Below are 48,415 nucleotides of genomic sequence, written 5' to 3'. Positions count from 1 at the left end.
CGCTCCCACAGGGGATTGTTTGTCAGCCAGTTACATCGGCGGCGTGACGCCATCCTTGCCGGCGGAAATCGATTGCGCCGTCAACGTGCCGTCTGCGTCCTGGGTCACGAAGCTGACAATCTTCACCCCGACCTTGAGCAAGCTGCGATCCCCCGGCGTCAGATTGACGATCGGCACGTCCTCCGGCACCAGGATCTTCTGCTGCCCGCCCTTGTAATTGACCGTCAGCACACGGCCATTGCTGACCACCAGATCACCGACGCTGCCATTGGTCATGCTGCTGCCCTTGGCCAGGTCGAATGGCCGATGGCCGTCGCCGCTGCCGGCCAGTTCCGGCGGGAACACATGCACTTCGAGCGCCTTCAGGGTTCCGTCCTCCTGGGGCATGGCGGCCGAGCCGATGTAGCTGCCGGGTTTGATGTCCTCGATATTGGCCAGGGTGACAGCGCGAATCCTGGTGTCCGGGTTCAACCGGATCACCACGTTCTCGCCGCTGTTGACGTGGACTTTCAGCGAGTCGGCGCCGACCCCGGTGATCTCGCCGCGCACGCCGAGACGCATACCCGGGGCATCGGCGGCCTGCACCGCAGTGGCACTGAGCAGGCCAAGCAAGGCAATCGTAGTCGTGTGACGCAGCAGCTGACGCAACATGGCAATCCTCCGTTGATGAACAGTAATAGCGCAGAAGTAAACATAAGCACGCTATCGAAGAACATGTAAGTGAATGTATCATCGACCCTCCCCGGCCGGACGCAAGGTTCGCCGATGGACGACACCCTGTTGGAAGCCAATCATTCCGCAACGGAATAACTGATATCAATCGAAGGCTTCTACCGCCGCTTCGGTACGTCCCTTAGCCTCACCGCATTCCCTTTCGCTGGATCGAGAAACCTTATGAACGCCACAACTCACGCAATGACCCGAGGCATGGTGCTGCTGTTCGCCTTCTGCTGCGGCGCCATCGTCGCCAACATCTACTACGCACAGCCAATCATCGGCCTGATCGCGCCAGACATCGGCCTCTCCGACACCATGGCCAGCATCATCGTCTCGCTGACGCAGATCGGTTATGCGCTGGGCCTGTTCTTCCTGGTGCCGCTGGGCGACCTGCTGGAAAACCGTCGGTTGATGATCATCACCACGGTGGTGGCGATTGCCAGCCTGCTCGGCGCGGCGTTCACCAGTCAGCCCAACGTGTTCCTGCTGATCTCGTTGCTGGTGGGCTTCAGTTCGGTGTCGGTGCAGATCCTGATTCCACTGGCTGCGCACCTGGCGCCAGAGGAATCCCGTGGCCGGGTGGTCGGCGGGATCATGGGCGGCTTGTTGCTGGGCATCCTGCTGGCGCGACCGGTGTCGAGCGTGGTCGCCGACCATTTCGGCTGGCGCGCGATGTTCATGATTGCTGCGGCGTTGATGGCAGCGATCAGCGTGGTGCTGGCACTGACCGTGCCCAAGCGCCAACCGGATCACAGCGCCACGTATGGCCAGTTGATCGGCTCGCTTTGGACCCTGCTGCGCCAGCAACCGGTGCTGCGTCAGCGCGCGTTTTATCAAGGCTGCATGTTCGCCACGTTCAGCCTGTTCTGGACCGCGGTGCCGCTGGAACTGGCGCGCAACCATGGCCTGTCGCAAAGCGAAATCGCGATCTTCGCCCTGGTCGGCGCCATTGGTGCCATCGCCGCGCCGATCAGTGGACGCCTGGCTGACGCCGGCCACACCCGCATCGCTTCGCTGCTGGCCATGCTGTTCGCCAGCCTGAGCTTCCTGCCCGCCTTCATCCACCCGGCCTACAGCGTGATCGGCCTGGCCGTGACCGGCGTGGTACTGGATTTCTGCGTACAGATGAACATGGTCCTCGGCCAGCGCGCGGTGTACTCACTCGATGCCAAAAGCCGCGGTCGCCTGAACGCTTTGTACATGACCAGCATCTTCATCGGCGGCGCCTTCGGCTCGTCGGTGGCCAGTGCGGTGTATGAGCATGGCGGCTGGCTGTGGATCGTGATTGTCGGTAGCGCGTTCCCGCTACTGGCGTTGTTGCGGTTTCTGAGTGCGTCGCAGCGTGGTTCTTTGGCAACGGCGTAAGGTGTCGAGCAGGCTCGCTCCCACAGGTTGCTCAATGGGCCTGAGGGAGCGATCACGCTTAATAGCGAACCAGTTTCTCCATCGCCGCATCCGCCAGAAACGAAGAGCGGCTTTTGACATTGTGTTCACGCACATAACGATCGATGCGCTGGATCACATAACCTGGCAACGTCACGTTGACCTTCTCGGTCTTGCCCATGTACGGCGAGATATCCAGCTCGAGCATCCCCCAGCCCATATCGGCAAACTCCGGATTATTGCGATGGGCCGCTGCCGACGTCGGCATCGGAATCGATTCCCCGTCCGCCGCTATCTCCTGCAGCATGATGTGAGCAATTTCAACGGCTGCGTTGTAGGCGTCCTCGAAGGTATCCCCAGCCGTGACGGCGCCGGGAATGTCAGGTATCTGAATACCGATGGCGGTGTTGTCGTCACCCCATTCGATGCAGATCGGATATTGCATTATGGATCTCCCTTGTTGCTGGCTGGCGGGTGGTGCAACCCGGCACGCCTCCTGATGCTTTTGACCGTCCCCAACGGTAAATCCTTTTTCGGGTGGGGAACGGGAATGGTGTAAGGGTTGTAACGGTGAGTGAAGATGTGATGACTGCCGGTGACTCGATCCAGCGTCCAGCCTGCCTCCTCCAGCTCCTTGATCAATAGACTGCTTTGCACCTACCGCCTCCTTGCTCCGGCCGAATAAAAGTAACTCTAGAGTTATCTTTACTCAAGCACATAAATCTGCAGAACGACGTTCGGTTGTTTTACAGCATGTGATTGAATGGACGCGGATTACACTCAGCACCCTATTCCCTGTGGGAGCGGGCTTGCTCGCGAAGGCGTCGGATCAGCCAATACATGTGCTGAATGTCAGACCGCTTTCGCGAGCAAGCCCGCTCCCACAAGGGGACTACGACAACTTTCAGATTTGCAGGAAGACTGATGGACCGCCTCGCCGCCATGGAAACCTTCGTCTACGTGGTCGAAACCGGCTCGTTTTCCGCCGCGGCCCGACGGTTGAATATCGGCCAGCCCGCCGTGTCGAAAACCATCGCTCAACTGGAAAAACGCCTGGCGGTCAGCCTGTTGCTGCGCTCGACCCGCGGCCTGACGCCGACCGAAGCCGGACTCGCGTTTTTCGAACGGGCCAGACGCGCCATCGACGAAGCCAACGAAGCCGATAACGCCGCCCGTGGCAGCGCCGGCGGTTTGCGCGGCAACCTGCGCATCAGCGCGGCGGTGACTTTCGGTCGCCTGCACGTCGTGCCGCAACTGGGGCCGTTTCTCGATCAGCATCCACAGCTGAACATCGACCTGATGCTCGATGACCGCAACATCAATCTGGTCGAAGAAGGCATCGACGTCGCCCTGCGCATGGGCCCGCTCAGCGACTCCAGCCTCACCGCGCGCAAGATCGCCGACTGCCGCCGCGTGGTGCTCGGCACCCCGGCCTACTTCGCCCGCCACGGCGAGCCGAGCTGCCCTGCCGATTTGAATCAGCACCAAGGCATCGTCTACAACCTCAGCGGCGGTGCCACCTGGACCTTCACCCAAGGCCGCGAACAGCAGACGCAAAACCTGACCGGCCGCCTGCGTGTCAGCGCCGCCGAGGGTTTGCGCGCAGCCGTGGTGGCCGATCAGGGACTGACCATCGCCTCGCAATGGATGTTCGCCCCGGAGCTGGCAAGCGGTGCGGTCAGGGCGGTGATGAGCGATTGGGGATTGCCGGATCAGGACTTGTGGGCAGTGTTTCCCACGGGGCGGATGGTCAGTGCGAAGGCGCGGGCGTTTGTGGATTATATGCAGGGGTTGTTGACCAGCGAATTGTGAAAAACAGCGAAATCAAAAGATCGCAGACTTCGCCAGCTCCTACAGGGTCATCCATACTGCCGGACAACATATAAAAAACGGCGATCCAAAGATCGCCGTTTTTTCATCACTGCCCGAACTGTTTGCCCAACCCCGGCGGCACGCCGTGGATATCGGTGTCTTCCCAAGGGCCGTTGGGGCTGATCGAGCGGGTCCAGCCGTTGTTCCAGCGGAAGTAGGTGCGCTGGCGGTAGAAGGTGTTGGGCTGATCGTCGAGGACGTAGACCCCGAGTTGCTGATCCCAGTGGCTGTTGCCACCCGGTGGCGGGGCGAAGCTGGCTGAGGTGCGTGGGACTGGCTTGGACGGTTTGGCCGGGATGCTTTTTCCGGGTGTCGGCGAGGTCGACGGGGTCGGGCTTGGTTGCGACGGCGGGATCGGCGGCAGACTGGTGGTCGGTTCCGGTCGGTGCACCGCACAGGCGCTCATGCCCAGGGCCATTGTGATGACTGCGATTCGGGCGAGACTGTGCATGGCGGTGCTTTCCTGTGGGTGCCGGTGGTTATTGGTCCGGGCTGTCGATGGTCAGTGTTTGCGGCGCGGTGGTGTTGCTGGCCAGAGGGCCGCTGCGACCCACCCACTCCCCGGCGGTCGGTTGACCGGCTCGGGAAATGCGCGCAACCAGTTGGACTTCAGGAAAGTTCGACAGTTTCAACTGCGGCATCATCGCATCGGCATCGCCCAGTTCGACGGTCACCGGCAGATCCGCCACGGTCAGACGCTTGGCCGCCAGCGGTGCCGGTGGGCCGGAAACGGCACGGGCGAAGATGAACACGCTGTCGCCCGGTTGCACCTTGCCTTTGAGTTCGCTGGCCAGATCGACGCGCACCTTGAGCAGCGCGGCAACCTTGGCGGCCGGCGTGGCGGCGACTTTACCGCCGCTGGCTTGCAGACGCTCGGTGGCGCGCTCGATCCCACCCTGCAAGGCGGCGCGGGAGTTGTCGCCCTCTGGCAGTTGCGCCAGCAGGCGGTTCCAGTAGTCGATTGCCTGCTGATAACGTTCACCCTCGAACGCGGCGATGCCGAGCAGACCAAGGCTGGTGACTTCTTTCGGATCGGCTTTCAGCGCTTCGTCGGTTAAAGCCTGGATCTTGTCCGACCACTTCTTGCCGTCAGCAAAGTATTGCGCCTGCGCCCACTGGCCGAGCAGTTCCGGCTGGCGACCGGCCAGGTTGGCGGCGCGCTCGAACATCTTCGCCGCATCCGCCGGACGCTCCTGGGCCATGTAGGTACGCCCGAGGAAGTACAGGCCTTCCGCCGAATCCGGTTGCGCCGCAACAGCACGCTCCAGCCGCCGGGTCATCTCTTCCATCGACTGCGGTGCCTGGGCAAATTCGCGGGTCAGCTCGACTTTGTCGGCAGCACCGAAATGCAGATACAGCCCCAGGCCCAATACCGGCACCAACACCGCTGCCAACAACGGCAACGGCTTGCCCAGTTTCGACACACGCGGTGCGGCAACGCCTTCGGTATCGGCGAGCAGCTCACGCGCCGCTTCCGCGCGACCGCTGTCCATTTGCGCCGCATCGAGTACGCCTTCAACCTGCTGCGCTTGCAGCTCGGCGACACGTTCCTGATACAGCGCCACGTTCAGGGCAGTTCGATCCTCTTCACGCTGGGCGCGACGGCCACGCAAAACCGGAATCAGCAGAAAACTCAGGGCGACCAGAAGCAACAGCCCTGCGGCAAGCCAGAAATCAATCATTCTTGGTTTTTATCCAACAGTTGGTCGAGGCGCTGACGCTCTTCGGTGGACAGCGATGGCGGGGTCTCGGTGCGCTGTGCGCGACGCCGGCGAACGATCACTGCGATCACCACCATACCGCCGAACAACAGGCCGGCCGGGCCGAACCACAGCAGTGCAGTCTTGGCATTGAGCGCCGGTTTGTAACGGACGAAATCACCGTAGCGATCGACCATGAAGTCGATGATCTGCTGATTGTCCTTGCCCTCGCCGAGCATGCGGAAAATCTCTTTGCGCAGGTCGGCGGCAATCGGCGCGTTGGAGTCGGCGATGTCCTGGTTCTGGCACTTGGGGCAGCGCAGTTCCTTGGTCAGTTCACGGAAACGCTCGCGATCGCCTTCCTTGGCGAACTCGTAGGTGTCGATCGCGGCATGCGCCACGCCGCCCAGACTCAGGCCCAAGACCACGGCAGCAATGAAACGCTTCATGGCTTGGCCTCATCGACCAGCGCCTGATACTTGGCCGCGAGTTTTTCGCGCCAGACCTGCTCGTCGATCACCCCGACGTACTTGTCGCGGATGATGCCCTTGGCGTCGATGAAGAAGGTTTCCGGCGCGCCGTACACGCCGAGGTTCAGGCCCAGCGAGCCTTCGTCGTCACGAATGTCCAGCAGGTACGGGTTGTGGAATTCGGCCAGCCACTTCAACGCATCGGCGTTGGTGTCCTTGTAGTTGATGCCGTAGATCACCACACCGCGCTCGGCCAGTTTGTTCAGCACCGGGTGCTCGACCCGGCAGGAAATGCACCAGGTGCCCCAGACGTTGACCAGCGCCGGTTTGCCGAGAATGTCAGCCTTGGTCAGGGTCTTGTCGCCCTGCACGCTCGGCAGGCTGAATTCCGGGAACGGTTTGTTGATCATCGCCGACGGCAGCTCCGCCGGATCGAGGTACAGACCGCGATACAGAAACACCGCCACCAGCAGGAAAATCGCCAGGGGTACCAGCATCAACCAACGTCTCATGCAGCCGCTCCTTGCAGGCCGAGGGCTTCACGCACCTTGGCTTTGACCTTGACTCGATAACGCCGATCCAGCGCCGCCAGCAATCCGCCCAGACCGGTCAGCAGACCGCCGAACCAGATCCAGCGCACGAACGGTTTGACGTGAACCCGCACCGCCCACGCGCCGTTTTCCAGCGGCTCGCCCAGTGCAACGTAGAGATCGCGAGTGAAACCGGCGTCGATCCCGGCCTCGGTCATCATCGAACTCTGCACGGTGTACAGGCGTTTTTCCGGGTGCAGCACGCTGACTTCCTTGCCGTCGCGGATCACCCGGATGGTGCCCTTGTCGGAGGTGAAGTTCGGCCCTTCGAAGTGCTTGGCGCCTTCGAAGATGAAGTGATAACCGGCCAGATCCATCGACTCGCCCGGCGCCAGACGCAGGTCGCGTTCGGCACTGTTCTGACTCGACAGCACCACACCGAGGGCGCATACGGCGATGCCGAGGTGAGCGATCTGCATGCCCCAGTAGCTGCGGGTCAGGGTTGGCAGGCCTTTGATCAGGCCCTTGTGGCGAGTCTTGTCGAAGATGTCGCGCACACCGGCGAGCAACACCCACGCGGCGAGCAGGAACGTCGCGATTACCGCCCAGTTGAAATCGCCGTAAGCGATACCGGCCACCACCGCCAATGCGACGCTGCCGAGCAGCACCGGGGTCAGCATGTTCGCCAGCCACTTCACCGGGGTGTCCTTCCAGCGCACGATCACGCCGACCGCCATCACCAGCATCAACAACGCCATCAACGGGATGAACAACGCGTTGAAGTACGGCGGGCCGACCGACAGTTTGGCGCCGCTCAAGGCATCGAGAATCAGCGGATACAGCGTGCCGAGCAGAATCATCGACGCCGCCACCACCAGCACCAGGTTGTTGCCCAGCAGCAGGGTTTCCCGCGACCACAGGTTGAAGCCGACCTGGCTCTTGACCACGGGTGCGCGCAACGCAAACAGCGTCAGCGAACCGCCGACCACGAACAGCAGGAAGATCAGGATGAACACACCGCGCTCAGGATCGGAGGCAAACGCGTGCACCGAAGTCAGCACGCCGGAACGCACGAGGAACGTGCCAAGCAGGCTCAACGAAAATGCGGCAATCGCCAGCAACACCGTCCAGCTCTTGAACACGCCACGTTTTTCCGTGACCGCCAGCGAGTGAATCAACGCGGTGCCGACCAGCCATGGCATGAACGAGGCGTTTTCCACCGGGTCCCAGAACCACCAGCCGCCCCAGCCGAGTTCGTAGTAAGCCCACCACGAACCGAGGGTGATGCCGATGCCGAGGAAGGCCCAGGCGACGATCGTCCACGGCCGCGACCAGCGTGCCCACGCGGCGTCTAGACGCCCACCGAGCAGTGCAGCGATGGCGAAGGCGAACGCTACCGAGAAGCCGACGTAACCCATATAGAGCATCGGCGGATGCACAATCAGGCCGATGTCTTGCAGCAGCGGATTGAGGTCACGACCATCGGCCGGAATCTGCGGCAGAATCCGCGAGAACGGGTTGGAGGTGAGGATCAGAAACAACAGGAAACCGGTGCTGATCATGCCCATCACCGCCAGCACCCGGGCGAGCATGACTTGCGGCAACTGCCGGGAGAACACCGACACGGCGAAGGTCCAGCCACCGAGGATCAACGCCCACAGCAACAGCGAACCTTCGTGGGCGCCCCACACCGCGCTGAACTTGTAGTACCACGGCAAGGCGCTGTTGGAGTTCATCGCCACGTAGGCAACCGAGAAATCGTCGGTCATGAACGCGTAAGTCAGCGCGCCAAAGGCAAACACCAGGAACGCGAACTGGCCCCACGCTGCCGGCTGGGCCAGGCTCATCCACAGACGGTCGCCACGCCAGGCACCGAGCAACGGCACCACGGCCTGCACCAGCGCAAAACACAGCGCCAGAATCATCGCCAGGTGACCGAGTTCAGGAATAAACAGTGCAGAAGTCATCGATCAACCCTCCTTCGCTTGGGTCGGTGCCGATTGACCACTGTCTTTCAACGCTTTGGTCACTTCCGGCGGCATGTACTTCTCGTCGTGCTTGGCCAGCACTTCATCGGCCACCACCACGCCGTCCGCGTTGAGTTTGCCCAGGGCGACGATGCCCTGCCCTTCGCGGAACAGATCCGGGAGGATGCCGCGGTAGGTGATGGTCACGGATTTGTTGAAGTCGGTGACGATGAACTTGACGTCCAGCGAGTCCGGCGAGCGTTGCAGCGAACCCTTCTCGACCATGCCGCCGGCGCGGATGCGCGTGTCGTGCGGGGCTTCGCCGTTGGCGATCTGGGTTGGCGTGTAAAACAGGTTGATGTTTTCCTGAAGGGCGCTGAGAGCCAGGCCGACGGCAGCGCCGACCCCGACCAGAATCGCCAGAATGATGATCAGACGTTTTTTGCGCAGCGGATTCACTTGCCGTTCTCCCGGCGCAGACGACGCGCCTCTTGTTGCAGATAGCGCTTGCGGGCCGCAATCGGTGCGACCACGTTGAGGATCAGCACCGCCAGACAGATGCCGTAGGCCGACCAGACGTACAGGCCGTGATGGCCCATGGCGAGGAAGTCGCCGAATGAAGCGAAACTCATCGCGCAGCCTCCAGACTGTTCTGCACTTCTTCTTTGACCCAACTGGCGCGGGCTTCGCGCTTGAGCACTTCAAGGCGCATACGCAGCAACAGCACCGCACCGAAGAAGCAGTAGAACCCCAGCACCGTCAGCAGCAGCGGCAGCCACATTTCGGCGGGCATCGCAGGTTTCTCAGTGAGGGTGAAGGTCGCGCCCTGGTGCAGGGTGTTCCACCACTCCACCGAGTATTTGATGATCGGAATGTTGATCACCCCGACGATCGCCAGTACCGCGCAGGCCTTGGCGGCGCTGTCACGGTTGCTGATGGCATTGCCCAGCGCGATCACCCCGAAATACAGGAACAGCAGAATCAGCATCGACGTCAGCCGCGCATCCCAGACCCACCACGAACCCCAGGTCGGCTTGCCCCAGATCGCCCCGGTGACCAGCGCCACCGCAGTCATCCATGCGCCGATCGGTGCCGCACATTGCAGCGCGACGTCAGCCAGTTTCATCTTCCACACCAGCCCGACCACGCCGCACACCGCCAGCATCACGTAGATCGACTGCGCGAGCATCGCCGCAGGCACGTGGATGTAGATGATGCGGAAGCTGTTGCCCTGCTGATAATCCGGCGGCGCGAAGGCCAGGCCCCAGACGACGCCAACGCTGATCAACAGCAACGCGGCAATGCTCAGCCACGGCAGAAACCGGCTGCTGATGCCGTAGAACCACTTGGGCGAGCCGAGCTTGTGAAACCAGGTCCAGTTCATACTGTTTCCATCACGGGTGCCGCTCATCGGTGTGAGCGGTCTCAGGGTCTTTGCTGGTTAAATTTTAACCAGACCTCATTATTCGCCGACGCTGATCTTCAGGCCAGCAGCTATTGCAAAAGGTGTCAGGGTGATCGCCAGGGCGGTCAGGCTACCCAGCCACAGCAGATACCCGGTCGCCGGCATGCCTTGCAAGGCGGCCTGCAAGGCGCCACTGCCAAGGATCAACACCGGGATGTACAACGGCAGAATCAGCAACGCCAGCAACAGGCCGCCACGTTTCAAACCCACCGTCAGCGCCGCGCCCACCGCGCCGAGCAAGCTCAACACCGGTGTACCCAGCAGCAACGACAACAGCAACACCGGCAGACAGGCGACCGGCAAACCGAGCATCAACGCCAGCAACGGCGAGAGCAGAACCAGTGCCAGTCCCGAGAACAACCAGTGTGCCAGCACCTTGGCCAGCACCAATAAGGGCAGCGGATGCGGCGAAAGGACCCACTGTTCCAGGGAGCCATCTTCGAAATCACTGCGAAACAGTCCGTCCAGCGAGAGCAGGACCGACAACAGCGCGGCCACCCAGACTAACCCCGGGGACAGGTTTTGCAAGACTTGAGTTTCCGGGCCGACGGCCAGCGGGAACAAAGCGATGACAATGGCGAAGAAAATCAGCGGATTGGCCAGTTCCGCCGGGCGACGAAACAGCAGACGGGACTCACGGGCAACCAGCAGGCCGAACACACTCATACTGCCCAGTTCCCCAGATCGATATCGCGATAACCGGCCGGCATCCGGCTCAGCGTGTGGTGCGTGGTCAACACCACCAGACCGCCGCGTTCACAGTGCCCGGCCAGGTGTTCTTCAAGTTGCGCCACACCCTGTTTGTCGAGCGCGGTGAATGGCTCGTCGAGAATCCACAGCGGCGGGCTGTCCAGATACAGCCGCGCCAGGGCCACGCGGCGTTGCTGACCGGCGGACAGGGTGTGGCAGGGAACATCTTCGAAACCGCGCAATCCTACGGCAGCCAATGCCTGCCAGATCGCCTCGCGCTCGGCCGGCCGATGCAGGGCGCAGAGCCAGGACAGGTTCTCTTCGGGGGTCAGCAGGTCCTTGATCCCGGCGGCGTGGCCGATCCACAACAGGTTGCGCGCCAGTTCGCTCGGCTGGGCGGCCAAGGGCTGGCCGTTGAGCAGCACCTGACCGCTGGTCGGCTGCATCAACCCGGACAACAGGCGCAGCAGACTGGTCTTGCCGCTGCCGTTGGGGCCGCTGATCTGCACCATATCGCCACTGGCCAGTCGCAATTCGAGATTTTCGAAGAGCAGCCGCAGGTCTCGCTCACAGGCAAGGGCAACGGTTTGCAGGACAGGACTGGTCAAGGGATCACGGGCCTTATACGGTTCAAGTCGGCTCTGGCGCGGCCGTTAAAGAGATGCAGGATAAATGCAATGACGGTGCGAATCAGAGAGCTGGATCAAACAATTGCTATGTTTTCTGAACGAAGCGCAAGACGCGCGGCATTATACATGGCGTGCCTTACTCCCAAGCGTGCAATTTCCTCAGGTTGTGTCCGCGTATGACAGGTGAAATGAACATCCTCCCGCTCCCGCCCACCACCCCGGCGAACACACGCCCGCTGGTGATGAGCGGTGAATTGCTCAAGCTGCTGACCCCGGTCGAAGGCTTGATCGGCGCCGGGCAAAGCGCGCAGGCCGAGGTGTTGTCACTCAAACAGGCGGATCAGACCTTTCAACTGCTGCTGAAGGTGACCGTCGACGGCGGCCGGCAGACCACCGTGCAGGCCACCAGCACCCTGCCGCTGCCGACCGGCACCAATCTGGCAGTGACCCAGCCGTCGGCGGGCAATCTGGCGATCACCGTGCAGCAGGCGATTGCCAGCAGCGTCGCCGCCCTCACCCGCATTGATACGGCGCAATTGCCGGTCGGCACGCTGCTGCAAGGCAAGGTGCTGACCTCACAGACGTTGCCGCAAGTGCCAGGACAGCCGACGGTGTACCGCTCGCTGGTGAGCCTGCTCAACACCGCGCAAAGCGGTGCCACGCTGGACATCGACAGTCCGACGCCGCTGCGCATCGGCACCCTGCTCTCGGCACTGGTGGAAGACTCGCAAACCCTCAAGTTCGTGCCACTGAGCAGCCGCCAGGAGCAATTGGCGGTGAGCCAGCAACTGCTCGGCCAGCAGAGTCGCCAGGGTTCGCTGGACGGTTTGCTCAACGCCTTGCAAAACCTGCCGAGCGACGACGATCAGACCTCGCAGGACCTGCGCGCAGCCGTCGTACGCCTGCTCGCCAACCTGCCCGACGTGCAGCAGATGAGCACCGCCAAAGGCGTCGCCCTGGCCCTGGCCGGCAGCGGCGCCTTTCTCGAAGCCAAACTGCTGACCGGACAGAATCCCGCGCTGGCCCCGGACATGAAAGCCGATCTGCTCAAGTTGATCGCACAGCTGTCACCGGGTGCGCCGGGCAATGCCAGTTTCAACGCAATCATCGCCGCCAACACCCTGGCGCAAGCGCTGCCGAGCTTCGTGCGCAACGCCCTCGGCACCCTCGGTCAGGTCAGCGCCAAACCGCTGCCGAGCAGTTTCCCGCTGCCCGACCGCCTGCTGCAAAGCCTCGAGGGCGAAGGCGATCTGGAACATCTGCTGCGCCTCGCCGCGGCAGCCGTGTCGCGCCTGCAAAGCCATCAACTGTCGAGCCTGGAACAGACCGGGCTCACCGACGATGGTCGCCTGCTCAGTACCTGGCAGCTGGAAATCCCCATGCGCAACTTGCAGGACATCGTGCCGCTGCAGGTCAAGTTCCAACGTGAAGAAGCGCCGGAAAGAGAACCGCAACCCAACGAACGCCGTGACGAGCGCGAGCCCAGGCAACAGCTGTGGCGCGTCGATCTGGCCTTTGACATGGAGCCGCTGGGACCGATGCAGATTCAGGCACAGTTGATTGCCGGCAGCCTGTCGAGTCAGCTCTGGGCCGAACGCCCGTACACCGCCGACCTGATCGAAACCAATCTGTTCGCGCTGCGCCAGCGCCTGCTCGATCGCGGCCTGAATGTCGGCGATCTCGACTGCCACCTCGGCACCCCGCCGCAAGGCAACCACACTCGCCTCGAACACCGCTGGGTCGACGAAACCGCATGAACGATTCCACTGCTCCACGCCAGGCCATCGCCCTTAAATACGACGGCAACCACGCCCCGACCCTCACCGCCAAGGGCGACGAGGAACTGGCCGAAGAAATCCTGCGCATTGCCCGTGACTGTGAAGTGCCGATCTATGAAAACGCCGAGCTGGTGCGGCTGTTGGCGCGCATGGAACTGGGCGACAGCATCCCCGAGGAGCTGTACCGCACGATTGCCGAGATCATCGCGTTTGCGTGGAACCTGAAGGGGAAATTCCCCGAGGGACAGGACCCGGATGCGCCGATGGTCGAGAAGGACGTTACCGAACGCGGGGATGATTACTGAGGTTTCGAAGGCCCCTTCGCGAGCAAGCCCGCTCCCACATTTGATCGCATTCCTTCAATAGGATCGCGGTCAAATGTGGGAGCGGGCTTGCTCGCGAATGGCGATTTCCGCTTTAGAGCAAAAATCAGCTTCTGTGCAGCTTGCGCATCAACTCCGCCTCAGCCTGGGTCAAGCCACAGGACTGAGTCAGCTCATCGACGCTCGCGCCCATCCCCACCAGTTTCGCCGCCTGGGCGAACGACAGGCTCGACGGGTCGCGCTGTTCCAGCGCGACAATCTTGTCCGGCAACGGGCCGACGACCGAGCGCAGCTCGTGCAGGGCTTCGCCCATGCGCACGTTGCCGTTCTGGTAATCGTCTACGCGCTTGGCCAGGTCCTTGATGCGCTGATCACGCAGCGCATCGCCCTGGGCCTGCTGCGCAGCGATGACCTTTTGCGCCTTGATGTACGCCAGAAACATTGCCAGCGTGCCTGCCCAGAAGAGGAACAGGACAATGACCGCTACCTCGAGAATCAATCAGATGCTCTCCAGTTCCGACCATTCTTCTTCGCTCATCATCTTGTCCAGCTCGACCAGGATCAGCAACTCGTTGTTCTTGTTGCACACGCCCTGGATGAACTTGGCCGATTCTTCGTTGCCGACGTTCGGCGCGGTCTCGATTTCCGACTGACGCAGGTAAACCACTTCCGCCACGCTGTCGACCATGATCCCGACCACTTGCTTGTCGGCTTCGATGATGACGATACGGGTGTTGTCGCTGATCTCGCCGCTGTTCAGGCCGAAGCGCTGACGGGTGTCGATCACGGTGACCACGTTACCGCGCAGGTTGATGATGCCCAGCACGTAGCTTGGCGCACCCGGAACCGGCGCGATCTCGGTGTAGCGCAGGACTTCCTGAACGCGCATCACGTTGATGCCGTAGGTTTCGTTGTCCAGCTTGAAGGTCACCCATTGCAGGATCGGATCTTCAGAACCCTTTGCCGCCGTCGCCTTGTCGTTCATACCCTAGCCCCTCGAAGTACCGCTCTAGCGGTGTATGTTTCGTCCGCCGGCATGCGTATGCCGACGCCTGTCTGTTATGGAAGTGTTATGTCGGTTTGTGGTTCGGCTTACTGCCGGACATGTGTTTTGCCCCGCCACTGGCGATCAACTCGGCCAGCGCGGCTACATCAAGTAATGCACACATGTGCTCGATCACCGTGCCGGCAAGCCATGGCCGCTGACCCCGGTGACTTCTCCATTTGATTTCATTCGGATCCAGACGCAACGAACGGCTGACCTGATGCACCGCCAGGCCCCACTCGTAACCTTGTACCGAAATCACGTACTGCAGGCCCTGACGGAAGTCATCGCGGTAGCGATCCGGCATGACCCAACGCGCCGTGTCCAATACTTTGAGATTGCCGGCCTGACTCGGCAGAATCCCGAGGAACCATTCCGGCTGCCCGAACAGCGGCGTCAACTCGTGGCCGGCCAGCGAATAGATCGAACCGAGGCACACCAGCGGCACCGCCAGTGTCAGCCCGGCAACATCGAACAACAGGCATTCGAAGGCTTCCGAAGCCCAGGCCGGACGGCCATCGGTTTCCACCGGTGGCGGCGTGTTGCTCGGTGGCAGGTGCACTTCCACCACTGGCGGCACCAGCGTCTGTTCGACGGGTGCCGGTGCCACCGGCGCCGGTTCGGCCACGACCGGTTCCGGCGCGGTTTTCAGCAATTGGGTTTGCAACAGCGGTGCGAGTGTCGAAACCGGCGCGCGCGGCGGCTCGGCTTCTTCGATCAACGCCACTGGCGCCTTGGCGATCGGCGCGGCGGCAGGCGCGGCAACCGGGGCGGCAGGTTTGGTGGTTTTCTGCGCATCACGCGCCTGCTCTTCAAGCACCGCCGCCTGGAATTCATCCAGCGCCGCAGCGCTTTCGACCACCTCGACCGGCACCTCGACCTGCACTTCCACTGGCGGCAACTCGTCAGGAATCTCCTGCAGCAAGCTGTCCAGATAGGACTGCAACGCCAGTTGCGGGCGCGACGTCAGTTTGATCGGCCGGTTCATGCTCAAGCCACCTGCGGAACAAGTTGTTGCGCCAGCAGATGCTTGAGCAGCGCGCGGTAAGCCAGCACGCCGCGACTCTTGCCGTCGAATTGCGAAGGTGTGACACCGGCCCGGCTGGCGTCGCGCAGACGGGTATCGACCGGGATGTAACCCTGCCAGATCTCTTCCGGAAACTTGTCGCGCAGCACGCGCAAGGTGCCCAGCGACGCCTGCGTGCGGCGGTCGAACAGGGTCGGCACGATGCTGAACGGCAGCGCCTGTTTGCGCGAGCGGTTGATCATCGCCAGGGTGTTGACCATGCGTTCCAGGCCTTTGACGGCCAGGTGCTCGGTCTGCACCGGGATCACCAGTTGCTGGCTCGCGGCCAGGGCGTTGACCATCAGCACGCCGAGCAAGGGCGGGCTGTCGATGATCGCGTAATCGAAGTCCTGCCACAGCTGCGCCAGACTCTTGGCGATCACCAGGCCCAAACCACTCTGCCCCGGCGACTGGCGCTCAAGGGTGGCGAGTGCGGTACTCGACGGCAACAGGGAAATACGTTCGTCGCTGGTCGACAGCAGCAACTGTCCGGGCAAGCCTTGCGGCACGCTGCCCTTGTGCAGAAACAGGTCGTAGTTGCTGTGTTCCAGGCTGTCGGGGTCGTAGCCGAAATAGCTGGTCATCGAGCCGTGCGGGTCGAGATCGACCACAACCACGCGCTTGCCCGCCTCCGCCAGCAATCCGGCTAAAGCGATGGAAGATGTGGTTTTACCGACACCACCCTTTTGATTGGCGACTGCCCAGACTCTCATTCGGTTCGTTCCTCCCGGCCGAGATGCTCGACCGAGACATAGCTCAGCGTATTAATGCGGGTGACGGAGAATTGACGGCACTCTCGCGTCCCGGCGTCTTGACCGGGGTCGGTGCAGTTTGTGTGCCAGCGCGCTTCAATGCCGCGTCCGGTTGCGCATTGGCGGTTCCGGTACCGGTCAGACTGCGGCGCACATCGAGGTTGCGCGACACCACCAGCACCACGCGACGGTTTTTCGCCCGGCCTTCGGCGGTGGCATTGTTGGCCACCGGCTGAAACTCACCATAACCCACCGAGGCCAGACGACCAGGGTTCACACCCTGCATCGCGAGCATGCGCACGATGCTCGCCGAACGCGCCGAGGACAGTTCCCAGTTGGTCGGGTACTGCGCGGTGCGGATCGGCTGATCGTCGGTGAAGCCTTCGACATGGATCGGGTTGTCGAACGGTTTGAGGATCGCTGCAACCTTGTCGATGATGTTGAAGGCGATATCGCTCGGCATCGCGTCGCCGCTGCCGAACAACAGGCTGGAATTGAGTTCGATCTCGACCCACAACTCGTTGCCGCGCACGGTCATCTGGTTGGAGGCGATCAAGTCGCCGAACGCGGCACTGATGTCATCGGCAATGCTTTTCAGCGGATCGCTGGCACCGGCGATACCGGCGTCAACCTGCTCGCTGTCCTTGACCAACGGCTTGGCCGGGGTCACGGTTTTCGGTCGTTCCTCACCGATCGGGATCGGTTTTAGCGAGCGGTCGGAGTCAGTGAAAACCCCGATCAGCGCTTCGGAAATGACCTTGTACTTGCCTTCGTTGATCGACGAGATCGAGTACATCACCACGAAGAACGCGAACAGCAGCGTGATGAAATCCGCGTAGGACACGAGCCAGCGCTCGTGATTAACGTGTTCTTCCTGATGCCTGCGGCGAGCCATAGTCCATTACCCCCATCAATCCATGAAGCCCTGAAGCTTCAGCTCGATAGAGCGAGGGTTTTCACCTTCGGCGATCGACAAAATACCTTCCAACAACATTTCGCGATAACGCGACTGCCGCAACGCGATTGACTTGAGCTTGGCCGCCACCGGCAGCAACACCAGGTTGGCACTGGCCACACCGTAGATGGTCGCGACGAAGGCCACGGCAATACCGCTGCCCAATTGCGTCGGATCAGCGAGGTTGCCCATCACATGAATCAGGCCCATTACCGCACCGATGATGCCGATGGTCGGCGCGTAGCCGCCCATGCTTTCGAAGACTTTGGCAGCCTCGATGTCGCGCGCTTCCTGGGTGTAGAAATCCACTTCGAGAATGCTGCGGATCGCTTCCGGTTCGGCGCCATCGACCAGCAGTTGCAGGCCCTTGCGCGAGTAGTTGTCCGGTTCGGCATCGGCCACGCCTTCCAGACCCAGCAGGCCTTCCTTGCGCGCAGTGAGGCTCCAGTTGACCACCCGGTCGATACCGCCGGCCAGGTCGACCCGTGGCGGGAACAGGATCCAGGCGAGAATCTGCATGGCGCGCTTGAAGGCGCTCATCGGCGATTGCAGCAGCGCGGCACCGATGGTGCCACCGAGGACGATCAGCGCCGCCGGGCCGTTGGCCAGCGCGCCGAGGTGACCGCCTTCAAGGTAGTTGCCGCCGATGATGGCGACGAACGCCATGATGATCCCGATAAGGCTTAGAACATCCATCAGATACACGCCTCGACGATGTGCTTGCCGATGTCGTCCAGGCCGTAGACCGCGTCAGCCAGATCAGCTTTGACGATGGCCATCGGCATGCCGTAGATCACGCAACTGGCTTCGTCTTGCGCCCATACCGAGCTGCCGCCCTGCTTGAGCAGACGCGCGCCTTCGCGGCCATCGGCGCCCATGCCGGTGAGGACCACCGCCAGAACTTTGTCACCGTAGGACTTGGCCGCAGAACCGAAGGTGATGTCCACGCACGGCTTGTAATTCAGACGCTCGTCGCCCGGGAGGATTTTCACCGCACCACGGCCGTCGATCATCATCTGCTTGCCACCCGGCGCCAGCAGCGCCAGGCCCGGACGCAGGATGTCGCCATCCTCGGCTTCCTTGACGCTGATGCGGCACAGCTTGTCGAGACGCTCGGCAAACGCCTTGGTGAACGCCGCCGGCATGTGCTGGATCAGCACGATCGGCGCCGGGAAGTTCGCCGGCAACTGAGTCAGCACCCGTTGCAGGGCAACCGGGCCACCGGTCGAAGTACCGATGGCCACCAGTTTGTAGGCTTTGCGTTTCGGTGCCGGCGACGCAGCGCTGGCCGCCGGCGCGCGAGCAGGTGCTGGAGCCGGGGACGGACGCGTCGGAGCAGCAGCGCTGTGGCTGCTGAAACTCGAAGCCGCTGGCGCCGGGGCGGGTGCAGGCGTCGGTGCAGCGGCCGGAGCCGGCGCACTGTAGGCACTGAAACGACGATTACTGCGCGAGATGCTGTGAACCTTCTCGCACAGCAGTTGCTTGACCTTCTCGGGATTGCGCGAGATGTCTTCGAAATTCTTCGGCAGGAAATCCACCGCGCCGGCGTCCAGTGCATCCAGGGTGACCCGGGCGCCTTCGTGCGTCAGCGAGGAGAACATCAACACCGGAGTCGGGCAGCGCTGCATGATGTGCCGCACCGCCGTGATGCCATCCATCATCGGCATCTCGTAGTCCATGGTGATCACGTCCGGCTTGAGGGCCAGGGCCTGATCGATCGCCTCTTTACCGTTGGTGGCCGTGCCGACCACCTGGATGCTCGGATCCGCTGAAAGAATTTCCGAGACGCGGCGGCGGAAAAAACCCGAATCGTCCACCACCAGGACTTTGACTGCCATAAACACTCCATTAGGCGCAGCGGGACGTCGTCGCCCCGCTGCCCCGGATTCAAATACGCCGTGCGGCGTAACGCTTGAGCATGCTTGGAACATCGAGGATCAGAGCGATGCGGCCGTCACCGGTAATGGTGGCGCCGGACATGCCCGGAGTGCCCTGGAGCATTTTGCCCAATGGCTTGATGACCACTTCTTCCTGGCCGACCAGTTGATCGACGACGAAGCCGATCCGCTGAGTGCCCACCGAAAGGATCACCACATGGCCTTCACGCTGCTCTTCGTGAGCGGCGGAGCTGACCAGCCAGCGCTTGAGGTAGAACAATGGCAGCGCCTTGTCCCGCACGATCACCACTTCCTGGCCATCCACCACGTTGGTGGTCGACAGGTCGAGGTGGAAGATTTCGTTGACGTTGACCAACGGGAACGCAAACGCCTGATTGCCGAGCATGACCATCAGGGTCGGCATGATCGCAAGCGTCAGCGGCACCTTGATGACGATCTTCGAGCCCTGGCCCTTGGTCGAGTAGATGTTGATCGAACCGTTGAGCTGGGAAATCTTGGTCTTCACCACGTCCATGCCGACACCGCGGCCGGACACGTCGGAAATCTCGGTCTTGGTCGAGAAGCCCGGGGCGAAGATCAGGTTGTAGCACTCGGTATCACTCAGGCGATCGGCCGCGTCCTTGTCCATCACACCGCGTTTTACCGCGATCGAACGCAACACGTTCGGGTCCATGCCCTTGCCGTCATCGGAGATCGACAACAGGATGTGGTCGCCTTCCTGCTCGGCCGCCAACACCACGCGACCGCCGCGGGCCTTGCCCGAAGCTTCACGTTCTTCCGGTGACTCGATGCCGTGGTCGACCGCGTTGCGCACCAAGTGGACCAGCGGGTCGGCCAGGGCCTCGACAAGGTTTTTGTCGAGGTCGGTTTCTTCACCCACCAGTTCCAGGTTGATCTCTTTCTTCAGCTGACGCGCGAGGTCGCGAACCAGACGCGGGAAGCGCCCGAAGACCTTCTTGATCGGCTGCATCCGGGTCTTCATCACTGCGGTCTGCAAGTCAGCCGTGACCACGTCGAGGTTCGACACGGCCTTGGACATGGCTTCGTCGCCGCTGTTGAGGCCCAGGCGCACCAGACGGTTACGCACCAGTACCAGTTCGCCGACCATGTTCATGATTTCGTCGAGACGCGCGGTATCGACACGAACAGTGGTTTCGGCTTCGCTGGCCGGTTTTTCTGGTGGCGGAGCAGCGGCGGCGCGGGCCGGGGCCGGAGCAGCAGCGGCTGCCGGTTTTGGCGTTTCAGTTTTTGGCTCAGGCTTGGGCGCAGCTTTCGGCGCGGCGGCCGGAGCAGCAGCCGCCTTGGCAGCTGGCGCAGCGACTGTCGACGCGGTGCCAGCAGCAGCGGCGCCAACATCGGTGAACTTGCCTTTGCCGTGCAACTCGTCGAGCAGCGATTCGAATTCGTGATCGCTGATCAGATCACTGCCGGCAGCCGCAGCCACCGGAGCGGCTGGCGCAGCCGGTGCCGAGGCGATCGCCGACTCCAGCGCTTCCACGGCAAAATTGCCCTTGCCATGCAACTGATCGAGCAGTGCTTCGAATTCGTCGTCGGTGATGTCCGAGCTGTCACCGGCAGCCGGTGCCGCCGGAGCGGCCGCTGTCGGTGCCACGGCGTCTGGCGCGAACTGGCCCTTGCCGTGCAACTGATCGAGCAACGACTCGAATTCAGCGTCGGTAATTTCATCGCTCGCTGCCGTATCGGCAGTTGGCGCAGGTGCAGCAGCGGCCGGGGCTTCGGCTTCAGCCTTGACGGCGTTCAGCGAATCCAGCAGCTGTTCAAATTCGTTATCGGTGATGTCGCCGGAATCGCCTTCGACAACCAGCTCTTCGATCATCTCGGCCACTGGCGAAGCCGGGGCTTCGTCCGCCGATTGCGGTTCGGCCAGACGCGCCAGCGCGGCCAGCAGTTCCGGGGTTGCAGCAGTGATCGGTGCACGTTCACGGACTTCGCTGAACATGCTGTTCACCGCGTCCAGTGCTTCAAGCACCACGTCCATCAGTTCTGCATCAACGCGACGCTCACCCTTGCGCAGGATGTCGAACACGTTTTCGGCGATGTGACAGCACTCCACCAGCTCATTGAGCTGAAGGAAGCCGGCGCCCCCTTTTACAGTGTGGAAACCGCGAAAAATTGCGTTGAGCAGATCTGCGTCATCCGGGCGGCTTTCCAGCTCGACCAGTTGCTCGGACAGTTGCTCAAGAATCTCGCCGGCCTCAACCAGGAAATCCTGAAGGATCTCTTCATCGGCGCCGAAGCTCATTAATGGGGTGCTCCTACAGGTCTAAAAACCTAAACTCAAAATCCAAGGCTGGATAACAAATCGTCCACATCGTCCTGACCGGACACAACGTCTTCTCGTTTATCGGCATGAATCTGCGGACCTTCACCCTGCGAGAGATGTTTTTGTGGATCTTTTTCTGCAAGCATCGCAGCACGGTCGTGTTCGATGCCCGCAAAGCGGTCCACCTGACTGGCCATGAGTACGAGTTTGAGCAAATTGCTTTCGACTTCGGTGACCAACTGGGTCACACGCTTGATCACCTGACCGGTGAGGTCCTGGTAATCCTGAGCCAGCAGGATGTCGTTCAGGTTGCTCGACACCGCACGGTTGTCCGTGCTGCTGCGTGACAGAAAACCGTCGACCCGGCGCGCCAGTTCGCGGAACTCTTCAGCCCCGACTTCGCGACGCATGAAGCGCCCCCAATCGGTGCTCAAGGCCTGAGCTTCTTCAGCCAGGCCATTGACCACCGGCGTGGCGCTTTCCACCAGATCCATGGTGCGGTTGGCCGCGGCTTCGGTCAGCTTGACCACATAGCCCAAGCGTTCGGTGGCGTCGGTGATTTGCGACACTTCCTCGGCCTGCGGCATGTGCGGATCGATATGGAAGTTGACGATCGCACTGTGCAGTTCGCGTGTGAGCTTGCCCACTTCCTGATACAGGCCGCGGTCACGGGTCTGATTGAGCTCATGGATCAGTTGCACAGCGTCGCCGAACCTGCCTTTTTCAAGGCTTTCGACCAGTTCGACCGCGTGTTTTTTCAGGGTCGACTCGAAATCGCCCTGTGAAGATTCGTTATGCTCCATAGCTCCCCCGCGCGTTCATCAGCCGATGCGTTCGAAAATCTTCTCGATTTTGTCTTTCAACGCCTGAGCCGTGAAAGGTTTGACCACATAGCCGTTCACACCAGCCTGAGCAGCCTCGATGATTTGCTCGCGCTTGGCTTCAGCGGTCACCATCAGCACGGGCAGATGCTTGAGTTTTTCATCGGCACGCACGTGGCGCAGCAAGTCGATACCGGTCATGCCCGGCATGTTCCAGTCCGTTACCAGAAAGTCGATGCTGCCGCTGTTGAGCACCGGAATGGCGGTAGTGCCATCGTCGGCCTCGACGGTGTTGGTGAACCCAAGATCCCGCAGCAGGTTCTTGATGATCCGCCGCATCGTTGAGAAGTCATCAACGATGAGGATTTTCATGTCTTTGTTCAATTCGACCTCCAAGCAGTCTTAAACGCGCCCAGCACCTGGACGCGCCACTTCAATCAATCGGCGCAGCACTCGAAGACTGTCTGGAGCACAACAGAGCAAGACCGGTGCCGTTCATCACCGCACCAGCCTCGTTCGCAGTGTCCCCACACTGCCTTCAGCGCGCTCGCCACTCCCCCAAACGCCCCCGCAAACGGGCCGCGCACTGGCTGTGTAACTGGCTGACCCGCGATTCACTGACGCCAAGGACTTCACCGATCTCCTTGAGGTTCAGCTCTTCGTCGTAGTACAGCGCCAACACCAGTCGCTCACGCTCCGGCAAATTGGCAATCGCGTCCGCCAGCGCCGCCTGGAAGCGTTCATCTTCCAGATCGCGTGACGGCTCAAGATGAGCACTGGCGCCATCCTCGTGCAGCCCTTCGTGTTCGCCGTCCTGCAACAGGTCGTCGAAACTGAACAGCCGGCTGCCCAGGGTGTCATTCAAAATCCCGTAGTAATCGTCGAGACTCAATTGGAGTTCGGCCGCAACCTCGTGATCTTTAGCGTCACGGCCGGTTTTAGCTTCAATTGCGCGAATTGCGTCACTGACCATACGGGTGTTGCGGTGAACCGAGCGCGGTGCCCAATCCCCTTTGCGTACTTCGTCGAGCATCGCGCCGCGGATCCGGATGCCCGCGTACGTTTCGAAACTGGCGCCTTTGCTGGCGTCGTATTTGGTCGAGACTTCGAGCAGGCCGATCATCCCGGCCTGAATCAGGTCTTCAACCTGCACACTCGCCGGCAAGCGCGCCAGCAGGTGATAGGCAATGCGCTTGACCAGTGGCGCGTAACGCTCGATCAACTCGTACTGCGCGTCACGTGCCGACTTCTTGTAGTAGTTCATACCGCTGGCGGTCATAGCACAGGCCCTGCCGTTTGCTGCACGAGGCGCTCGACGAAAAACTCCAGGTGGCCACGCGGGTTGGCAGGCAGCGGCCAGGTATCGACCTTCTGCGCGATCGCCTTGAACGCCAGCGCGCACTTGGAACGCGGGAAGGCTTCATAGACCGCTCGCTGCTTCTGCACTGCCTTGCGCACGCTTTCGTCGTACGGCACCGCGCCGACGTATTGTAAGGCGACGTCGAGGAAGCGATCCGTGACCTTGGTCAACTTGGCGAACAGGTTGCGCCCTTCCTGCGGGCTCTGCGCCATGTTGGCCAGCACGCGGAAGCGGTTCATGCCGTAGTCGCGGTTGAGCAGTTTGATCAGCGCGTAGGCGTCGGTGATCGAGGTCGGCTCGTCGCAGACCACCAGCAACACTTCCTGCGCGGCGCGGACAAAACTGACTACCGAGTCACCAATACCCGCAGCGGTGTCGATCACCAGCACATCGAGGTTGTCGCCGATGTCGCTGAAGGCCTGAATCAGACCGGCGTGTTGTGCCGGGCTCAGGTGCACCATGCTCTGGGTGCCGGAAGCGGCCGGCACGATGCGGATCCCGCCGGGGCCCTGCAACAGCACGTCGCGCAGCTCACAGCGGCCTTCGATGACATCGGCCAAAGTGCGTTTGGGGGTCAGTCCCAGCAGAACGTCGACGTTCGCCAGCCCCAGATCGGCGTCCAGCAGCATGACCCGACGGCCAAGCTCTGCCAGCGCCAGAGACAAGTTCACTGACACGTTAGTCTTGCCGACGCCACCTTTGCCGCCGGTCACCGCGATCACCTGTACGGGATGCATGCTGCCCATGTTATTTCTTTACCTTGTCTTGCATAGACGGAGGCCACATTACTGGCTGCGCGTTCTCAACCGGAACAATGCATGGCAGACCATCGATGTAGGTACAAAAACTGTTCATTACCTCAGCCAACCTGCTTGGTCGGGCTGTGGTAGATATCAGCGAACATGTCAGCCATGGCTTCTTCGCTGGGTTCTTCCTGCATTTGCACGCTGACGGCGCGGCTGACCAATTGATGACGGCGCGGCAGATGCAGATCATCCGGAATCCGTGGGCCGTCGGTCAGGTAGGCGACCGGCAGTTCATGACTGATCGCCAGGCTCAACACTTCGCCAAGGCTGGCCGTCTCATCCAGTTTAGTCAGGATGCAGCCGGCAAGCCCGCAACGCTTGTAACTGTGATAAGCGGCGGTTAGAACCTGTTTCTGGCTGGTGGTTGCCAGCACCAGATAATTTTTTGAACGGATGCCACGCCCGGCCAGACTTTCCAGCTGCATGCGCAGTGCCGGATCGCTGGCCTGCAGGCCGGCGGTATCGATCAGCACCACGCGTTTGCGCAGCAGCGGGTCGAGTGCCTGCACCAGCGACTGGCCCGGATCGACGTGCGTAACCGGCACATTGAGAATCCGCCCCAGGGTCTTGAGTTGTTCCTGGGCGCCGATACGGAAACTGTCCATGCTGACCAGCGCGACATTCTGCGCGCCGTACTTGAGCACGTAACGCGCCGCGAGTTTGGCCAGGGTGGTGGTCTTGCCCATGCCGGCCGGGCCGACCATGGCAATCACCCCGCCCTCTTCCAGCGGCTCGACTTCTGGCACGGCAATCATTCGCGCCAGGTGCGCGAGCAGCATGCGCCAGGCCTGACGCGGTTCTTCGATGTCGGTGATCATCGCCAACAGGTCGCGCGACAACGGTCCGGACAGACCGATACGTTGCAGACGGCGATACAGATTGGCTTGTGCCGGACGGCTGCCTTGCAGCTGATTCCAGGCCAGGGTGCCGAGCTGCACTTCCATCAGCTCACGCAGACTGTTCAATTCGAAACGCATCGAATCCAGCGCACGCGGATCGATGCCGGCGGACGACTGGGCAGGCGCCGGCGCCGGACGCGCCGGGGCGGCGTAAGTCGGTTCGCTCAACGGTTCGGCAGCGGTCAGCGGCAGGCCTGCCGTCAACGGCAGCCCGGCGAACAACTGGCGATTGGTGTTGCCGTCGGCTTCGCCACGCAGGCTCAGTTCGGCCTGGGCGGTAACGATGCGCGACTGGGTCTTGCGCAGCTCGTCCTCGAGTTCCATGTTCGGAACCCGTGGCGCCAGCGCCGACAATTTGTAATCCAGCGCCGCCGTCAGCTCGACGCCGCCGGCAATGCGGCGGTTGCCAATGATGGCGGCATCAGCGCCCAGCTCATCACGAACCAGCTTCATGGCCTGACGCATATCGGCGGCGAAAAAACGCTTAACTTGCATAAACCACTACCTCAGCCGTTGGGCCCTACTGTCGCAACGATGGTCACTTGCTTGTTGTCCGGAATTTCCTGGTAGGCCAGCACGTGCAGCCCTGGGACTGCGAGGCGGCCGAAACGCGAAAGCATCGCGCGTATCGGGCCTGCTACCAACAGGATCACCGGTTGACCTTGCATTTCCTGGCGCTGCGCCGCTTCGATGAGCGAACGCTGCAGCTTCTCGGCCATGCTTGGCTCCAGCAGAACGCCCTCTTCAGAGCCTTGTCCTGCCTTCTGCAGACTATTGAGCAATATTTGTTCCAACCTTGGTTCCAAGGTGATCACAGGCAGCTCGGAGTCAGTGCCTACAATGCTTTGGACGATGGCGCGGGATACCCCGACGCGTACTGCGGCCACCAAAGCGGCGGTATCTTGACTCTTGGCGGCGTTGTTGGCGATGGCTTCGGCAATGCTGCGGATATCGCGCACCGGCACATGTTCGGCCAGGAGCGCCTGCAGCACTTTGAGCAACTGCGACAGCGACACCACCCCCGGTACCAGCTCTTCAGCCAGTTTCGGCGAGCTTTTGGCCAGCAATTGCATGAGTTGCTGCACTTCTTCGTGGCCGATCAGCTCGCTGGAGTGCTTGTACAGAATCTGGTTCAAGTGCGTCGCGACCACGGTACTGGCGTCGACCACGGTGTAACCGAGCGATTGCGCCTGCGCACGCTGGCTGACTTCAATCCACACCGCCTCCAGACCAAAAGCCGGATCTTTGGCGGTAATGCCGTTGAGCGTGCCGTAGACCTGCCCCGGGTTGATCGCCAGTTCGCGATCCGGGTAGATCTCGGCTTCGGCGAGGATCACCCCCATCAGGGTCAGGCGATAGGCGCTCGGCGCCAGATCGAGGTTGTCGCGAATATGCACCGTCGGCATCAGGAAGCCCAGATCCTGCGAGAGCTTCTTGCGCACGCCCTTGATCCGCGCCAGCAACTGACCACCCTGATTGCGATCCACCAGCGGGATCAGGCGATAGCCGACTTCCAGACCGATCATGTCGATCGGCGTCACGTCATCCCAGCCCAGCTCCTTGGTTTCCATGGCGCGGGCCGGCGACGGCAGCAGTTCCTGTTGACGCTGAACCTCTTGCAGCGCCTGCACCTTGGCGACGTTCTGCTTCTTCCAGAACAGGTACGCGCCACCGGCAGCCAGCGCAGCCATGCTCAGGAACGAGAAGTGCGGCATGCCCGGAACGAGGCCCATCACGGCCATCAAACCAGCGGCCACCGCCAGGGCTTTGGGCGAGGCGAACATCTGGCGATTGATCTGTTTGCCCATGTCTTCCGAACCGGAAGCACGGGTCACCATGATCGCTGCCGCTGTCGATAACAACAGTGATGGCAATTGCGCCACCAAACCGTCACCAATGGTCAGCAAGGCGTAAACCTTGCCCGCGTCGGCGAAGGTCATGTTGTGCTGGAAGATACCGACGGCCATACCGCCAATGAGGTTGATGAACAGAATCAGCAGGCCGGCGATGGCGTCACCACGGACGAACTTGCTCGCACCGTCCATCGAACCGTAGAACTCGGCCTCTTGCGCGACTTCCTGACGGCGCAGCTTCGCCTGGTTCTGGTCGATCAGCCCAGCGTTGAGGTCGGCGTCGATTGCCATTTGTTTGCCGGGCATTGCATCGAGGGTGAAGCGCGCGCTCACCTCGGAAATCCGCCCGGCACCCTTGGTCACCACGACGAAGTTGATGATCATCAGGATCGCGAACACCACGATACCGACCACGTAGTTACCGCCGATCACCACCTCACCGAAGGCCTGGATCACCTTACCGGCAGCGGCGTGGCCATCCTGACCGTGGAGCATCACCACCCGCGTCGAGGCCACGTTCAACGCCAGCCGCAGCAGCGTCGCCACCAGCAGAATGGTCGGGAACACCGCAAAATCCAGCGGCCGCAGCGCGTACACGCAGACCAGCAGGACGACAATCGACAGCGCAATGTTGAAGGTGAAAAACACGTCCAGCAGGAACGGCGGCACCGGCAACATCATCATGGCCAGCATGACCAGCAGCAACAACGGCACGCCCAGATTGCCTCGACTGAGGTCGGCAATGTTCGAGCGTGCGCTGTTGATTAACTGAGAGCGATCCACCGGTTTTCCCCGTTCCTTTAAAGCAAACTTTTGACGCCCAAAGCGAGCGCACGGCGGCTACTGCAAGAAGCCTTCCAACTTTTGCGCAGGCAAAAAAAGATCGCAGCCTGCGGCAGCTCCCACAGAGAAATACGCTCTCCTGTAGAAGCTGCCGCAGACTGCGACCTTTTGTGTTCAAGCAGTAAGGATTTGCACCTCGCTGATGGCACCTATTCGCAGCTCACTGCCGATCATGTAACGCGTACCTTTGCGCATCGTCAGCCCGCCAACGTCGACCATATCCTCCGATGCATATCCGACGATCACCGCTGTTGCCGGCGATATGGGCGGATCAACCATTTCGTGCCCTTGCAGCACATTGAGCTCCCAGCCAAACGGGATTATCGGTAAATCCGCGACCTCGATTTCGCGCCCATCCGCCCAGCGGTAATCGCGCCGAGCGGTCACCTGCAAGCCGCCGTCAATGTATTGAAATGCGGGCTTGTGGTATCGATGCTCTAAATCCGCGGTAGCCCAGCTATCGGAATAATATTCGGGATTGGCGAACACCTTGAAAAGCGCCTCACTGGTCTTGATATTGCCAGCCGCGCTGAAAAAGTAGTTATAGGAGAAGTGATAGGCAAACCCGCCCAACTCTGGCCGTATCGCATTGAGTGGATCATCCAGATAGCCAGGAACAAACTGTCCGGTCATCACTACAAAGTTGATGAAATCCAGCGACAGCCTGAACGTCACCGTATAACTGAGGACCTTTCTGTCATCATCCTGCTCAAGCGCGCCAGATACAAATTCCAGCCCCATCTTACCGAGCTGTCTGTAGTTGTCAGCAATCATGTTCACACCCCTTCAATCAGCAGGACGGGGCATCTCGACAAACACTGTGTTTGCAAGAATCCGTCAAAAGGTATGAGGCAATCAAAAGAACTGGCCGTCTACTGTCAGAACTGACAGTCCGTTAAGCATTTCGGATAAACGGTGCCCTTCCCCGAAAGGCGCAGGTCGTATCACAAGACACTTTCCACTGCTGGTTTTTAAACATCAACGTTTAAATAACACGTCAGGATACTTAATAAGGCTACACCTCCTTGCGCCATTGCCTACAGCTACGCCAGAATCCGCCGGCTTGTGCGCCTTGGGGGCGGGTTCTATTGTGGGTCGGTCGCTGATTGTTCAGTGATCGGGTTTAGCAGCCTGGGGTTTCTCTAGACGCACAAATTCCGTTGTCGTTATGGCGGCTTTGCGTGGGGCACTTCGGTGCGCCGGGTTCTAGAGTCCTGGTCTGCTAACCCGCGTACAGCCGCCACCTCCTTCGTTAGCAGCGAACGGTGTCAGCTTCACTACTCTAGAGGCTTCACCATGATCAAACCAACACCCAACCCACCCGATACCGACACCACCTCCCCCTACGAATCCCTCGATTCAAAAAAACTCCACGAAGCCGCCGACCGTGCTCTCGACCACTACCTCTGCGCGCCCGGTGCCACGCCCATTCAGCGTAAAACCCGCTCGATGTACGCCGTGACCGCAGACTTCAAAAACGAAGAACTGCTGGCCGATGCCTGCGAAACACTCGCTTCAGCCAGAACCATCGCCAATGACTTCGCCCACCTCATACCCGCGTCGCAGCGCAGGACGCTGCTGGGCATCGCACAACTGATCATGCTCGGGGAGTTGGCGGTGAATCGGGCGCTGGATAATCTGGAGTTGCCGCAGTAGCACGCTTCTCTGCCCTCCCCTTTAGGAACTGCCGAAAGCTCCGGCCGCGACCGGACGATCTTTTTTTTCAAAAGCCAGATCAAAAGATCGCAGCCTTCGGCAGCTCCTACACCGATCCCTGTAGGAGCTGCCGGAGGCTGCGATCTTTTGGTTTCGGGGGAAACTAATACTTCAGGTTCGTGGCTTCGCCACCAGCCGTTGATGGCTTGTCGAACTCCACCGCTTTATCCTTTTTGATCTTCACACGTCCGGCCTCGGCCAATGGAATGCTGAACGGGTAATCTTCGGCGAACAGAACGCCCGCCGCGGCCGCGCCAAAAGAAAAACCTGTTGATGCAGGCTCTGGATCTGGCGTGATGGTGCCTTTACCGATTTTCGGGTCATAGCTGCTGAATGTGCCTTTCATTGCCTTGCTCCCTTGCAGTCGCGCGAAGTGCGCGGAATCACCCCGCAATCAAACGGCAAAAGAAAGCTACATGCACCTGTCAGAGTTGACAGGTCACGCCTGCTTTCAGACCAAAGGCATCAGGCTGAGGGCGTAACGGAAAAATTTCGCGCCTGGACTGATGCCTTCGCGAGCAAGCTCGCTCCCACAGTGGAAATGCATTCCAAATCTGGAAGTGGAATACATTCCAAATGTGGGAGCGAGCCTGCTCGCGAACGGGTCAGTGCAGTCGGCGAAAATTGCTCTTTAAACTTTGGTGTTTAAAAGACACTTCAAGATACGTCTTCCAGGCTACATATCCTTGCGCCATTACCTACAGCTACGCCAGAATCCGCCGACTTGTGCGCCTTGGGGGCGGGTTCTATTGTGGCTCGGTCGCTGACGAATCAGCGATCGGGTTTAGCGATCCGACACCTTACAGACGCACCAATGCCCAATCTCAATTGCAGTTTTTCGACCTGCACTTGATTTCATGGTGGCTGTGCGTGGGAGACCTTCGGGTCTACCCGGGGTTTCTGTGACCCGGATCGCTAACCTGCGTACAGCCGCCACCTTTACTTGTTTAGCGATGAGCCGTGGCGGCTAAATCAACCACGGAGCTTCACCATGATCAAACCAACACCCAACCCACCCGATACCGACACCACCTCCCCCTACGAATCCCTCGATTCAAAAAAGCTCCACGAAGCGGCTGACCGCGCCCTCGACCACTACCTCTGCGCGCCCGGCGCCACGCCCATTCAACGCAAAACCCGCTCGATGTACGCCGTGACCGCCGACTTCAAAAACGAGGAACTGCTGGCCGATGCCTGCGAAACACTCGCTTCAGCCAGAACCATCGCCAATGACTTCGCCCACCTCATACCCGCGTCGCAGCGCAGGACGTTGCAGGGCATCGCGCAACTGATCATGCTCGGGGAGCTGGCGGTGAATCGGGCGCTGGATAATCTGGAATTGCCGCAGTAACAGGGATCGGTGACAAGCTTTGAATGAGGCGTTGCGGCTGCTAACGTCTTCGCGAGCAAGCCCGCTCCCACAGGGATTGGGGTCGATCACAAACCTGTGCCTACACGCCGAACCTGTAGGAGCGGGCTTGCTCGCGAAAGCGGCCTCACAGCCGACAGATGTCTTCAGGCATAAAAAACCGCCGTCCCGTTCAATCAGGATGGCGGTTTTTTATTGTGTCACTGTCAGGTCAGGAATCGCGGCGCAGATCCGACGGAATCGGCATATGTCCTTGAGTGGGTTCGAGTGCTTGTTCTCGCCCGCGAGGAACTGACGAATCTGCGCAGAAAAAATCGCACCTGAAATGCGATCCCCTGTAGGAAATGCCGCAGGCTGCGATGTCTTGCTTCCAAGCAGCGAGGATTTACGCCTTACTGATGACGCGTCAATTTGGAGATCACTACCCCCAAGCGCCAGCAAAGCCAACCTGATCGCTCACGCTATAAGTTGAGTTTTCACAGTATTTTATTGATTTTCTCGGCAAGGATTGCCGCAGTGAATGGCTTCACCACATATCCGCTTGCCCCAGCCTGGTTAGCCTCGATGATTTCCGCTGTCTTGGCCCCACCAGTCATCATTAATACTGGCAAATTCTTGAGATTATTATCCGCGCGCACGCTTCGCAGCAGTTCGATACCTTTGACTCCCGGCATATCCCAATCCGTAGCCAGAAAATCGAAACTGCCGTTTCGCAGCATGTCCAGAGCAGCCGTGCCATTCTCTGCCCCCTCGACATTGTCATACTTGAGGCTCTTAAAAAGCCTTATCACAATCTGGCGCATTGTGGGGTCGTCATCAACAACGAGAATACGCATACTCTTATCCATGTGAACCTCCTGCGTTATCGAGAGAAGCTTGGCAGTTCCACTGCAATCGCATGGAACGACACCTTGAATTAAGAACCCAGCCGCCAACCCTCGCTACTGTCAGAGTTGACAGGTAACCGAGTATTTGCGACGAATGGTTCAATAAGCTTCAAACTTGGCCGACGTCGCGCCAGCCCTGCCGACTCAAGCAGGATCATTGCCGATGTGGTCATCTCCAATTCCACACATTAGAACCATCGCCAATGACTTCGCCCACCTCATACCCGCGTCGCAGCGCAGAACGCTGCTGGGCATCGCGCAATTGATCATGCTCGGCGAGCTGGCGGTGAATCGGGCGCTGGATAACATGCAGTTGCCGCAGTAACAGGGACCTGTGACAAGCCTTGAATGAGGCGTTGTAGCTGCTGACGTCTTCGCGAGCAAGCCCGCTCCCACAGGGATTGGGGTCGATCACAAACCTGTGCCTGCACGCCGAACCGGTGGGAGCGGGCTTGCTCGCGAAGGCGGCCTCACAGCCGACACATGTCTCCAGGCATAAAAAACCGCCACCTCATTTAACCGGACTGCGGTTTGTCGCCTCTTTCCTTCAGCCCACATGACCACTTGTCGGAAACCCGCCAGCACCTGTCAGATCTGACAGGTGCGCAATTCCTCCAATCCGCGCTCAATAACTCCGTCACCCAACCCCTCCGACCGGAGTTCGCCAAATGTCCAGCCAAGCAGACCCTACCCCTCAAGCCCTCAGACCTCCATATTTTCCGGCGCAGGTCAGCCTCAGCCCTGCCGAACACTATAACGGCGGCATCCCCATCAGAGCTGTGGAAGGCGATCTGCAAGGCGTCATCTCCGCCTGGCAGGACATGGCCATTGGCGATCTGGCCGAGGTGTTCTGGGGCAATGGCAGCGCAGCGGTCTGGAGCAAGTCCATCGAGAACGATGCCGAGCTCAACAAGGATGTAGCTTTCACCATTGCGAAGGCGCACGTGCTGGAGGGGGATGCCACGCCAGTGTTCTGCCGGATCAAGCGCAAGAATCAGTCCCCGGAGGACTCGACGCCCGTCCTGACCTTGCTGGTCAAACTCACCCGGCCCGGCGAGTACGATGACATTGCCGGCGATGACGGCCACTCCGATCTCAGGTTCTCCCTCTCCCACGACGAGGTCGATGAAACTTTGCCGCCCAGCGGGGTGACGATGCACATCGTGCCCTACCGCAACCTCACCCGATACGACCGCATTCTCGCCCGCTGGGGTAGCCAGCAAGTGGTGCATGTCGTTACGCCGGAACAGGCCCAGGACCCGATCAGCAACCCGATTGAGGTCGTTTTCAGCCGCGCCGTTATCGACGCTGCGGGGGACGGCGATCGTGTCGCGGTGGCTTATCAGGTCATTGATCGTTGCGGTAACTTTCCGGACGAACGCGCGCCCTGGTCGGCGACGCATCATATGCTGGTGGACCTTGGGGGCAATCGGCTGGACGAACCGCAGGCGCTGGTCAACGGAATTCCAACCAATAGCATCGACCTCGATCAGCTCGGAGATGACGATGTGAACGCCCGCGTGTACATCACCAAGGACAATTTTGCGGTGGGCGACAAGGTGCTCCTGACCTGGTTCGGCACCCCGGCGCAAGGGTCGCAAATCATCGTCGGGCCGCTGGAAAAAGAGGTGTTGTACGTGCCCTTCCAGCTCGATTTCCCCATCCCCAACGCCGCCGTCAAAGCCATCGCCAAAGGTGCAGCCTCGGTCGGCTATGTGCGCCGTCGCAGCGGTGAAAGCGACCGCCCCTCAAAAAATGCCAGCGTCACCGTGAATGGCGACATCAGCCAGTTAGTCGCCCCCACCGTCGACGAGGCACCGAGCGGAACGTTGCCACCCGAAACGCGCTGGGCGACTGTGCAGATCCCTTGGTATTTCGGTCGCAACAGCAGCGACCTGATCAACCTGATCTGGCAAGCCCAGGCCCCCGGTGGCGGCACCGTTTATTACGAAGACCCGCGTCCGGTCGGCAACGTAGCGGACAATCAGCCCCTCCTGCGCAGCGTGAGCAACGCTGACATCCAGCGTTTCGATGGCCTGCGCGTCAAGGTCTATTACGTCGTCACCAATAGCGATACGGGTCTGTTGAGCGTACGCGAGTCGCTGCCGTTCATGATGCAGGTCGGCGTCGCCCTGCCGACGTTCGACCGGCCGGAAGTCGAGGGTGCACCCAATGATGTCCTCGATCCGGACAACGTGCCGCCGACCGGTGCCACGCTGGTGATCCCGTACCTCGACACCCTCGACAAGGACCGCGTGAATTACCGCTGGCGCGGCTCAGCCAGTGGCGGCAGCATCAGCGACCATGTCGACCTCATCCCCGCCACCGCCGGCAAGCCCGTGCGGATTACCGTTGAGAAAAAATACGTGACCGCCAACCTGAACGGTACGGTGGTCGCCGATTACAGTATTCAGCGCGGCGGCGTGCAGTTGGGGCATTCTCGGGAATTGACGCTGCGCATCGGGGCGGCGCTGGGGGAACTACGGCCACCGTTCCTTGTAGCACCGGCCAAAGATCCGATTGACGTATTGGACTACCCGGACGGCGTGACGGTGCGCATCGAATTCCTTGAAGCATTGAGCGGCGACATGGGACGTCTCGTGGAAGTCAACCCACCGGCAGGCTCGCCGCAGTTTCCACTGGTGGAGTTCAACAGCAACAAACGGGTGAACACGGTGTTGAGCCAGACGTTTCTCGCGGCAAGGCAAGGCAAGGAGATAAAACTGCGCTGGAATTTGAATCGCAATGGAGGGCAGGCAGGAAAGTCAGGTCTATTGGAAGTGAACATATTGAAGATTGCAGATGAGGACGCACGACTCCCTACTCCTTTCATCAATCGCGCCTCCGGCGACAATCTTGACGTAACGAAGCTAGATCCAACAGACACAATATCTGTCAACCCTTGGCCGCACATCCCTGGCGAATTAATCTCGTTAGTACTGGAAGGGAAATACGCTCATAACACCGACCTTAAGTCGGAGCTCATCAGCAATGAACCCTCTTCACCGCCCGGTTTCACTACACTTACGCCTTTCGCAGAATTGAAGAAACTAAAAAACAACAGCCTCCTGAGTATTAAATTTACTACATCCACAACAACCCCAAGCGACCTACTAACAACTAGATTCCCAGAAAGAAAATACAAAATTGAAAACTTCATACTTGAAGAAAACTTTGATCAGACACCAACACAAACGATCGGCCACAACCAAAAAATCGAAACACCAACAATGACGATAACGTTATTAAGTAACTCAACAGTTAAAATTGCCAAAATTGGTACAGGCTCGCTACCGTGGCCTATTACTGCAGTTCCGGGAAAGATGGACCAAAACGTTTTATATGTAGACTTTCGAGATGCAACCACCGTTACCATACTAATAACTTTAAAAGCAACCTGTGAATCGGTTAGCTTTTGGTACTCTCACACAAAAGACCCAACTCTCGTAAAATTCTTGGGAACTGATAAATTACTCCTTGGTTCGCAAAACTTCATATCGGACGACCTCGGCGACAATTTGTACCAAATGATAGCTACCCATCCAGGGATTAAAGAAATAGAAATCACAGCACGAGGCGACGAGTATGTATTGGACTGTTTCACATTCACATTTTAGACATTAGCAAACAGAAACGATCACTGCCTTTATGAAAGCTACCGGGGGGACAGACCATATGTTTAGATGGAGTCTGTCCCCCTTCATCAGAGTGAATTGAGTAACTTGTGATAGCTTGGGCAAGCAACCGGGGACAGACCACGCTTCATCCAACCGTTCGCCCGATCTTTTGTCCTCTAAACTTTGGCGTTTAAAAGACACCTCCAGACACGCCTCCAAGGCTACACATCCTTGCGCCGTTGCCTACAGCTACGCCAGAATCCGCCGGCTTGTGCGCCTTGGGGGCGGGTTCTATTGTGGGTCGGTCGCTGACGAATCAGCGATCGGGTCTCGCAGCCCGCTGATTTCTAGACGCACAACTTCCGCCCTTGTTTTATGGCGGCTGTACGTGGGAGACCTTTGGGTCTGCCGGTTCTAGAGTCCCGGTCTGCGACCCGCGTATAGCTGCCACCTCCCTTTCGTATCGCAGCGAAATGTGGCAGCTCCGTCGACTCTAGGAGCTTCACCATGATCAAACCAACACCCAACCCACCCGATACCGACACCACCTCCCTCTACGAATCCCTCGATTCAAAAAAACTCCACGAAGCCGCCGACCGCGCCCTCGACCACTACCTCTGCGCGCCCGGCGCCACGCCCATTCAGCGTAAAACCCGCTCGATGTACGCCGTGACCGCCGACTTCAAAAACGAGGAACTGCTGGCCGATGCCTGCGAAACACTCGCCTCAGCCAGAACCATCGCCAATGACTTCGCCCACCTCATACCGGCGTCGCAGCGCAGGACGCTGCTGGGCATCGCACAACTGATCATGCTCGGGGAGTTGGCGGTGAATCGGGCGCTGGATAATCTGGAGTTGCCGCAGTAACAGGGATCGGTGACAAGCTTTGAATGAGGCGTTGCGGCTGCTAACGTCTTCGCGAGCAAGCCCGCTCCCACAGGGATTGGGGTCGATCACAAACCTGTGCCTACACGCCGAACCTGTGGGAGCGGGCTTGCTCGCGAAAGCGGCCTCACAGCCGACAGAGGTCTTCAGGCATAAAAAACCGCCGTCCCGTTCAATCAGGATGGCGGTTTTTTATTGCGTCACTGTCAGGTCAGGAATCGCGGCGCAGATCCGGTGGGATCGGCAAATCGTCCTTGAGTGGATCCGGGCGTTTGCCCTTGCCGGCGCGGTACTGGCGGATCTGGTAGACGTAGGCCAGCACCTGGGCGACCGCCAGATAGAGGCCGCCGGGGATTTCCTGGTCGAGTTCGGTGGAGTAGTAGATCGAGCGAGCCAGCCCCGGCGACTCGAGGAGCATGACGTTGTTGGCGACGGCGATTTCGCGGATCTTCAGCGCGAGGAAGTCGCTGCCCTTGGCCAGCAGCACCGGCGCGCCGCCCTTCTCCGAGTCGTACTTGAGCGCGACGGCGTAGTGGGTCGGGTTGGTGATGACCACGTCGGCGTCGGGAATCGCCGCCATCATCCGCCGCTGCGACATCTCGCGCTGGGTCTGACGGATACGCTGCTTGACCTCTGGCCGGCCTTCCTGATCCTTGTGCTCGTCGCGCACTTCCTGTTTGGTCATCAGCAGTTTCTTGTGGCTTTCCCACAACTGCACCGGCACGTCGACCGCAGCGATGATGATCAAACCGCAAGCCAGCCACAGCGAGCTCCAGCCCACCAGCGTCACGCTGTGAATGATCGCCTGCTCCAGCGGTTCATGGGCGATGCGCAGGAAGTCATCGATGTCGGACGACAACACCATCAGCGCCACGAACAGGGTGATCAGGAACTTGGCCAGCGCCTTGACCAACTCGATCACGGCCTTCATCGAGAACATGCGCTTGAGGCCCGCACCGGGGTTCATCCGGCTGAATTTCGGCGCCATGGAGCCGGCGGCGAACAGCCAGCCGCCAAGGGAAATCGGCCCGATCAGTGCGGCCAGCAACAGGGTGATCATGATCGGCTGAATCGCCACCAGCGCGATCTTGCCCGAGATCAGCAGGAACGTGCCCATGGACTTCTGATCCATGATCACTTCCCGCGACAGCGAGAAATTCAGACGCATCAGATCCATCAATTCCTGCGCCAGCATGCCGCCGAACACCAGCAGGCCGCCGGCACCGGCGAGCATCACCGCGAGGGTGTTGAGCTCTTTGGAACGGGCAATCTCACCCTTCTCACGGGAGTCCTTTTTGCGTTTCTCCGTGGGGTCTTCTGTTTTGTCCTGACCGCTTTCGCTCTCAGCCATGGCTCAGCGCGCCCGTGCCAGTTCGCGTAGCAACTGCAAGGCCTCGGTGGCCAGCGGTTGATACTGATTGAGAATGTCCGCCAGACCGACCCAGACGATGAACAGACCCAGCACCAGGGTCAGCGGAAAACCGATGGAGAAGATGTTCAGTTGCGGCGCAGCGCGGGTCATTACGCCGAACGCAATGTTGACCACCAGCAGCGCAGTGACCGCCGGCAGCACCAGCAACAACGCCGCCCCCAGCACCCAACCGAGTTTGCCGGCCAGCTCCCAGTATTGCGCGGTCATCAACCCGCCGCCCACCGGCAGCGTGGTGAAGCTTTCGGTGAGCACTTCGAAGACCACCAGATGGCCGTTCATCGACAGGAACAGCAGGGTCACCAGCATGGTGAAGAACTGCCCGATCACCGCCACCGAGACGCCGTTGGCCGGGTCGACCATCGAGGCGAAGCCCATGCCCATCTGGATCGCGACAATCTGCCCGGCCACGGCAAAGGCCTGGAAAAACAGTTGCAGGGAAAACCCGAGCACCGCGCCGACCAGAATCTGCTCGGCGATCAGCAACCAGCCGCTGAGCGCAAGCGGACTGACCTCCGGCATCGGCGGCAGCCCCGGGGCAATGCACACGGTGATGGCCACGGCGAAATACAGGCGCACGCGGCGCGACACCAATGTGGTGCCGAACACCGGCATGACCATCAGCATCGAGGCGACGCGAAACAGTGGCAACATGAACGACGCCACCCAGGTACTGATCTGGGTGTCGGTCAGCTGAAGCAGCGATTGCATGGCTCAGCCGATGACCATCGGAATGTTCTTGTAGAGCTGGATGATGTACTCCATGAACGTCTGCACCAGCCACGGGCCGGCGACGATCAGGGTGACCAGCATGACCAGCAGACGCGGCAGGAAGCTCAGGGTCTGTTCGTTGATCTGGGTAGCGGCCTGGAACATCGCCACCAGCAGGCCGACCAGCAGGCTCGGCACCACGAGAATTGCGACCATCATCGTGGTCAGCCACAGCGCTTCCCGAAAGATATCGACCGCCACTTCCGGCGTCATGGCGAAACACCTCCGAAGCTACTGGCCAGGGTGCCGATGATCAGCGCCCAGCCATCCACCAGTACAAACAGCATGATCTTGAACGGCAGCGAAATGATCAGCGGTGACAGCATCATCATCCCCATCGCCATCAGCACACTGGCCACGACCAGGTCGATGATCAGGAACGGAATGAAGATCATGAAACCGATCTGGAACGCGGTTTTCAGTTCGGAGGTGACGAACGCCGGCACCAGAATGGTCAGCGGCGCCTGATCCGGGGTGGCAATGTCAGTGCGCTTGGACAGGCGCATGAACAGCTCCAGATCGCTGGTGCGGGTCTGGGCGAGCATGAAGTCCTTGATCGGTACCTGGGCCTTTTCCACCGCTTGCTGCGCGGTGAGTTTTTCCGCCAGGTACGGCTGCAGCGCATCGTTGTTCACCCGATCAAACACCGGGGCCATGATGAACATGGTCAGGAACAGCGCCATGCCGGTGAGGATCTGGTTCGACGGTGTCTGCTGCAGACCGAGGGCCTGACGCAGGATCGAGAAGACAATGATGATCCGGGTGAAACTGGTCATCAGAATCACGGCCGCCGGAATGAAGCTCAGCGCCGTCATGATCAGCAGGATCTGCAGGCTGACCGAATACTCCTGCGCGCCATCGGCGTTGGTGCCCAGCGTAATCGCCGGGATCGACAACGGATCGGCGGCGAACGCCAGCGGCGCGGCCAGCATCAGTGCCAGCGTCAAGACGATGCGTAGCGCACCCATTACTTCTTATCCTTCTGATCCTTGCCGAGAATCTTCAGCAGATGCTGGGCAAATTCCGGGGTCGCTTTTTCGCTGCTGCTCGGCACTGGCACCGGTTCCTTCAGCACATGCAGCGCGGTGATGGTGCCAGGGCTGAGGCCCAACAGAATCTGTTCGTTGCCGACCTGCACCAGCATCAACCGGTCGCGCGGACCGAGTGCCCGGGAGCCGATCAGCTCGATCACCTGACCCTTGCCTGCCGGCCCGGCCTGCTGCACCCGGCGCAGCAGCCAGGCGAGGAAGAAGATCAAGCCCAGCACCAGCAACAAGCCGAAGACCAGTTGCGTCAATTGCCCGGCCACACCGCTGCCGATCGCCGGCGCAGCAACCGCAGCGGCGGACGTGGCGGCCGGTTCAGCGGCCAGCACACTCAACGGCAGCGCCAGCAGCGCCCACAGGAACCGTTTCACTCAGCGCAGCTTCTTGATGCGTTCGCTTGGGCTGATCACGTCGGTCAGGCGGATGCCGAACTTCTCGTTGACCACCACCACTTCACCGTGCGCGATCAGCGTGCCGTTGACCAGCACGTCCAGCGGCTCGCCAGCCAGACGGTCGAGCTCGATCACCGAACCCTGGTTCAGTTGCAGCAGGTTGCGAATGTTGATGTCGGTGCTGCCGACTTCCATCGAGATCGACACCGGGATGTCGAGGATCACGTCCAGGTTCGGACCGTCCAGCGTCACCGGATCATTGTTTTTCGGCACGCTGCCGAACTCTTCCATCGGCAGACGGTTGGAGCTTGCAGCGCCAGCGTCGGCCGCCAGCAGCGCGTCGATGTCAGCCTGGCTGCCATCACCGGTCTCTTCCAGGGCCGCAGCCCATTCGTCGGCCAGTGCCTGATCGTCCTGGGCGTTCATTTCGTCGTTCATCATTTGTCCTCGGCGGGCAACAATTCAGTTAAATGCGTGGGGGGTGAGAGCGGCGCTTCAGCGACGCTCGATCGGCTCGATCACTTGCAACGCGAGGTTGCCTTTGTGCGAGCCCATCTTGACCTTGAAGGCCGGTACGCCGTTGGCGCGCATGATCATGTCTTCCGGCATCTCGACCGGGATCACGTCCCCCGGCTGCATGTGCAGGATGTCGCGCAGCTTCAACTGGCGGCGGGCCACAGTGGCGCCGATCGGTACATCGACATCGAGCACGTCCTGACGCAGGGCATTGACCCAGCGCTCGTCCTGATCGTCGAGGTCCGACTGGAAACCGGCGTCGAGCATTTCGCGCACCGGCTCGATCATCGAGTACGGCATGGTCACGTGCAGGTCGCCGCCACCGCCATCGAGTTCGATGTGGAAGGTGGAGACCACGATCGCTTCGCTCGGGCCGACGATGTTGGCCATGGCCGGGTTCACTTCCGAGTTGATGTACTCGAAATTGACTTCCATGATCGCCTGCCAGGCTTCCTTCAGATCGACGAAGGCCTGCTCCAGCACCATGCGCACTACACGCAGTTCGGTCGGGGTGAATTCACGCCCTTCGATCTTGGCGTGACGGCCGTCGCCGCCGAAGAAGTTGTCCACCAGCTTGAACACCAGTTTGGCGTCGAGGATGAACAGCGCAGTGCCGCGCAGCGGTTTGATCTTGACCAGGTTGAGGCTGGTCGGCACGTACAGCGAGTGCACGTATTCGCCGAACTTCATCACCTGGACGCCACCGACGGCAACGTCCGCCGAGCGGCGCAGCATGTTGAACATGCTGATGCGGGTGTAACGGGCAAAACGCTCGTTGATCATTTCCAGAGTCGGCATGCGTCCACGGACGATGCGATCCTGGCTGGTCAGGTCGTAGCTTTTGACACTGCCGGGTTCGGCAGCGTTATCGGTCTGTACCAGACCATCGTCGACGCCATGCAACAGCGCGTCGATTTCATCCTGGGACAGCAGATCCTGCACGGCCATGTCGTGTTCCTACTGCAGTACGAAATTAGTGAAAAGCAACTGTTCGATCACCACTTTGCCCAGCTCTTTCTGCGCCACTTCCTGGACGCTGGCTGTGGCCTTCTGGCGCAACATCTCCTGCCCGACCGGGGTCGCCAGCGTGGCGAAATCCTGACCGGAGAAGAGCATCACCAGGTTGTTGCGGATCACCGGCATGTGCACTTTGAGCGCGTCCAGATCGGCCTGGTTACGCGCCAGCATGGTGATGCTCACCTGCATGTAGCGCTGACGGCCGTTCTGGTTGTAGTTGGCGACAAACGCCGGCGCCATCGGCTCGAAAATCGCTGGCTGCTTGCCGGTCGGCGCGGCTTCGGCCGCTGCGGCAGGCTTGCTCTGAGCACTGTGCATGAAGTACCAGGTCGCGCCCACGGACACACCGATCGCCAGCAGCAGAGCCACCACGATCAGGATGATCATCTTGAGTTTGCCTTTGGTCGCGGGGTCTTTTACAGCTGCTGCTTCGCTCTTCGCCATGCCAATAATCCGTCACTATTCGGGTTTTCACAGTCGCACGGCAAGGCAAGAGCAAGTGTTATGCCAGAAGTGTCGGAGGATTGATCTGGAGAGCACCACAAAACAAATGTGGGAGCGAGCCTGCTCGCGAAGACGGTTTAACATTCAACATTGATGTCGACTGTTATATCGCTTTCGCGAGCAAGCTCGCTCCCACAGTGAGTGGATCAGCGTTTGATCAGGCGTAGTAATCGACGGCGCTGGTGCCAATGACGCTGGTGGTTTGCGCAGCGGCTTCGGCCACTGCCGCCGGCGTCAGCTCTTCTTCCGCCGAATCCAGACGTCCGCCAGTAGCGCTGGTGCGGCCACTCTGGCCCTGCTGCGCCTGTTCCTGGCCCTGCTGACCCTGCCAGCCGCGGCTCTGGTCGGAGACATTGACGTCGACCTGGCCCATGCCCTGCTGGGTGAACATGTCACGCAAGCGATGCATCTGACCGTCCAGCGCTTCACGCACGCTTGGATGCGCGCTCATGAATGTCACCTGGGTCTGCTGATCGGGAACCATGTTCACCCGGATATCCAGACGCCCCAGTTCCGCCGGCTGCAATTGAATATCCGCCGCCTTCAGATTGGCGCTCGACAGGTACATGACGCGGTTGACGATTTCTTCGGTCCAGCCGCTCTGGTGCATGGCGATCGGCTGATTCACCGGTACGGCGTTCGCGGTTTTCGGTGTGGCTGCCTGAGTCAGCGCCGCCAGACGGTTGGCGAAATCATCGACACGGGTATCACTGGTGGCGCTTTTCAGATCTTTCAGGCCATCGTCGATCAGGCCACTGAAGGTTTTCTCACCATTCTGACTGGTGCTGTCCTTGTCGGCCTGTACGTCGAGCATGCTGGCCATGCCGGCGGCGAAGTTCTGCGCCGAAGTCAATTCACCGTCGGCCTGAGTCTGGGCCGGCGTAGCTTTGGGCTGTGTCTGGCTGGATGCGGAAATGTGCCCGCCCTGCTCCATCGCCATGCGCACCGCCGGCAACGAGTCGAGCGGATCGGCCGCCGGGTCGAAAGCGCTGTCGGTCGACGCAGCAGGGTCTTTGACCACTGCCGGCGCGACGGTTGCGGCCACGACCGGTGTTTCGGCCTTGACCGGCTCCGGTGTTACAGCCACCGGTGCTGGCACCACAGGCGCCGCGACCAGCGGCTGCACGGTTTGCGCCAGCGCCGGATCCAGCGCCGGGTCAACTGGCGTGGTGTCAGCCACCGGAGTCTGCGCGTCGTCTGCGGCAGCATCGGCGGCGGCCTTGTCAGCGGCTGCCTGATCATCGGATGTCGTCGGTGCAGACTTGTCGGCAGGCAAGGCGTTGCCGCTATCGGCAACGGTCTGTTGCGTGGCGGCAGACTTATCCTTGCCGAGATCTTTCCTGTCGCTGTTGTCGGCAACCTTGTCGCGCGCCGGTTTCAACGAACTGTCAGAGCTCGGAAGAGTCTTTTTCGGGCCTTGATCGGCGAACACTTGAGCGAAGCTTGAGGCCTTGTCCCCGGTGTCTGCAGCCATTACCGGCGTTTTCGCGGCGGCGGCTTGCGCCTTGGCCTGAGCGGCAGATTGAAGAAGAACATTGGGGGTCGCAGGCATGACACGGTCTCCGCTGCACTGGGATCGTAGGTACAGTTGACAGGGATTACTGCAAGTGTCGGGCCAGTTTTGTCCGGCACTTGCGAAAAGCGCCGGACGGCGGGATTCAATGGGTCAGGGCGTGCTGGCGTTCGTCTTCGTAGACAGGTCGCACATCGGCGAATTCGCTGCTGATGTCCGCCACCAGATCGACGATTTCAGCCGGGCTTTTGTTTCTGGCGTCCGCCTCGAGTGCCTGACAAAGGGTCGCCAGCCGAACGGCCCCCATGTTGCTGGCGCTGCCCTTGAAACTATGGGCGACCTCGGCCAACACCTTGGCGTCGGCGGTCTTCTGCAGTTGATGCAAGCGACTTTCAGAATCGGTCAGGAAGGTATCCAGCAAATCCGGATAGCTGTCTTCCATCACTTCGCGTAACGCATCGAGTACTTCGCGATCCACATGTTGGTCAGTCACTTGTTCACTCCTTGATCAAGAATCGGCGAATTATGCCCTAACCTCCCAGAAAAACTCTACGCAAGCACTGCGACCTTCGTCCGACCATCTGGCGTTATGCCCCAATTGCCGGATCAAACTGACCCCGCGCCCCGACAGACGGACACCGTCCACCGGCCGCTCCATCACCCGCGCCACGTCAAAACCCTTGCCGCTGTCCTCGACGCGAATGACCAGACAGCCACCGGTGCCTTGCGGCCGGACCTGCAGATGCACGCGCACATAACCGTCCTGCAAGGCATCGAGTCGCGCATTGCGCTGCTCATAGTAGCGCGCGAATCCTGCGGCATCGCGCTTGAGGCTGGAATCCAGACCCAGCACGCCGTGCTCCAGCGCATTGGAGTACAACTCGGCGAGCACGCTGTAGATCGCCCCGCTCTGGGTGCGCAACCCGTGTACTTCCAGCAACAACTGCAGCAGATACGGCAAAGGATTGAAGCGCTTGAGTGTAGCGCCGCGAAACTCGAAGCTCACCGACCAGTCCAGCGGACACGACTGGCCGCTGTCGGAATACACCGGCGCCGGCGGCATGACCTGCGCCGCGTCGAGCAGGCTGATCTCGACCATGCTCACGTCGTCACGGGGCTCGCCGCGAAACTCGAGCAAGGCCTGTTCAATCTCGGCAAACAGGTTGTCCGGCTCTCGGTTGACAGCAAACAGCTGCTGCAAACGCTCGACACCGAACAACCGGTCATCGCCGTCAGTGGTGTCGATCACACCGTCAGACAGCAGGAACACCCGATCCCCCACCGCCATGGTTTGCACTTCTGTCCGGTCGTCAAACGCTTGCGGGCTGAGCACGCCCAGCGGCAGGTGCCGCGCCGACAGCGGCACCCGCTCGCCGCTGGCAATCCGGTGCAGATAACCGTCGGGCATACCGCCGTTCCACACCTCCACCGTGCGCCGCTGAAAACTCAGGCAGAGCATGGTCGCGCAGCAGAACATGTCCACCGGCAGGATGCGCTTGAGCTTGGCGTTCATCTCGCGCAGGGTTTCGGCCAGGCCGTAGCCCTTGGCGGTCATGCCATAGAACACTTCTGCCAGCGGCATCGCCCCCACCGCCGCCGGCAGACCGTGACCGGTGAAATCACCGAGCAGCACATGCATGTCGCCGGCCGGGGTGTACGCCGCCAGCAGCAGGTCGCCGTTGAACAATGCGTAAGGCGATTGCAGATAGCGGATGTTCGGCGCACTCAGGCAGCCCGAGTGGGCCACCTTGTCGAACACCGCTTTGGCCACACGCTGTTCGTTGAGCAGGTAATCGTGATGTTTGGCGATCAGATCGCGCTGCTGCAGCACGGTGGCCTGCAAGCGGCGCAAGCGATCCATCGCCTTGATTTTGGCGGCGAGGATCACCTGGTTGTAGGGCTTCGCCAGAAAGTCGTCGCCCCCAGCCTCCAGACACCGGGCCAGGGCTTCACTTTCGGTCAGCGAGGTCAGGAAGATGATCGGCACCAGGGTTTCCCCCGCCAGCGCCTTGATCTGCTGCGCCGCTTCGAAGCCGTCCATCACCGGCATCATCGCGTCCATCAGCACCAGATGCGGTTGTTGTCGGCGAAAGACCTCAACCGCTTCAGCGCCATTGGCCGCCGTCAGCACTTCATGCCCCTGACGCCGGACGATGGTCGACAACAGTAACCGGTCAGCGGCGCTGTCTTCGGCGATCAGGATCGTCAGCGGCTCTTGCGCCTGCATGGCCGTCAACTGATGTCGAAGAGTTTGTCGAAATTGGAGATGGCGAGGATCTTGCGCACGTCGGAGTTGCTGTTGATCACGCGCACATCCGAGTCGTCGCCGCCGGCATGATCGCGCAGCAAGAGCAGCATGCCCAGCGCGGAGCTGTCGAGGTAGGTGGCTTCTTTCAGATCAACCACGATGGAGTCGGGTTTTTGGTTAAGCCGCTCATAGGACTCGCGAAACTCCTGATGGCGCCCAAAATCGAACCGCCCCTTGACCGAAATCGTCAGTTTTTGACCATCCGGAGAGACTTCTGTAACGACTGACATTGACTGGCTTCCTTGTCATTGACGAACGTGTACAAGGTTTAGCATCTGGTAGACCCAGGGGCAAGGTGCAACGCAGAACCAAATGTGGGAGCGGGCTCGCTCGCGAATGCAATCGGTCAGTTGACCGAGGTGGTGACTGACACGACGCCTTCGCGAGCAAGCCCGCTCCCACAGGGAGTTTGGGACAACTTAAAAAGGGTTCTGGCGCGGCAAACGCTGCGACAACTCGTCCAGCAGCTTCTGCTCACGCTTGTCTTCGAGGCGTTGCGCCTCTTCGCGGTAGCGCTGCACCAGTTTGCGCAGGCCTTCGACCTTGGCAAACGCCTGCTGCCAGGCATCGCGCGCCTTGATCAGGTTGTTCTGGTGCCAGACCAGGCTCTGGCGCTGCTGGTCGATGGCGGTGTCCAGCTGCGCGAGGAAGCCGTGATAACCCAGCAGCCATTGCCCGGAAACCCCGTCGCTGCCGCGCACGATCCACTGTTCCTGATAATCCAGACGAAAGGCGTCGAGGTCGGCGAGTTTACTTTCGGCCACTTTGACCTGGCCCTGAAAGTAACCCAGGCGCTGCACGGCGGTTTTCTCGGCCTGTTCGGCCATCTCCACCACGGGTGCCAGACGCGCAGCTCGGCTCACGGCCATGGCCGATTACCCGCCCGCCGCAGGCGCGAACAGGGTTTCGAGGTAAGCCTGGCTCTCGCCCATGTTGATCTTGTCGTTGAGCCCCTGACGCTGGTAGCGGGTCAGTTGCGGCTGCAGATTGATCGCCAGATCGGTCTCGCGGTCGCCACCGGCGACGTACGCGCCGACGCTGATCAGATCGCGGCTCTGCTGATAGCGCGACCACAATTGCTTGAAGTACTGCGCGCGCTGCATGTGCTCCGCCGAAACCACGGCCGGCATCACCCGGCTGATCGACGCTTCGATGTCGATGGCCGGATAGTGCCCTTCCTCGGCCAGACGCCGGGACAACACGATGTGGCCGTCAAGCACGCCCCGCGCCGAGTCGGCAATCGGGTCCTGCTGGTCATCGCCTTCGGACAACACGGTGTAGAACGCGGTGATCGAACCACCGCCCTTCTCCGCATTACCGGCGCGCTCCACCAGTTTCGGCAGTTTGGCGAACACCGAGGGCGGATAACCCTTGGTCGCTGGCGGCTCGCCAATGGCCAAAGCGATTTCCCGCTGGGCCTGGGCGAAACGGGTCAACGAATCCATCAGCAACAGGACGTTCTTGCCCTTGTCGCGGAAATACTCGGCGATTCGCGTGCAATACATCGCCGCGCGCAGACGCATCAGTGGCGCATCGTCCGCCGGCGAGGCGACCACCACCGAACGCTTGAGGCCTTCTTCACCGAGAATGTGCTCGATGAACTCTTTAACTTCTCGACCCCGCTCACCGATCAGGCCAACGACGATAATGTCGGCCTCGGTGAAGCGGGTCATCATGCCCAGCAGCACCGATTTACCGACACCGGTACCGGCGAACAGACCCAGACGCTGACCACGCCCGACAGTCAGCAAACCGTTGATGCAACGGATGCCGACGTCCAGCGGGACGTGGATCGGATCGCGGTTAAGCGGGTTGATGGTCGGGCCGTCCATCGGCACCCAGTCTTCAGCCTTCATACCGCCCTTGCCGTCCAGCGCGCGTCCGGCGCCATCGAGTACGCGACCGAGCATGCTCATGCCCATCGGCAGACGACCGGTTTCCGCCAGCGGCACCACGCGGGCGCCCGGGGCGATGCCGGCGACGCTGCCGACCGGCATCAGAAAGACTTTGTTGCCGGAAAACCCCATGACCTCCGCTTCCACCTGGGACGGGTGATAGCTGTCGTCATTGATCACCAGGCAGCGCGTGCCCATGGCAGCGCGCAGGCCTTCGGCTTCAAGGGTGAGGCCGACCATGCGCAGCAGGCGCCCTTCGAGAATCGGCGCGCCGGCGATCTCAGTGGCTTCAGCATAAGTGCTGAGGCGCTTGGCGAAACTGGTGCGTTCAAGGCGCATCGGGGGTGTCCGCGAGCGGCTCTTCAGGCGCAGCCGCCGGTTGGTTTTCTTCAGGAATGTCCAGACTCAGATCCGGCGCAGCCGGGTGCAGGGCCTGTTCGTGTA

53 protein-coding genes and 1 pseudogene (1 of these 54 running past the window's edge) are annotated in these 48,415 nt (G+C 60.6%); 9 read left to right on the top strand and 45 right to left on the bottom strand.

Translation table 11 applies throughout. The annotated features are described in order from the left end of the window. Positions 1-30 precede the first annotated feature (30 nt). Positions 31-651: a DUF5666 domain-containing protein gene (locus AC27VU_RS18120; RefSeq protein WP_262142820.1), complete on the bottom strand. Its 621-nt coding sequence runs from the start codon at positions 649-651 to the stop codon at positions 31-33. A gap of 243 nt (positions 652-894) precedes the next feature. On the opposite strand from AC27VU_RS18120, the gene AC27VU_RS18115 reads away from it, so the two are divergent. Further along, complete coding sequence (locus AC27VU_RS18115; RefSeq protein WP_488724582.1) at positions 895-2,082, top strand: MFS transporter; 1,188 nt, start codon at positions 895-897, stop codon at positions 2,080-2,082. 58 nt (positions 2,083-2,140) lie between these two features. On the opposite strand, the gene AC27VU_RS18110 is transcribed toward AC27VU_RS18115, so the two are convergent. Together AC27VU_RS18110 and AC27VU_RS18105 are read right to left on the bottom strand one after the other, a co-directional pair. After that, complete coding sequence (locus AC27VU_RS18110; protein WP_003222952.1) at positions 2,141-2,545, bottom strand: type II toxin-antitoxin system HicB family antitoxin; 405 nt, start codon at positions 2,543-2,545, stop codon at positions 2,141-2,143. Next, positions 2,545-2,757: a type II toxin-antitoxin system HicA family toxin gene (locus AC27VU_RS18105; protein WP_262142819.1), complete on the bottom strand. Its 213-nt coding sequence runs from the start codon at positions 2,755-2,757 to the stop codon at positions 2,545-2,547. Before AC27VU_RS18105 ends, AC27VU_RS18110 begins: the two co-directional genes overlap by 1 nt. A gap of 267 nt (positions 2,758-3,024) precedes the next feature. On the opposite strand from AC27VU_RS18105, the gene AC27VU_RS18100 reads away from it, so the two are divergent. After that, positions 3,025-3,912, top strand: coding sequence for a LysR family transcriptional regulator (locus AC27VU_RS18100; protein WP_488724581.1), 888 nt, complete (start codon positions 3,025-3,027; stop codon positions 3,910-3,912). A gap of 106 nt (positions 3,913-4,018) precedes the next feature. Here the strand turns inward: AC27VU_RS18100 and AC27VU_RS18095 are convergent, their stop codons facing one another. From AC27VU_RS18095 to ccmA, 10 genes are all read right to left on the bottom strand, one after another. Next, positions 4,019-4,423 (bottom strand): hypothetical protein, encoded by a 405-nt coding sequence (locus AC27VU_RS18095; RefSeq protein WP_488724580.1) that lies wholly within the window; start codon positions 4,421-4,423, stop codon positions 4,019-4,021. A 28-nt stretch (positions 4,424-4,451) separates the two neighbouring features. Next, positions 4,452-5,654: a c-type cytochrome biogenesis protein CcmI gene (gene ccmI / locus AC27VU_RS18090; RefSeq protein WP_473019106.1), complete on the bottom strand. Its 1,203-nt coding sequence runs from the start codon at positions 5,652-5,654 to the stop codon at positions 4,452-4,454. Further along, complete coding sequence (locus AC27VU_RS18085) at positions 5,651-6,121, bottom strand: cytochrome c-type biogenesis protein (protein ID WP_473019104.1); 471 nt, start codon at positions 6,119-6,121, stop codon at positions 5,651-5,653. The genes ccmI and AC27VU_RS18085 overlap by 4 nt, the downstream gene beginning before the upstream one ends. Further along, the gene (locus AC27VU_RS18080) at positions 6,118-6,654 is read right to left on the bottom strand and encodes a DsbE family thiol:disulfide interchange protein (RefSeq protein WP_003222947.1); all 537 of its coding nucleotides are present in this window, start codon (positions 6,652-6,654) and stop codon (positions 6,118-6,120) included. The genes AC27VU_RS18085 and AC27VU_RS18080 overlap by 4 nt, the downstream gene beginning before the upstream one ends. Then, entirely contained in the window at positions 6,651-8,639 is a 1,989-nt protein-coding gene (locus AC27VU_RS18075; protein ID WP_003222946.1) for a heme lyase CcmF/NrfE family subunit, read from the bottom strand. Before AC27VU_RS18075 ends, AC27VU_RS18080 begins: the two co-directional genes overlap by 4 nt. Positions 8,640-8,642: 3 nt before the next feature. Next, a complete protein-coding gene (gene ccmE, locus AC27VU_RS18070; protein WP_003222945.1) occupies positions 8,643-9,098 on the bottom strand; it encodes a cytochrome c maturation protein CcmE in 456 nt (151 codons plus the stop codon). After that, positions 9,095-9,271: a heme exporter protein CcmD gene (gene ccmD, locus AC27VU_RS18065; RefSeq protein WP_003222944.1), complete on the bottom strand. Its 177-nt coding sequence runs from the start codon at positions 9,269-9,271 to the stop codon at positions 9,095-9,097. Before ccmD ends, ccmE begins: the two co-directional genes overlap by 4 nt. Then, a complete protein-coding gene (locus AC27VU_RS18060) occupies positions 9,268-10,023 on the bottom strand; it encodes a heme ABC transporter permease (RefSeq protein ID WP_003222943.1) in 756 nt (251 codons plus the stop codon). Before AC27VU_RS18060 ends, ccmD begins: the two co-directional genes overlap by 4 nt. A gap of 78 nt (positions 10,024-10,101) precedes the next feature. After that, entirely contained in the window at positions 10,102-10,770 is a 669-nt protein-coding gene (ccmB, locus tag AC27VU_RS18055) for a heme exporter protein CcmB (protein WP_003222942.1), read from the bottom strand. Beyond that, entirely contained in the window at positions 10,767-11,402 is a 636-nt protein-coding gene (gene ccmA, locus AC27VU_RS18050; RefSeq protein WP_108590665.1) for a cytochrome c biogenesis heme-transporting ATPase CcmA, read from the bottom strand. The genes ccmB and ccmA overlap by 4 nt, the downstream gene beginning before the upstream one ends. A gap of 197 nt (positions 11,403-11,599) precedes the next feature. Between ccmA and fliK the strand changes: the two genes are divergently transcribed. Both fliK and AC27VU_RS18040 read left to right on the top strand, forming a co-directional pair. Beyond that, entirely contained in the window at positions 11,600-13,180 is a 1,581-nt protein-coding gene (gene fliK, locus AC27VU_RS18045; protein WP_488724579.1) for a flagellar hook-length control protein FliK, read from the top strand. Then, complete coding sequence (locus AC27VU_RS18040) at positions 13,177-13,506, top strand: EscU/YscU/HrcU family type III secretion system export apparatus switch protein (protein ID WP_003222939.1); 330 nt, start codon at positions 13,177-13,179, stop codon at positions 13,504-13,506. The genes fliK and AC27VU_RS18040 overlap by 4 nt, the downstream gene beginning before the upstream one ends. Before the next feature lie 124 nt (positions 13,507-13,630). Here AC27VU_RS18040 and AC27VU_RS18035 read toward each other — a convergent pair whose 3' ends face one another. The 15 genes from AC27VU_RS18035 to AC27VU_RS17965 all read right to left on the bottom strand — a co-directional run bounded on the left by AC27VU_RS18035 (position 13,631) and on the right by AC27VU_RS17965 (position 28,880). After that, entirely contained in the window at positions 13,631-14,023 is a 393-nt protein-coding gene (locus AC27VU_RS18035; RefSeq protein WP_003222938.1) for a DUF2802 domain-containing protein, read from the bottom strand. Next, entirely contained in the window at positions 14,024-14,509 is a 486-nt protein-coding gene (locus tag AC27VU_RS18030) for a chemotaxis protein CheW (RefSeq protein ID WP_126361291.1), read from the bottom strand. It abuts the gene before it with no gap. An 85-nt stretch (positions 14,510-14,594) separates the two neighbouring features. After that, the gene (locus tag AC27VU_RS18025; RefSeq protein WP_488724578.1) at positions 14,595-15,557 is read right to left on the bottom strand and encodes a CheW domain-containing protein; all 963 of its coding nucleotides are present in this window, start codon (positions 15,555-15,557) and stop codon (positions 14,595-14,597) included. Between the two features lie 2 nt (positions 15,558-15,559). After that, positions 15,560-16,348 carry a ParA family protein gene (locus AC27VU_RS18020; RefSeq protein WP_003222933.1) on the bottom strand — a complete coding sequence of 263 codons (789 nt, stop codon included), beginning with the start codon at positions 16,346-16,348 and terminating at the stop codon, positions 15,560-15,562. A gap of 43 nt (positions 16,349-16,391) precedes the next feature. Then, positions 16,392-17,282 (bottom strand): flagellar motor protein MotD, encoded by an 891-nt coding sequence (gene motD / locus AC27VU_RS18015; protein WP_003222931.1) that lies wholly within the window; start codon positions 17,280-17,282, stop codon positions 16,392-16,394. A 15-nt stretch (positions 17,283-17,297) separates the two neighbouring features. Then, the gene (locus tag AC27VU_RS18010) at positions 17,298-18,038 is read right to left on the bottom strand and encodes a flagellar motor protein (RefSeq protein WP_003222929.1); all 741 of its coding nucleotides are present in this window, start codon (positions 18,036-18,038) and stop codon (positions 17,298-17,300) included. Beyond that, positions 18,038-19,180: a protein-glutamate methylesterase/protein-glutamine glutaminase gene (locus AC27VU_RS18005; protein ID WP_488724577.1), complete on the bottom strand. Its 1,143-nt coding sequence runs from the start codon at positions 19,178-19,180 to the stop codon at positions 18,038-18,040. Before AC27VU_RS18005 ends, AC27VU_RS18010 begins: the two co-directional genes overlap by 1 nt. 49 nt (positions 19,181-19,229) lie before the next feature. Then, positions 19,230-21,503, bottom strand: coding sequence for a chemotaxis protein CheA (locus tag AC27VU_RS18000; RefSeq protein WP_488724576.1), 2,274 nt, complete (start codon positions 21,501-21,503; stop codon positions 19,230-19,232). 35 nt (positions 21,504-21,538) lie between these two features. Further along, on the bottom strand, positions 21,539-22,327 hold the full coding sequence (locus tag AC27VU_RS17995; RefSeq protein ID WP_003222924.1) for a protein phosphatase CheZ: 789 nt from the start codon (positions 22,325-22,327) through the stop codon (positions 21,539-21,541). A gap of 18 nt (positions 22,328-22,345) precedes the next feature. Beyond that, positions 22,346-22,717 carry a chemotaxis response regulator CheY gene (locus tag AC27VU_RS17990; RefSeq protein WP_024012118.1) on the bottom strand — a complete coding sequence of 124 codons (372 nt, stop codon included), beginning with the start codon at positions 22,715-22,717 and terminating at the stop codon, positions 22,346-22,348. A 166-nt stretch (positions 22,718-22,883) separates the two neighbouring features. Beyond that, the gene (gene fliA, locus AC27VU_RS17985) at positions 22,884-23,624 is read right to left on the bottom strand and encodes an RNA polymerase sigma factor FliA (protein ID WP_003222919.1); all 741 of its coding nucleotides are present in this window, start codon (positions 23,622-23,624) and stop codon (positions 22,884-22,886) included. Continuing rightward, positions 23,621-24,451 (bottom strand): flagellar synthesis regulator FleN, encoded by an 831-nt coding sequence (fleN, locus tag AC27VU_RS17980; protein ID WP_003222917.1) that lies wholly within the window; start codon positions 24,449-24,451, stop codon positions 23,621-23,623. The genes fliA and fleN overlap by 4 nt, the downstream gene beginning before the upstream one ends. 113 nt (positions 24,452-24,564) lie before the next feature. After that, a complete protein-coding gene (gene flhF / locus AC27VU_RS17975) occupies positions 24,565-25,905 on the bottom strand; it encodes a flagellar biosynthesis GTPase FlhF (protein WP_003222914.1) in 1,341 nt (446 codons plus the stop codon). Positions 25,906-25,916: 11 nt separating this feature from the next. Then, complete coding sequence (flhA, locus tag AC27VU_RS17970; RefSeq protein WP_003222912.1) at positions 25,917-28,046, bottom strand: flagellar biosynthesis protein FlhA; 2,130 nt, start codon at positions 28,044-28,046, stop codon at positions 25,917-25,919. 174 nt (positions 28,047-28,220) lie between these two features. Continuing rightward, positions 28,221-28,880 carry a hypothetical protein gene (locus AC27VU_RS17965; protein ID WP_262142809.1) on the bottom strand — a complete coding sequence of 220 codons (660 nt, stop codon included), beginning with the start codon at positions 28,878-28,880 and terminating at the stop codon, positions 28,221-28,223. 522 nt (positions 28,881-29,402) lie between these two features. On the opposite strand from AC27VU_RS17965, the gene AC27VU_RS17960 reads away from it, so the two are divergent. Further along, a complete protein-coding gene (locus AC27VU_RS17960; RefSeq protein ID WP_003222904.1) occupies positions 29,403-29,762 on the top strand; it encodes a DUF6124 family protein in 360 nt (119 codons plus the stop codon). Positions 29,763-29,925: 163 nt separating this feature from the next. On the opposite strand, the gene AC27VU_RS17955 is transcribed toward AC27VU_RS17960, so the two are convergent. Continuing rightward, a complete protein-coding gene (locus tag AC27VU_RS17955) occupies positions 29,926-30,168 on the bottom strand; it encodes a hypothetical protein (protein ID WP_488724575.1) in 243 nt (80 codons plus the stop codon). A 645-nt stretch (positions 30,169-30,813) separates the two neighbouring features. Between AC27VU_RS17955 and AC27VU_RS17950 the strand changes: the two genes are divergently transcribed. Beyond that, entirely contained in the window at positions 30,814-31,173 is a 360-nt protein-coding gene (locus AC27VU_RS17950) for a DUF6124 family protein (protein WP_488724574.1), read from the top strand. Between the two features lie 494 nt (positions 31,174-31,667). On the opposite strand, the gene AC27VU_RS17945 is transcribed toward AC27VU_RS17950, so the two are convergent. Then, positions 31,668-32,039 carry a response regulator gene (locus tag AC27VU_RS17945; protein ID WP_488724573.1) on the bottom strand — a complete coding sequence of 124 codons (372 nt, stop codon included), beginning with the start codon at positions 32,037-32,039 and terminating at the stop codon, positions 31,668-31,670. Positions 32,040-32,268: 229 nt separating this feature from the next. Here AC27VU_RS17945 and AC27VU_RS17940 point away from each other — a divergent pair. The 3 genes and pseudogenes from AC27VU_RS17940 to AC27VU_RS17930 all read left to right on the top strand — a co-directional run. Beyond that, positions 32,269-32,403 (top strand): annotated as a pseudogene (locus AC27VU_RS17940) (DUF6124 family protein); the annotation flags it as partial. A gap of 343 nt (positions 32,404-32,746) precedes the next feature. Beyond that, positions 32,747-35,695 (top strand): hypothetical protein, encoded by a 2,949-nt coding sequence (locus tag AC27VU_RS17935; RefSeq protein WP_488724572.1) that lies wholly within the window; start codon positions 32,747-32,749, stop codon positions 35,693-35,695. Positions 35,696-36,202: 507 nt separating this feature from the next. Further along, positions 36,203-36,562, top strand: coding sequence for a DUF6124 family protein (locus tag AC27VU_RS17930; protein WP_488724571.1), 360 nt, complete (start codon positions 36,203-36,205; stop codon positions 36,560-36,562). A 229-nt stretch (positions 36,563-36,791) separates the two neighbouring features. Here the strand turns inward: AC27VU_RS17930 and flhB are convergent, their stop codons facing one another. From flhB to fliH, 15 genes are all read right to left on the bottom strand, one after another. Beyond that, entirely contained in the window at positions 36,792-37,931 is a 1,140-nt protein-coding gene (flhB, locus tag AC27VU_RS17925; RefSeq protein WP_103522068.1) for a flagellar biosynthesis protein FlhB, read from the bottom strand. 3 nt (positions 37,932-37,934) lie between these two features. Then, positions 37,935-38,720 (bottom strand): flagellar biosynthetic protein FliR, encoded by a 786-nt coding sequence (fliR, locus tag AC27VU_RS17920; RefSeq protein WP_003222899.1) that lies wholly within the window; start codon positions 38,718-38,720, stop codon positions 37,935-37,937. A 3-nt stretch (positions 38,721-38,723) separates the two neighbouring features. Next, positions 38,724-38,993: a flagellar biosynthesis protein FliQ gene (gene fliQ, locus AC27VU_RS17915; RefSeq protein WP_003222897.1), complete on the bottom strand. Its 270-nt coding sequence runs from the start codon at positions 38,991-38,993 to the stop codon at positions 38,724-38,726. Beyond that, entirely contained in the window at positions 38,990-39,748 is a 759-nt protein-coding gene (gene fliP, locus AC27VU_RS17910) for a flagellar type III secretion system pore protein FliP (protein WP_003222895.1), read from the bottom strand. Before fliP ends, fliQ begins: the two co-directional genes overlap by 4 nt. Further along, positions 39,748-40,197 carry a flagellar biosynthetic protein FliO gene (gene fliO / locus AC27VU_RS17905; RefSeq protein WP_488724570.1) on the bottom strand — a complete coding sequence of 150 codons (450 nt, stop codon included), beginning with the start codon at positions 40,195-40,197 and terminating at the stop codon, positions 39,748-39,750. Before fliO ends, fliP begins: the two co-directional genes overlap by 1 nt. Further along, positions 40,198-40,656 (bottom strand): flagellar motor switch protein FliN, encoded by a 459-nt coding sequence (gene fliN / locus AC27VU_RS17900; RefSeq protein ID WP_003222891.1) that lies wholly within the window; start codon positions 40,654-40,656, stop codon positions 40,198-40,200. It abuts the gene before it with no gap. A 57-nt stretch (positions 40,657-40,713) separates the two neighbouring features. Continuing rightward, positions 40,714-41,682 carry a flagellar motor switch protein FliM gene (gene fliM, locus AC27VU_RS17895; protein ID WP_003222890.1) on the bottom strand — a complete coding sequence of 323 codons (969 nt, stop codon included), beginning with the start codon at positions 41,680-41,682 and terminating at the stop codon, positions 40,714-40,716. Between the two features lie 9 nt (positions 41,683-41,691). Further along, on the bottom strand, positions 41,692-42,195 hold the full coding sequence (gene fliL, locus AC27VU_RS17890) for a flagellar basal body-associated protein FliL (protein WP_003222887.1): 504 nt from the start codon (positions 42,193-42,195) through the stop codon (positions 41,692-41,694). Between the two features lie 217 nt (positions 42,196-42,412). Next, entirely contained in the window at positions 42,413-43,807 is a 1,395-nt protein-coding gene (locus AC27VU_RS17885; protein ID WP_488724569.1) for a flagellar hook-length control protein FliK, read from the bottom strand. Between the two features lie 106 nt (positions 43,808-43,913). After that, complete coding sequence (locus AC27VU_RS17880) at positions 43,914-44,261, bottom strand: Hpt domain-containing protein (protein WP_041072985.1); 348 nt, start codon at positions 44,259-44,261, stop codon at positions 43,914-43,916. A 30-nt stretch (positions 44,262-44,291) separates the two neighbouring features. Beyond that, on the bottom strand, positions 44,292-45,995 hold the full coding sequence (locus AC27VU_RS17875; RefSeq protein ID WP_488724568.1) for an ATP-binding SpoIIE family protein phosphatase: 1,704 nt from the start codon (positions 45,993-45,995) through the stop codon (positions 44,292-44,294). Positions 45,996-46,000: 5 nt separating this feature from the next. Further along, on the bottom strand, positions 46,001-46,306 hold the full coding sequence (locus tag AC27VU_RS17870) for an STAS domain-containing protein (RefSeq protein WP_003222880.1): 306 nt from the start codon (positions 46,304-46,306) through the stop codon (positions 46,001-46,003). Between the two features lie 189 nt (positions 46,307-46,495). Then, on the bottom strand, positions 46,496-46,945 hold the full coding sequence (gene fliJ / locus AC27VU_RS17865; RefSeq protein WP_003222878.1) for a flagellar export protein FliJ: 450 nt from the start codon (positions 46,943-46,945) through the stop codon (positions 46,496-46,498). Between the two features lie 6 nt (positions 46,946-46,951). Further along, positions 46,952-48,310 carry a flagellar protein export ATPase FliI gene (gene fliI, locus AC27VU_RS17860; RefSeq protein WP_003222877.1) on the bottom strand — a complete coding sequence of 453 codons (1,359 nt, stop codon included), beginning with the start codon at positions 48,308-48,310 and terminating at the stop codon, positions 46,952-46,954. Next, a protein-coding gene (gene fliH / locus AC27VU_RS17855; RefSeq protein ID WP_473019097.1) for a flagellar assembly protein FliH crosses the window boundary here: on the bottom strand, positions 48,300-48,415 show its 3' end. Its footprint extends 688 nt past the window's final position; only the last 116 of its 804 coding nucleotides appear in the window; its start codon lies off the right edge, out of view; its stop codon occupies positions 48,300-48,302. The genes fliI and fliH overlap by 11 nt, the downstream gene beginning before the upstream one ends.

It is taken from the genome of Pseudomonas sp. 14P5.3.2, from assembly GCF_057799175.1.
Note: the sequence above shows the minus strand (reverse complement) of the source record. Positions and strands in the feature narration are given on the sequence as shown.

Coding starts and splice junctions, on each gene's coding strand:
- AC27VU_RS17960 (WP_003222904.1), top strand. CDS start 29,403: ATGATCAAACCAACACCCAACCCACCCGATACCGACACCACCTCCCCC.
- AC27VU_RS17950 (WP_488724574.1), top strand. CDS start 30,814: ATGATCAAACCAACACCCAACCCACCCGATACCGACACCACCTCCCCC.
- fliI (WP_003222877.1), bottom strand. CDS start 48,310: ATGCGCCTTGAACGCACCAGTTTCGCCAAGCGCCTCAGCACTTATGCT.
- fliL (WP_003222887.1), bottom strand. CDS start 42,195: ATGGCGAAGAGCGAAGCAGCAGCTGTAAAAGACCCCGCGACCAAAGGC.
- AC27VU_RS18005 (WP_488724577.1), bottom strand. CDS start 19,180: ATGGCAGTCAAAGTCCTGGTGGTGGACGATTCGGGTTTTTTCCGCCGC.
- AC27VU_RS18080 (WP_003222947.1), bottom strand. CDS start 6,654: ATGAGACGTTGGTTGATGCTGGTACCCCTGGCGATTTTCCTGCTGGTG.
- AC27VU_RS17990 (WP_024012118.1), bottom strand. CDS start 22,717: ATGAAAATCCTCATCGTTGATGACTTCTCAACGATGCGGCGGATCATC.
- AC27VU_RS18030 (WP_126361291.1), bottom strand. CDS start 14,509: ATGAACGACAAGGCGACGGCGGCAAAGGGTTCTGAAGATCCGATCCTG.
- AC27VU_RS18095 (WP_488724580.1), bottom strand. CDS start 4,423: ATGCACAGTCTCGCCCGAATCGCAGTCATCACAATGGCCCTGGGCATG.
- fliN (WP_003222891.1), bottom strand. CDS start 40,656: ATGAACGACGAAATGAACGCCCAGGACGATCAGGCACTGGCCGACGAA.
- AC27VU_RS18010 (WP_003222929.1), bottom strand. CDS start 18,038: ATGGATGTTCTAAGCCTTATCGGGATCATCATGGCGTTCGTCGCCATC.
- AC27VU_RS18040 (WP_003222939.1), top strand. CDS start 13,177: ATGAACGATTCCACTGCTCCACGCCAGGCCATCGCCCTTAAATACGAC.
- fliP (WP_003222895.1), bottom strand. CDS start 39,748: ATGGGTGCGCTACGCATCGTCTTGACGCTGGCACTGATGCTGGCCGCG.
- ccmD (WP_003222944.1), bottom strand. CDS start 9,271: ATGAGTTTCGCTTCATTCGGCGACTTCCTCGCCATGGGCCATCACGGC.
- AC27VU_RS17930 (WP_488724571.1), top strand. CDS start 36,203: ATGATCAAACCAACACCCAACCCACCCGATACCGACACCACCTCCCTC.
- AC27VU_RS18085 (WP_473019104.1), bottom strand. CDS start 6,121: ATGAAGCGTTTCATTGCTGCCGTGGTCTTGGGCCTGAGTCTGGGCGGC.
- AC27VU_RS18120 (WP_262142820.1), bottom strand. CDS start 651: ATGTTGCGTCAGCTGCTGCGTCACACGACTACGATTGCCTTGCTTGGC.
- fliQ (WP_003222897.1), bottom strand. CDS start 38,993: ATGACGCCGGAAGTGGCGGTCGATATCTTTCGGGAAGCGCTGTGGCTG.
- AC27VU_RS18100 (WP_488724581.1), top strand. CDS start 3,025: ATGGACCGCCTCGCCGCCATGGAAACCTTCGTCTACGTGGTCGAAACC.
- fliJ (WP_003222878.1), bottom strand. CDS start 46,945: ATGGCCGTGAGCCGAGCTGCGCGTCTGGCACCCGTGGTGGAGATGGCC.
- AC27VU_RS17875 (WP_488724568.1), bottom strand. CDS start 45,995: ATGCAGGCGCAAGAGCCGCTGACGATCCTGATCGCCGAAGACAGCGCC.
- AC27VU_RS17945 (WP_488724573.1), bottom strand. CDS start 32,039: ATGGATAAGAGTATGCGTATTCTCGTTGTTGATGACGACCCCACAATG.
- AC27VU_RS18000 (WP_488724576.1), bottom strand. CDS start 21,503: ATGAGCTTCGGCGCCGATGAAGAGATCCTTCAGGATTTCCTGGTTGAG.
- fliA (WP_003222919.1), bottom strand. CDS start 23,624: ATGACCGCCAGCGGTATGAACTACTACAAGAAGTCGGCACGTGACGCG.
- AC27VU_RS18110 (WP_003222952.1), bottom strand. CDS start 2,545: ATGCAATATCCGATCTGCATCGAATGGGGTGACGACAACACCGCCATC.
- AC27VU_RS18060 (WP_003222943.1), bottom strand. CDS start 10,023: ATGAACTGGACCTGGTTTCACAAGCTCGGCTCGCCCAAGTGGTTCTAC.
- flhF (WP_003222914.1), bottom strand. CDS start 25,905: ATGCAAGTTAAGCGTTTTTTCGCCGCCGATATGCGTCAGGCCATGAAG.
- AC27VU_RS17955 (WP_488724575.1), bottom strand. CDS start 30,168: ATGAAAGGCACATTCAGCAGCTATGACCCGAAAATCGGTAAAGGCACC.
- AC27VU_RS18020 (WP_003222933.1), bottom strand. CDS start 16,348: ATGAGAGTCTGGGCAGTCGCCAATCAAAAGGGTGGTGTCGGTAAAACC.
- motD (WP_003222931.1), bottom strand. CDS start 17,282: ATGGCTCGCCGCAGGCATCAGGAAGAACACGTTAATCACGAGCGCTGG.
- AC27VU_RS17935 (WP_488724572.1), top strand. CDS start 32,747: ATGTCCAGCCAAGCAGACCCTACCCCTCAAGCCCTCAGACCTCCATAT.
- AC27VU_RS17885 (WP_488724569.1), bottom strand. CDS start 43,807: ATGCCTGCGACCCCCAATGTTCTTCTTCAATCTGCCGCTCAGGCCAAG.
- AC27VU_RS18115 (WP_488724582.1), top strand. CDS start 895: ATGAACGCCACAACTCACGCAATGACCCGAGGCATGGTGCTGCTGTTC.
- fliR (WP_003222899.1), bottom strand. CDS start 38,720: ATGCAATCGCTGCTTCAGCTGACCGACACCCAGATCAGTACCTGGGTG.
- ccmI (WP_473019106.1), bottom strand. CDS start 5,654: ATGATTGATTTCTGGCTTGCCGCAGGGCTGTTGCTTCTGGTCGCCCTG.
- AC27VU_RS18075 (WP_003222946.1), bottom strand. CDS start 8,639: ATGACTTCTGCACTGTTTATTCCTGAACTCGGTCACCTGGCGATGATT.
- AC27VU_RS17995 (WP_003222924.1), bottom strand. CDS start 22,327: ATGGAGCATAACGAATCTTCACAGGGCGATTTCGAGTCGACCCTGAAA.
- fliK (WP_488724579.1), top strand. CDS start 11,600: ATGACAGGTGAAATGAACATCCTCCCGCTCCCGCCCACCACCCCGGCG.
- AC27VU_RS17870 (WP_003222880.1), bottom strand. CDS start 46,306: ATGTCAGTCGTTACAGAAGTCTCTCCGGATGGTCAAAAACTGACGATT.
- fliM (WP_003222890.1), bottom strand. CDS start 41,682: ATGGCCGTGCAGGATCTGCTGTCCCAGGATGAAATCGACGCGCTGTTG.
- ccmB (WP_003222942.1), bottom strand. CDS start 10,770: ATGAGTGTGTTCGGCCTGCTGGTTGCCCGTGAGTCCCGTCTGCTGTTT.
- fleN (WP_003222917.1), bottom strand. CDS start 24,451: ATGGGCAGCATGCATCCCGTACAGGTGATCGCGGTGACCGGCGGCAAA.
- AC27VU_RS17965 (WP_262142809.1), bottom strand. CDS start 28,880: ATGATTGCTGACAACTACAGACAGCTCGGTAAGATGGGGCTGGAATTT.
- flhB (WP_103522068.1), bottom strand. CDS start 37,931: ATGGCTGAGAGCGAAAGCGGTCAGGACAAAACAGAAGACCCCACGGAG.
- AC27VU_RS18025 (WP_488724578.1), bottom strand. CDS start 15,557: ATGAACCGGCCGATCAAACTGACGTCGCGCCCGCAACTGGCGTTGCAG.